Annotated in this window: 53 protein-coding genes (1 of these 53 running past the window's edge); 28 read left to right on the plus strand and 25 right to left on the minus strand. The window is 69.0% G+C overall.

Annotation, left to right across the window (positions count from 1 at the left end; translation table 11 throughout):
• Window positions 1–230: 230 nt before the first annotated feature.
• Complete coding sequence (locus IT306_14220; GenBank protein ID MCC7369580.1) at window positions 231–809, plus strand: precorrin-8X methylmutase; 579 nt, start codon at window positions 231–233, stop codon at window positions 807–809.
• On the opposite strand, the gene IT306_14225 is transcribed toward IT306_14220, so the two are convergent.
• Complete coding sequence (locus IT306_14225) at window positions 767–1,567, minus strand: cobalt-precorrin-6A reductase (protein ID MCC7369581.1); 801 nt, start codon at window positions 1,565–1,567, stop codon at window positions 767–769. The genes IT306_14220 and IT306_14225 overlap by 43 nt on opposite strands.
• On the minus strand, window positions 1,564–2,331 hold the full coding sequence (locus IT306_14230) for a precorrin-6A synthase (deacetylating) (GenBank protein ID MCC7369582.1): 768 nt from the start codon (window positions 2,329–2,331) through the stop codon (window positions 1,564–1,566). Before IT306_14230 ends, IT306_14225 begins: the two co-directional genes overlap by 4 nt.
• A 118-nt stretch (window positions 2,332–2,449) precedes the next feature.
• Between IT306_14230 and cbiE the strand changes: the two genes are divergently transcribed.
• The 4 genes from cbiE to cobJ are packed head-to-tail and all read left to right on the plus strand — an operon-like array spanning window position 2,450 to window position 7,160.
• A complete protein-coding gene (gene cbiE, locus IT306_14235; protein MCC7369583.1) occupies window positions 2,450–3,697 on the plus strand; it encodes a precorrin-6y C5,15-methyltransferase (decarboxylating) subunit CbiE in 1,248 nt (415 codons plus the stop codon).
• Complete coding sequence (cobI, locus tag IT306_14240; protein MCC7369584.1) at window positions 3,694–4,452, plus strand: precorrin-2 C(20)-methyltransferase; 759 nt, start codon at window positions 3,694–3,696, stop codon at window positions 4,450–4,452. Before cbiE ends, cobI begins: the two co-directional genes overlap by 4 nt.
• Window positions 4,453–4,465: 13 nt before the next feature.
• Complete coding sequence (gene cobM / locus IT306_14245; GenBank protein ID MCC7369585.1) at window positions 4,466–5,290, plus strand: precorrin-4 C(11)-methyltransferase; 825 nt, start codon at window positions 4,466–4,468, stop codon at window positions 5,288–5,290.
• Window positions 5,277–7,160 carry a precorrin-3B C(17)-methyltransferase gene (cobJ, locus tag IT306_14250; GenBank protein MCC7369586.1) on the plus strand — a complete coding sequence of 628 codons (1,884 nt, stop codon included), beginning with the start codon at window positions 5,277–5,279 and terminating at the stop codon, window positions 7,158–7,160. Before cobM ends, cobJ begins: the two co-directional genes overlap by 14 nt.
• 276 nt (window positions 7,161–7,436) lie before the next feature.
• Here the strand turns inward: cobJ and IT306_14255 are convergent, their stop codons facing one another.
• Entirely contained in the window at window positions 7,437–7,721 is a 285-nt protein-coding gene (locus IT306_14255) for a redoxin domain-containing protein (protein ID MCC7369587.1), read from the minus strand.
• 39 nt (window positions 7,722–7,760) lie between these two features.
• The gene (locus IT306_14260; GenBank protein MCC7369588.1) at window positions 7,761–7,901 is read right to left on the minus strand and encodes a redoxin domain-containing protein; all 141 of its coding nucleotides are present in this window, start codon (window positions 7,899–7,901) and stop codon (window positions 7,761–7,763) included.
• Window positions 7,902–8,233: 332 nt separating this feature from the next.
• Here IT306_14260 and IT306_14265 point away from each other — a divergent pair, with 332 nt between their 5' ends.
• The 5 genes from IT306_14265 to IT306_14285 are packed head-to-tail and all read left to right on the plus strand — an operon-like array spanning window position 8,234 to window position 13,949.
• Complete coding sequence (locus IT306_14265) at window positions 8,234–9,754, plus strand: histidine--tRNA ligase family protein (protein MCC7369589.1); 1,521 nt, start codon at window positions 8,234–8,236, stop codon at window positions 9,752–9,754.
• On the plus strand, window positions 9,751–10,836 hold the full coding sequence (hisG, locus tag IT306_14270) for an ATP phosphoribosyltransferase (GenBank protein ID MCC7369590.1): 1,086 nt from the start codon (window positions 9,751–9,753) through the stop codon (window positions 10,834–10,836). The genes IT306_14265 and hisG overlap by 4 nt, the downstream gene beginning before the upstream one ends.
• Window positions 10,837–10,893: 57 nt before the next feature.
• Window positions 10,894–12,252: a histidinol dehydrogenase gene (gene hisD, locus IT306_14275; protein MCC7369591.1), complete on the plus strand. Its 1,359-nt coding sequence runs from the start codon at window positions 10,894–10,896 to the stop codon at window positions 12,250–12,252.
• Entirely contained in the window at window positions 12,236–13,366 is a 1,131-nt protein-coding gene (gene hisC / locus IT306_14280; GenBank protein MCC7369592.1) for a histidinol-phosphate transaminase, read from the plus strand. Before hisD ends, hisC begins: the two co-directional genes overlap by 17 nt.
• A gap of 4 nt (window positions 13,367–13,370) precedes the next feature.
• Complete coding sequence (locus IT306_14285; protein ID MCC7369593.1) at window positions 13,371–13,949, plus strand: hypothetical protein; 579 nt, start codon at window positions 13,371–13,373, stop codon at window positions 13,947–13,949.
• Window positions 13,950–13,976: 27 nt separating this feature from the next.
• On the opposite strand, the gene IT306_14290 is transcribed toward IT306_14285, so the two are convergent.
• The 4 genes from IT306_14290 to IT306_14305 form a co-directional block, all read right to left on the minus strand.
• Entirely contained in the window at window positions 13,977–14,678 is a 702-nt protein-coding gene (locus IT306_14290; protein MCC7369594.1) for a ComF family protein, read from the minus strand.
• Window positions 14,679–14,691: 13 nt separating this feature from the next.
• Entirely contained in the window at window positions 14,692–15,060 is a 369-nt protein-coding gene (locus IT306_14295) for a hypothetical protein (GenBank protein MCC7369595.1), read from the minus strand.
• Window positions 15,060–16,307: an amidohydrolase family protein gene (locus tag IT306_14300; GenBank protein MCC7369596.1), complete on the minus strand. Its 1,248-nt coding sequence runs from the start codon at window positions 16,305–16,307 to the stop codon at window positions 15,060–15,062. Before IT306_14300 ends, IT306_14295 begins: the two co-directional genes overlap by 1 nt.
• Window positions 16,308–16,489: 182 nt before the next feature.
• Window positions 16,490–18,553 carry an efflux RND transporter periplasmic adaptor subunit gene (locus IT306_14305; GenBank protein MCC7369597.1) on the minus strand — a complete coding sequence of 688 codons (2,064 nt, stop codon included), beginning with the start codon at window positions 18,551–18,553 and terminating at the stop codon, window positions 16,490–16,492.
• 536 nt (window positions 18,554–19,089) lie between these two features.
• Between IT306_14305 and IT306_14310 the strand changes: the two genes are divergently transcribed.
• From IT306_14310 to secF, 7 genes are all read left to right on the plus strand, one after another.
• Window positions 19,090–19,371, plus strand: coding sequence for a hypothetical protein (locus tag IT306_14310; protein MCC7369598.1), 282 nt, complete (start codon window positions 19,090–19,092; stop codon window positions 19,369–19,371).
• A gap of 97 nt (window positions 19,372–19,468) precedes the next feature.
• Window positions 19,469–20,419: a cobalamin biosynthesis protein CobD gene (gene cobD / locus IT306_14315; protein MCC7369599.1), complete on the plus strand. Its 951-nt coding sequence runs from the start codon at window positions 19,469–19,471 to the stop codon at window positions 20,417–20,419.
• Window positions 20,420–20,431: 12 nt separating this feature from the next.
• Complete coding sequence (locus IT306_14320) at window positions 20,432–21,610, plus strand: TIGR00303 family protein (protein MCC7369600.1); 1,179 nt, start codon at window positions 20,432–20,434, stop codon at window positions 21,608–21,610.
• A 59-nt stretch (window positions 21,611–21,669) separates the two neighbouring features.
• Window positions 21,670–22,188: a peptide deformylase gene (def, locus tag IT306_14325; GenBank protein ID MCC7369601.1), complete on the plus strand. Its 519-nt coding sequence runs from the start codon at window positions 21,670–21,672 to the stop codon at window positions 22,186–22,188.
• Window positions 22,185–23,960: a peptide ABC transporter substrate-binding protein gene (locus IT306_14330; protein ID MCC7369602.1), complete on the plus strand. Its 1,776-nt coding sequence runs from the start codon at window positions 22,185–22,187 to the stop codon at window positions 23,958–23,960. The genes def and IT306_14330 overlap by 4 nt, the downstream gene beginning before the upstream one ends.
• Before the next feature lie 130 nt (window positions 23,961–24,090).
• Window positions 24,091–25,461, plus strand: a complete 1,371-nt coding sequence (gene secD, locus IT306_14335; protein ID MCC7369603.1) for a protein translocase subunit SecD — start codon at window positions 24,091–24,093, stop codon at window positions 25,459–25,461.
• A complete protein-coding gene (gene secF, locus IT306_14340; GenBank protein ID MCC7369604.1) occupies window positions 25,461–26,426 on the plus strand; it encodes a protein translocase subunit SecF in 966 nt (321 codons plus the stop codon). Before secD ends, secF begins: the two co-directional genes overlap by 1 nt.
• A 111-nt stretch (window positions 26,427–26,537) precedes the next feature.
• Here secF and IT306_14345 read toward each other — a convergent pair whose 3' ends face one another.
• The 3 genes from IT306_14345 to IT306_14355 form a co-directional block, all read right to left on the minus strand.
• Window positions 26,538–27,626, minus strand: coding sequence for a mannose-1-phosphate guanylyltransferase (locus IT306_14345; GenBank protein MCC7369605.1), 1,089 nt, complete (start codon window positions 27,624–27,626; stop codon window positions 26,538–26,540).
• A 178-nt stretch (window positions 27,627–27,804) separates the two neighbouring features.
• The gene (locus tag IT306_14350) at window positions 27,805–29,460 is read right to left on the minus strand and encodes a CTP synthase (GenBank protein ID MCC7369606.1); all 1,656 of its coding nucleotides are present in this window, start codon (window positions 29,458–29,460) and stop codon (window positions 27,805–27,807) included.
• A gap of 335 nt (window positions 29,461–29,795) precedes the next feature.
• Window positions 29,796–31,241 carry an SH3 domain-containing protein gene (locus IT306_14355; GenBank protein MCC7369607.1) on the minus strand — a complete coding sequence of 482 codons (1,446 nt, stop codon included), beginning with the start codon at window positions 31,239–31,241 and terminating at the stop codon, window positions 29,796–29,798.
• Window positions 31,242–31,523: 282 nt separating this feature from the next.
• Between IT306_14355 and IT306_14360 the strand changes: the two genes are divergently transcribed.
• From IT306_14360 to IT306_14370, 3 genes are all read left to right on the plus strand, one after another.
• Window positions 31,524–32,720 (plus strand): cysteine desulfurase, encoded by a 1,197-nt coding sequence (locus tag IT306_14360; protein MCC7369608.1) that lies wholly within the window; start codon window positions 31,524–31,526, stop codon window positions 32,718–32,720.
• Window positions 32,721–32,803: 83 nt separating this feature from the next.
• The gene (locus tag IT306_14365) at window positions 32,804–33,700 is read left to right on the plus strand and encodes a fumarylacetoacetate hydrolase family protein (GenBank protein MCC7369609.1); all 897 of its coding nucleotides are present in this window, start codon (window positions 32,804–32,806) and stop codon (window positions 33,698–33,700) included.
• Window positions 33,697–34,620 (plus strand): hypothetical protein, encoded by a 924-nt coding sequence (locus IT306_14370; GenBank protein ID MCC7369610.1) that lies wholly within the window; start codon window positions 33,697–33,699, stop codon window positions 34,618–34,620. Before IT306_14365 ends, IT306_14370 begins: the two co-directional genes overlap by 4 nt.
• A 66-nt stretch (window positions 34,621–34,686) precedes the next feature.
• Here the strand turns inward: IT306_14370 and IT306_14375 are convergent, their stop codons facing one another.
• Window positions 34,687–34,968 (minus strand): hypothetical protein, encoded by a 282-nt coding sequence (locus IT306_14375; GenBank protein ID MCC7369611.1) that lies wholly within the window; start codon window positions 34,966–34,968, stop codon window positions 34,687–34,689.
• 180 nt (window positions 34,969–35,148) lie between these two features.
• On the opposite strand from IT306_14375, the gene IT306_14380 reads away from it, so the two are divergent.
• Entirely contained in the window at window positions 35,149–36,498 is a 1,350-nt protein-coding gene (locus IT306_14380; protein ID MCC7369612.1) for a phospholipid carrier-dependent glycosyltransferase, read from the plus strand.
• A gap of 31 nt (window positions 36,499–36,529) precedes the next feature.
• Here the strand turns inward: IT306_14380 and IT306_14385 are convergent, their stop codons facing one another.
• From IT306_14385 to IT306_14400, 4 genes are all read right to left on the minus strand, one after another.
• A complete protein-coding gene (locus IT306_14385; protein ID MCC7369613.1) occupies window positions 36,530–37,000 on the minus strand; it encodes a DUF2752 domain-containing protein in 471 nt (156 codons plus the stop codon).
• A gap of 17 nt (window positions 37,001–37,017) precedes the next feature.
• Complete coding sequence (locus IT306_14390) at window positions 37,018–37,572, minus strand: hypothetical protein (protein MCC7369614.1); 555 nt, start codon at window positions 37,570–37,572, stop codon at window positions 37,018–37,020.
• 120 nt (window positions 37,573–37,692) lie between these two features.
• Window positions 37,693–38,436, minus strand: coding sequence for a PIG-L family deacetylase (locus tag IT306_14395; protein MCC7369615.1), 744 nt, complete (start codon window positions 38,434–38,436; stop codon window positions 37,693–37,695).
• Between the two features lie 57 nt (window positions 38,437–38,493).
• Window positions 38,494–39,369: a DUF4346 domain-containing protein gene (locus tag IT306_14400; GenBank protein ID MCC7369616.1), complete on the minus strand. Its 876-nt coding sequence runs from the start codon at window positions 39,367–39,369 to the stop codon at window positions 38,494–38,496.
• Between the two features lie 257 nt (window positions 39,370–39,626).
• Here IT306_14400 and IT306_14405 point away from each other — a divergent pair, with 257 nt between their 5' ends.
• Window positions 39,627–40,379: a HAMP domain-containing histidine kinase gene (locus tag IT306_14405; protein ID MCC7369617.1), complete on the plus strand. Its 753-nt coding sequence runs from the start codon at window positions 39,627–39,629 to the stop codon at window positions 40,377–40,379.
• A gap of 43 nt (window positions 40,380–40,422) precedes the next feature.
• Here IT306_14405 and IT306_14410 read toward each other — a convergent pair whose 3' ends face one another.
• The 7 genes from IT306_14410 to rnhA form a co-directional block, all read right to left on the minus strand.
• Complete coding sequence (locus tag IT306_14410) at window positions 40,423–40,626, minus strand: hypothetical protein (GenBank protein MCC7369618.1); 204 nt, start codon at window positions 40,624–40,626, stop codon at window positions 40,423–40,425.
• A complete protein-coding gene (rsfS, locus tag IT306_14415; GenBank protein MCC7369619.1) occupies window positions 40,627–41,022 on the minus strand; it encodes a ribosome silencing factor in 396 nt (131 codons plus the stop codon). It lies immediately after the preceding gene.
• Between the two features lie 65 nt (window positions 41,023–41,087).
• On the minus strand, window positions 41,088–44,111 hold the full coding sequence (locus IT306_14420) for a YfhO family protein (protein MCC7369620.1): 3,024 nt from the start codon (window positions 44,109–44,111) through the stop codon (window positions 41,088–41,090).
• A 60-nt stretch (window positions 44,112–44,171) separates the two neighbouring features.
• On the minus strand, window positions 44,172–44,669 hold the full coding sequence (locus IT306_14425; protein MCC7369621.1) for an acyl-CoA thioesterase: 498 nt from the start codon (window positions 44,667–44,669) through the stop codon (window positions 44,172–44,174).
• A complete protein-coding gene (locus tag IT306_14430; protein MCC7369622.1) occupies window positions 44,666–46,126 on the minus strand; it encodes a PDZ domain-containing protein in 1,461 nt (486 codons plus the stop codon). Before IT306_14430 ends, IT306_14425 begins: the two co-directional genes overlap by 4 nt.
• A gap of 196 nt (window positions 46,127–46,322) precedes the next feature.
• Complete coding sequence (galK, locus tag IT306_14435) at window positions 46,323–47,432, minus strand: galactokinase (protein MCC7369623.1); 1,110 nt, start codon at window positions 47,430–47,432, stop codon at window positions 46,323–46,325.
• Window positions 47,433–47,439: 7 nt separating this feature from the next.
• Window positions 47,440–48,204, minus strand: coding sequence for a ribonuclease HI (gene rnhA / locus IT306_14440; GenBank protein ID MCC7369624.1), 765 nt, complete (start codon window positions 48,202–48,204; stop codon window positions 47,440–47,442).
• Between the two features lie 112 nt (window positions 48,205–48,316).
• Between rnhA and IT306_14445 the strand changes: the two genes are divergently transcribed.
• The 3 genes from IT306_14445 to IT306_14455 all read left to right on the plus strand — a co-directional run bounded on the left by IT306_14445 (window position 48,317) and on the right by IT306_14455 (window position 52,535).
• Window positions 48,317–49,117 (plus strand): alpha/beta fold hydrolase, encoded by an 801-nt coding sequence (locus IT306_14445; protein MCC7369625.1) that lies wholly within the window; start codon window positions 48,317–48,319, stop codon window positions 49,115–49,117.
• A 125-nt stretch (window positions 49,118–49,242) separates the two neighbouring features.
• Entirely contained in the window at window positions 49,243–51,489 is a 2,247-nt protein-coding gene (locus IT306_14450; GenBank protein MCC7369626.1) for an MMPL family transporter, read from the plus strand.
• Window positions 51,489–52,535 carry a carotenoid 1,2-hydratase gene (locus IT306_14455; GenBank protein ID MCC7369627.1) on the plus strand — a complete coding sequence of 349 codons (1,047 nt, stop codon included), beginning with the start codon at window positions 51,489–51,491 and terminating at the stop codon, window positions 52,533–52,535. The genes IT306_14450 and IT306_14455 overlap by 1 nt, the downstream gene beginning before the upstream one ends.
• 34 nt (window positions 52,536–52,569) lie before the next feature.
• Here the strand turns inward: IT306_14455 and IT306_14460 are convergent, their stop codons facing one another.
• Entirely contained in the window at window positions 52,570–53,166 is a 597-nt protein-coding gene (locus IT306_14460) for a YdcF family protein (protein MCC7369628.1), read from the minus strand.
• An 80-nt stretch (window positions 53,167–53,246) separates the two neighbouring features.
• On the minus strand, window positions 53,247–54,134 hold the full coding sequence (locus tag IT306_14465; protein MCC7369629.1) for a sirohydrochlorin chelatase: 888 nt from the start codon (window positions 54,132–54,134) through the stop codon (window positions 53,247–53,249).
• A 160-nt stretch (window positions 54,135–54,294) separates the two neighbouring features.
• Between IT306_14465 and IT306_14470 the strand changes: the two genes are divergently transcribed.
• The 3 genes from IT306_14470 to IT306_14480 all read left to right on the plus strand — a co-directional run.
• Window positions 54,295–55,419 carry an ABC transporter substrate-binding protein gene (locus tag IT306_14470; protein ID MCC7369630.1) on the plus strand — a complete coding sequence of 375 codons (1,125 nt, stop codon included), beginning with the start codon at window positions 54,295–54,297 and terminating at the stop codon, window positions 55,417–55,419.
• A gap of 130 nt (window positions 55,420–55,549) precedes the next feature.
• Complete coding sequence (locus tag IT306_14475) at window positions 55,550–56,884, plus strand: insulinase family protein (protein ID MCC7369631.1); 1,335 nt, start codon at window positions 55,550–55,552, stop codon at window positions 56,882–56,884.
• Window positions 56,881–57,671, plus strand: partial view of an insulinase family protein gene (locus IT306_14480; GenBank protein ID MCC7369632.1) — the 5' portion only. Its footprint extends 442 nt past the window's final position; only the first 791 of its 1,233 coding nucleotides appear in the window; it begins with the start codon at window positions 56,881–56,883; the stop codon falls past the right edge of the window. The genes IT306_14475 and IT306_14480 overlap by 4 nt, the downstream gene beginning before the upstream one ends.

Genomic DNA, 57,671 nt, shown 5'->3' on the forward strand with positions numbered 1-57,671 from the left:
TCACCCCCCGACCCCCTCTCCCTGTGCGCGGGAGAGGGGGAGACACACGAGACAGTGATTTCTCCCCCTCTCCCGCGCACAGGGAGAGGGGGTCGGGGGGTGAGGGCCTTCCCGGGGGTGAGGGCCTCCCCACCCCCGGGGGTGAGAGCCTCCCCGGCCCGCTGCTCCGCGCCTACGGGCTGCCGCCAGACGAGATCGAGCGGCTGAGCCGGCAGCGGATCGACACGCAGGTGGGCGCGCGCCTGCCCGCCCAGCAGCCGGAGCGCGGACTCGTGGCGCGCCTCGTCTACGCGGCCGGCGACCCGGCGCTGGCCGATCTGGTGCGCCTCACCGGCGACCCGATCCAGGCATCGCTTGATGCGCTGCGCGACGGCGCGCCGCTGATCGTGGACGTGGGCATGGTGGCGGCCGGCATCTCGAAGCCGTTGCTGGCAACGCCTGGCTGCGAGCTGATCGTGGCCCTCCACGCCGCCGGCGCGGAATCGCTGGCCCGGTCGCACGGGATCACGCGGTCGGCGGGCGGCATCCTGGCGCTGGCCGACCGACTCGACGGCGCGGTCGTGGTCATCGGCAATGCCCCGACCGCCCTCCTGGCGCTCCTCGACCTCGTCAACGCCGGCAGCGTCACTCCGGCCGCGATCGTCGGGCTGCCGGTCGGCTTCGTGGCCGCTGAGGAGTCGAAAGCCGCGCTGCTCCAGGCGTGCGTCCCCAGCGTCACGATTGCAGGGACGCGCGGCGGCTCCGGACTCGCAGCCGCCGCCGCCAACTACCTGCTGCGCCTCGCCTCCGAAGCGTCACCCTCGACGTGACCGCGCCGCTGAAGCACCCGCCCGACCCAGGCCACGGCCTCATCGACGCTGCTGACGGTCTCGCCCTGCGCCCGAATCGGACGCGCGACCATCACCACGGGGATCCCGCGCTCGCGGGCAGCGATCAGCTTGGCGTCGGTCGGCCCGCCGCTGTTCTTCGTCACCACGAGATCGATGCGATGCGTTGCGAGGAGCGACCGTTCGTCGGCCAGCCTGAACGGTCCGCGCGCCAGCAGCAGCTCATGCGCACGGGGGATCGGGCCGTCGGGCGGCTCGATGCAGCGGATCAGGAACCACAGGTCGGCCACCGACGCGAACGCTCCGACGCCCTGGCGTCCGATGGCCAGCAGCACGCGCCGCCCGTGCTCGGCCGTCAGGCAGGCCGCCTCGGCCAGCGACTCGGCGTGCAGCCAGCGGTCGCCGGGTTGCGCCTGCCAGGGCGGGCGATCCAGGCGGAGCAGCAGCAGGCCCAACGTGGCGCAGGCAGCCACTGCCGACGCACCGATCTGCGCTGCGAACGGGTGCGAGGCATCCACGACGGCGACGATCTGCTCCGCCTGGAGCCAGTCAGTCAGTCCGGCCGCCCCGCCGAAGCCGCCGCTCCACGACTGTCCCACAGAGCGTGCGGGCGCGCTCAGGCGGCCGGCCAGCGAGGTGATGACACCGACTCCGCAGGCAGTGAGCCGCTCGGCCAGCAGGCGGCCCTCACCCGTGCCGCCCAGGATCAGGACGCGCTGAGATGATTGGTCGCCGCTCACTCGCCGGACCGTCGCAGCAGGTAGGTGTCCATGATCCAGCCCTGCGCGGCTCGGGCCTCCGCGCGGACCCGTTCGATGGTCGCCGCCACCTCGCGCAGCGGTCCACGCACCAGGATCTCGTCCGGCGTGCCGACGTAGGCGCCCCAGACGATCTCCAGGTCGGGGTGCGACTCGGCAAGGGTCTGGAACGCGCAGCCGCCGTCCAGCATCACGACCACGTTCTCGGCCTCGGCGGGCAAGCCTGCCCGCAGCCGCCGTCCGGTCGTGAGCTGGATCGCCTCACCCACGCGGTTGAGGGTGACGCCATGCCGGGCCGCCAACGCCTGGACGCTGCTGATGCCGGGAACGATCGTCACGTCGAACTGGAGCGCACCGCGCGCCTGAACGTCCTCGACAATCGCCAGGGTGCTGTCGTAGAGGGACGGATCGCCCCAGACCAGGATGCTGCCGCACTGCCCATCGGCGAGGTGCGCCGCCATCGCCCCTTCGTACCGAACGGCCCGCTCGTGTCGCCAGGCGTCCACGGCCGACCGGTACGCTTCCGCCGTGCGATCCCGGGCTGGCTCCTCGATCTCGACCACCCGGTAGCCGCCGGCCGGACCGTAGCGCAGCAGCAGCTCGTGGCGCAGGCTGACCAGCCCGGCCTTCTCCGCGCCCTTGTCAACCACGAAGAAGACGTCGGTCTGCTGGATCGCCTTGATCGCCTGCACGGTGATGTAGTCCGGGTCGCCCGCGCCGATCCCGATGACCAGGAGTCTCCTCATGCTCGCAACCCCTTCAGCCCCACCAGGCGATCCTTGCGGCATGCGCTTCACCCTCGTCGGGGACGCATCGCGCCTGGGCCGTATTATTCCGCCCAGAAGGGGTGAACGAGAAATGAGCGTGACAGACGCTGCCTCGGCAATGCAGCGCATCCTTGTCGTCGGCATCGGGGACGACGGCCCTGACAGCGTGCCCGGGCCGGTGCGGGCGCGCATCCGGACGGCAGACATCCTGGCGGGCGGGAACCGCCACCTGAGCCTCTTCCCAGACGCTGGCAAGGAACGCCTCCCGGTTACCGCCGATCTCGACGGACTCGTGGCGCAGCTTGGCGCGGCATCAGGGTCGCGCTCGGTCGTCGTGCTGGCCTCGGGCGATCCGTGCTTCTTCGGCATCGGGCCACTGCTGGCGGAGCGTCTCGGCCGCGAGCGCGTCGAGATCGTCCCGAACGTCTCGTCGGTGGCGCTGGCGTTCGCGCGCCTCGGCGTCTCCTGGCAGGATGCCCGCGTGGTCTCGGCGCACGGGCGACCGCTGTCACAGGCGATCAAGGCAGCCACCGGCGCGGAGAAGCTGGCCGTCCTGACCGACGACACGAACACCCCGGCGGCCGTCGCGACGGCGCTCCTGGCGGCTGGCGCGCAGGACGGCCCGGCCTACGTGTTCGAACACCTGGGCGGCCCGGCCGAGGCCGAGACGCCGACGACGCTCAACGGCCTGAAGGGTTCAACCTTCGCCGATCTCAACGTGCTGGTGGTCCCGACGCTGACCTGGGAGAAGCGGCCCGAGCCAGCCGGGGCGGCGGTCCAGTTCGGCCTGTCGGAACTGGTGTACGCACACAGCGGCGGCATGATCACCAAGCCGGAGATTCGCGCGGTGGCCCTGAGCAAGCTGCGGCTGCCGCCCGGCGGCGTGCTCTGGGACGTCGGGGCGGCCTCCGGGTCGCTGGCTATCGAGGCGGTGGGGCTGGCGCCACGGGTTACCGCCTACGCCATCGAGCGCTCGCAGATCGAGTTGAAGCACCTCTGGCGGAACGTCGCCACGCGCCCCAACGGCAACCGCGTGCGCGTTATCACCGGCGACGCGCCCGACGTCTTCGCCGACCTTCCCGATCCAGACTCGGTCTTCGTGGGTGGGAGCGGCGGACGGTTGACCGACATTCTGGCCGAAGCCTCGGCCCGGCTCCGGCCGCATGGCCGCATCGTCTGCAACTTCGCCACCGTCCAGAACCTGGCGGAATCGTTGCGCTGGGGCGAGTTTCGCGGTCTGCAGGCCGAGGTGGTGCAGGTGGCGATCTCGCGCAGCACGGACATCGTCGGGATGACGCGGCTCCAGGGCGAGAACCCCGTCTGGGTGGTCACTTTCAGGTCATGACCGACCGCAACCCGCGGCCGGCCGTCGCCTGCCCGACGCTGATCGGCGTCGGCGTCGGGCCGGGCGATCCGGAGCTGCTGACGTTGAAGGCCGTCCGGGCCATTCGCGAGGCGGACGTCGTCTTCGCACCCGTCCGCCACGCCGGCGACCGCAGCATGGCGCTCCAGATCGTCGCGGACCACCTGGACCCGGCCCGGCAGGAGATCGTCACGGTGCCGTTTCCGCGCACGGACCGTGGCGAATCGTGGAGAACGGCCAGCGCGTCAATGCTCTCCAGGCTCGGCGGTCGTCGTGGCGTGTTCCTGACGGAAGGCGATCCGCTCCTGTTCGGCAGCTTCGGCGACGTGCTGGCAGCGCTCGGCCCGGCCTCGGCGTCCGTCGGCGTGGCAGCGATCCCCGGCATCTCGTCGGTCACCGCTGCTGCCGCGGCCTCATTGCTCCCCCTGACCGACCACGATCAGCGGCTGGCCATCGTGCCGGCCACGGCAGGTGTGTCCGAGATCGAGGCCGCCATTCGCCAGTACGATTGCGTCGTGCTGCTCAAGGTTGGCAGACTCCTCGGCAGCCTCCTCGATCTGCTCGCCGCACATGGTCGGCTGGACTCCACCGTCTACATCCGACGCTGCGGCTGGCCCGACCAGGAGATCGTTCACGACGTGCGACGCTTGCGGGCGTCGCCACCCCGAGACTACTTCGCGCTGCTGATCGTTCACCGGCCGCGCCACGCTGAGGAGTACGATGGGAACGTTTCGTGAGGCGCGCGGCGGCATGGTGGTGTTCGTGGGGGCCGGCCCCGGCGACCCCGACCTGCTCACGATCCGTGCGCGTGACGTCATCGCCGCCGCCGATCTGGTGATCTGGGCCGATTCGCTGGTGCATCCGGGGGTGGCCGCCCTGGCCCGCCCCGATGCCGAGGTGATCGGCAGCGCCACCATGACGCTGGAGACGATCTCCGAGCGGATGATCGCGGCGGCCCGGGCTGGCAAGCTCGTGGCTCGCGTCCAGAGCGGCGACCCGGCCATCTACGGCGCGATGCACGAGCAGATGGTGTTGCTCGATGCCGCCGAGATTCCGTACGCCGTGGTGCCGGGCGTCAGCGCCGTCTTCGCCGGAGCCGCCGCGCTGAACGCTGAGCTGACCGTCCCGGACGTGGCCCAGACGGTCATCCTGACCCGACTCCCCTCGCGCACGACGATCCCCGAGCAGGAGCGGCTGCGGGCGATGGCTGCCCACGGCGGCACGATCTGCCTGTTCCTGAGCATCACCGTCATCGAGCGGGTGGTGACCGAATTGATGGAGGGCGGCTACCTGGCCGACACGCCGGCCGCCGTGCTGCACCGCGTGACCTGGGAAGACGAGACGATCATCCGAGGGACGCTGGCCGACATCGCGGCCTCGGCGCGAGACGCCGGCCTGAAGCGGCAGGCCCTGATCCTGGTCGGGCGGGCCATCGATCCCCAGTTGACTCGGGTGGCCTCGTCGCACCGCTCGAACCTGTACAGTCCCGAATGGAGCCACGTCTTCCGACTGGCTGAGGGGCGTGGGCAGACGGACACGTCTGCCACGGGGGTTGCCGAGCGTGAACGGTCGTAGGCGGCGCTCGGGCGTCGCGGTTGTCGCGGTCACCCGCCAGGGCACGCGGCTGGGCGCGCAGATCGTGGCGACGCTGCGCTCAAGCCTCGACGAAGACAGCGACGTGGAGATTGCGCTCCACATCAAGAGCCAGTGGGCGGGTGATGCGCCTGAGGATGCCGTGCCCTTCGACGGCTCGCTCGGGCCGCTGCTGGCGGACCTGTTCCCACAGGTCGAGACGCTGATCTCGGTGCTGGCCGTTGGCGCGACCGTTCGGCTGGTCGCACCGCTGCTCGGCAAGAAGCGCGACGACCCCGGCGTCATCTGCGTGGACGACGCAGGGCAGTTCGTGATCCCGGTCCTCGGCGGCCACCAGACCGACGCCAACGGGCTGGCCCAGGAGATCGCGGACGCCATCGGCGCGACGGCGGTGGTGACCACGGCCAGCGACGCCATCGGCCTGCCCAATCTGGACCGGCTCGGGTCGGTCCAGCAGTGGCGGATGGACGCCCTGCCCGAGACCGTCAAGCAGGTGAGCGCCGCCGCCCTGGCCGGCCAGCTTCCGACCGTCTACTTCCCGCGCGAGTTCCAGGGGCCGCACGCCGAGCTGCCGGAGGCGTGGCCGCGCGCCGACTCCCTGGCCGCCCTGCGCGGCGTGAGCGGGCCGCGCATCGCCATCACCGACCGCGTCCTGCCCGACGATCTTGTCTCGGATGGCGGGCCGCTGCTGGTCTACCGGCCGCGCACCCTGGTACTGGGGATCGGGTGCAGCACGGATGCCACGCCAGACGATGTCGAGTCGCTCGCACGTCGAACGCTCAGCGCGGCGGGATTGGCCTGGGGCAGCGTGCACACGGTCGCGACCATCGACCGACGGCTCGATCACCCGGCCCTCGTGCGGCTGGTCTGGCAGGCTGACGCAGCCTACTTTCCCGTCTTCACCCCCGAACAGCTTGCCGCCGTGCCAGATGTGCCGACGCCCTCGGCGGAGGTCGAACGGCACGTCGGCACGCCCGGCGTTGCCGAGCCGGCCGCGATCCTTGCCAGCCAGGGCGGCGTGCTGCTGGTGCCGAAGCAGAAGTCGGCCACGGCGACGGTCGCCGTCGCGCGGCGCGGCAGCATCGCGCTGGAGCCAGGAGCGCTCTGGCTGGTCGGGATCGGGCCGGGGCCGCTCGACCTGATCGCACCCCGTGCGAGCCGCGCCATCCGCTCGGCCGACATCGTGATCGGCTATCGTGGCTACCTTGAGCTGCTTTCGGAGATCGTGAGCGAATCCCGCATGCGTCCCTACGACCTGGGCCAGGAGCACGAGCGGGCCGCCGCGGCGATCCGGCTGGCGCAGCAGGGGCGGCAGGTGGCCGTGGTGTCGAGTGGCGACATCGGCGTCTACGGCATGGCCGGTCTGGTCTTCGAGCTGCTGCACGAGCAGCCGCCATCTCCTGCCGGCGAGGATATCAGCGTCGAGGTGATCCCAGGCATCACGGCGGCCTCGTCCGCCAATGCGTTGCTCGGCGCGCCGTTGATGCTCGACTTCGCGGCGATCAGCCTCAGCGACCTGCTGGTGCCGTGGGACGGCATCCGCCGGAGGCTTGAAGCCGCTGCACAGGGCGACCTCGTCGTCGTCCTCTACAACCCGGCCAGCGCACGGCGTCGCCAGCCGTTCGAGGATGCCGTGGCCATCCTCCGCGAGCACCGCGCACCCGAGACGCCGGTCGGCCTGGTCCGCGATGCCTACCGTGACGAGGAGAACGTCACTGTCACGACATTGGCCGAGCTGACGGTGGACGACGTGGACATGCGGACCGTCGTGGTCGTCGGCTGCTCGCGCACGGAACTGCTGGACGGTGTGATGGTCACGCGGCGGGGCTACCTGGAGCGGCCGGGCCGATGATCCGCGACGACGGCGCCTGGCCCTACCTGACCGTGATCCTGGTTGCGGTGGTCATCGGCGTCGGGCTGGCGGTGTACGTCGCCGGCTACCGCTCGGAGATCCTGGCGATCCTGACCCAGTCCCCGACCTGACGCAGCTACGCATCCCTGTCATCCTTCGGTGCGCTCAGGATGACAGGGAGACTTGCATTCTTTGCACAGGGATCGCACATGCCTGAAGACATAGCCAGGCCGCGCTGGCTCTCACGCCGAGGCAGGTCGGGGAGCACTCCAATGTCTACGGCAGCGCCTGTAGTTGCTCGATCACCTCGACGTAGTGCCCCGGATCACGCGCATCGAACGCGGTATTGACGAACCTGACGATGCCGTCGCGATCCACCACGATGGCGACCCGCGTCGGACAGTTGCGCTCGGCGTTGTGTGCGCCGTACGCCTTCGTGACGTCCATGCCCCAATCGGCCAGCAGTGGGAACGGCAACCCGTCGAGCGCCTTCGAGAAGGCCCGGTGCGCCCAGATATGATCTCCGCTGATCGCCAGCAGCTCGGCATCGGCGTCGCGCACGAGGTGGTGTACGTCCCTAAAGGACGTCAGTTCGTTCGTTCAACCAGGGGAGAAGTCGAACGGGTAGAAGAGGATCGCGACCTTGGTCCCGCGCATCGCCGAGAGCTGAACCTCACCCTCGAGGTGCGAGGGAAGCGTGAAGTCCGGCGCCGCCGATCCGACCTCCGGTAGAGCGCGCATACTGTGACTCCGTGGCATGGGCCGCACGAATCTGGCCGACCTGTTGTGGGGCTGATTGTGCGCCAATCGGCCGCCGACCGCCAGCATGCACCGCCAAGTGAACGTTCCAGGCCGCGCACCGGGCGCTACCCGAAGGCCACGCAGATGGGCGTGCTAGAATCCAGCACGGTTCGCCGCCCCGAGTCGGCGCGTCCTCGTGGGGATGCCCGCCACGCGGCGCTCGCCGCTGCGCGCACTGGTGGCGCTCAGTGCCGACACATCGCGGCTAGCTAGACGCGCCCAAGAAGGAAACGGCCGACGTGGACCAGCTCGACGTACAGCGAGTCCGAGGAATGAACGACGCACTGCCGCCTGACGATGCCCGCCTGCGCGGGCTGACGCACCGGCTGCGCCATCATTTCGAGCGCTTCGGCTATCGCGGCATCGACACGCCGATTCTCGAAAACCTCGATCTCTTCCTGCGGAAGTCCGGCGAGGAGATCGCCGCGCGCATGTACAGCTTCACGCACTGGAATCGGAAGCTGTGCCTGCGGCCCGAGCTGACGGCGTCGGTCATGCGCGCCTACGTGAGCCAGTTGCGCGACCGGCCGTTGCCCGTGCGGGTCCACTACGCCGGCCCGACGTTCCGCTACGAGAAGCCGCAGCGAGGCCGGTACCGGCAGTTCACCCAGGTGGGCATCGAGTGCATCGGCGGGGAAGGGCCGTCTGCCGACGCCGAGGTACTCGCTGCCGCCTGCGGCGCGGTGGCGCAGATCGGGCTGCGGAACTCACGGCTGGTGGTCGGCCACCTCGGCGTGGTGCTTCAGTTGCTGGAGCAGCTGGGCATCGACGAGCACGGGCAGAACCTGATCCTCGGCAACATGGAGGCGCTCGCCCGGCGCGGCGCCGACCCCGACGAGGTCGTGCCGCGTGTCCTGGCGCTGATGGGCGTCGGCTCGACGGTGGCCCAGGAGGATCGGACGGTTGACGAGGCTGATGAGGAGCCGGCCAGCCTGTTGCCGTCGCTCCTCTCCGAGTTCGGGTCGGAGGGCGCGGCGCACGTCGCCTCGGACCTGCTTGCGCGGGCCAACCTTGTGCTGGAAGGCGGCAGCCGCACGCCGGAGGAGATCGTCAGCCGGCTGGTGAGCAAGGCCGGGCGGCTCGATCCGACCGACAACGTCTCCCGCGCCGTCGACTTCATCGTGCAGCTTCAACGGCTGGCCGGACCCCCGTCGGAGGCGTTTGAGCGGATCGCGGCGCTGCTGGCCGAACATAACCTCGACCCCGGCCCGCTCCGCGAGATCGAGCGCGCCCTGTCGCTGCTCCCGAGCTACGGCGTGGAGCATCCGGATGTGGTGGTCGATCTGAGCCTCGGTCGCGGCCTGCGCTTCTACACCGGGCTGGTCTTCGAGCTGCACGCGACGGCCGTCGGCGGCGTCAGCAGCCAGATCGGCGGCGGCGGTCGCTACGACGACCTGGTGCGGTCGCTGGGGGGCCACGACGCGATCCCGGCCTGCGGATTCAGCTTCGGGCTGGAGCGGCTGAAGCTGGCGCTCGAGGCCGAGGGCGCGGAGCTGGAAGGGGACCGGCCGCTAGACGTGGTGGTTGCGCCCATCGAGGAGGGCGACGAGCCGCTGGCCGTTCAGGCGGCGACCCGCCTGCGGGCTGACGGCCTGGACGTGGAGGTGGATCTCCGACGGCGCGGCGTCAAGGCAAACCTGCGCCACGCCGACCGCGAGGGCATCCCCTACGTCGTGATCGTCGGGGAGCGCGAACGCCAGGCCGGGCAGCCGCTCCTCCGCGACATGCGATCTCGCAGCGAGCAGGCGGTCGATCTGGATCGGCTGGTGCAGGTGGTGAGGGCAGGACGATGACCGCGACGCTTCCGAATCCATCCCGGCGCGATCAGTTGCGCGCCCGCAAGAACGGGGCGGTGCAGTCCGTCGTCCGCGTTGCCCTGCCCTCCAAAGGCATGGAGGAGCAGACGCTCGAATTCCTGGCGAACTGCGGGATGAAGGTCAGCCGGCCCAACCCGCGCCAGTACCGGGCCACCATTCCGGCCCTGGCCGGCGTCGAAGTGCTCTTCCAGCGGGCCACCGACGTCTTCGCGAAGGTGGCCGAGGGCAGCGTCGATCTCGGCATCACCGGCTACGACATCGTCCGCGAGCACGAGCGCGAGGATGACGGCGTGGTGATGCTGGAGAAGGCGCTCGGCTACGGCAGTTGCGCCCTGGTCCTGGCCGTCCCCGAGGGTTGGATCGACGTCAGCAGCGTGACCGACGTGGCCGAGATCACCGCCGAGTTCCGCCGCCGGGGCCGCGACCTGCGGGTCGCCACGAAGTATCCCAATCTGTCGCGGCAGTTCCTCTTCGACAACGGCATCAACTACTACACGATTGTCGAGTCGAGCGGGGCGCTCGAAGCCGCACCGGCGTTGAACGCCGCCGACGTGATCGTCGATCTGGTCAGCAGCGGCGTGACGCTGCGCGAGAACCGGCTGAAGCGCGTCGCAGGCGGCACGATCGTGGAGTCGCAGGCCTGCCTGATCGGCAACCGCGCCGCGCTGCGCGACAACCCCGACAAGCTCGAGATCGCGCGGCAGGTGCTGGAGCTGATTGAGGCCCAGATGCGCTCCCGCGACTACTACAGCCTGACCGGCAACATCCGGGGCGACTCGCCGGAGGCGGTGGCACGCCGGGTGACCAGCCACACCGAGGTTGCGGGCCTGCGCGGCCCGACCATCTCCAAGGTCTACCCGAAGCTCGGGGGCGAAGAGGGCTGGTACGCGGCCACGGTCGTGGTGCAGTCCAAGCTGCTGGTGCAGGCGGTCGATGCGCTGCGCCGGGCCGGCGCGGGCGACGTCTCCGTCGCACCGCTGCGCTACGTCTTCCAGGCAAAATGTTGGAGCTTCGAGCGGCTCTGTCGCCAGCTCAACGAACGCTCGGGCGACGAGTAGCCTCGCTCCGCTGCAAGTCTCTGCACAGTCACGCCTGACACGCTTGAAAGGATCACCATGATCGGACCGGTGATCGCACGGTATGACGACGTAGACGAGGCCCGCCGCGAGATCCTCGGGCGGCGCTCGCTGGGGGACCAGCCCCTGCCCGCTCCCGTCGTCCAGAAGATTCGCGAGGTCTTTGGGACGGATCTCACGCCGCTCGAAGTCGTCACCCGCATCATCGCGGATGTCCGAGCGGACGGCGACGCGGCGATCCGTCGCTATACGCAGGCCATCGACGGACGGACGGTGGACTCCCTGGTCGTGACGCCGGCGGAGATCGATGCCGCGCTGGCGAACGTCGCACCGGAGATCGTGGCCGGGCTGGAGGTCGCCGCCGACCGGGTCCGCCGCTTCCACGAGAAGGCGCGCCGCAACAGCTGGATCGCCCACGAGGGGGACGGCGCGCTCGGACAGATCATCCGCCCGTTGCACCGCGTCGGCATCTACGCGCCGGGCGGGCGAGCGCCGTATCCGTCTACGGTGCTGATGTCCGCGGTGCCGGCCCGCGTCGCGGGGGTGGCCGAAGTCGTGATGTCCGCGCCGGTCGGTCCGGACGGCGAGATCGCCCCGGTCCTGCTGGCCGCCGCGAAGGTCGCCGGCGTGGACACCGTCTACCGGGCCGGCGGGGCGCAGGCCATCGCGGCGCTGGCCTACGGCACGGAGTCCATCGAGAAGGTGGACAAGATCCTCGGCCCAGGCAACATCTTCGTGGCTCTCGCGAAGCAGCTGGTCTACGGAGCGGTCGCCATCGACGGGCTGGCCGGGCCGACCGAGTGTCTGCTGGTGGCCGACGACTCGGCCAACCCGACGTTCCTGGCCGCCGACCTGATCGCCCAGGCCGAGCACGACCCGCTGGCGCAGCCGCTGCTCTTCTGCACCGACCGCAAGGTCATCGAGCGGACGCTTGGCGAGGCTGAGCGCATGATCGAAGAGGCTCCACGCGCCAACATCATCCGCGAGTCTCTGGCCGGCCGGGGCGGCATCGTCCACGTCCCCGACATCGAGGCCGGCATCAGACTCGCCAACGAGTATGCGCCCGAGCACCTGACGCTCTGCGTGCGGGACGCGTGGTCGCGAGTCGGCCAGATCGAAAACGCCGGTGGCATTTTCATCGGCGACTGGTCTGCCGAGGCCATCGGCGACTACACCGCCGGCCCGAGCCATGTGATGCCGACCGGCGGCACCGCCCGCTTCAGCTCGCCGCTCAACCTGGACGACTTCCTGAAGATCACGTCCGTCTTCTCGTTCGGGCCGAACGATCTGCGTCGGCTCGGTCCGCCAGCCATCGCCATCGCGCACGCCGAGGGGCTGTACGCTCACGCCAACGCCATCGACGTCCGCCTGAGGGAGCTTGATGAGCGCAACGCCTGAGATCCGCCGCTCTGCCGTCCGCCGCGCTATCGCCGAGATCGCCCCGTATGCCGGGCCGGACGATCCGGAGCATCTGGCGAAGCGGCTGGGACGCCCCGTCGAGAGCATCATCAAGCTCGACGCGAACGAGAACCCGTACGGCCCGTCGCCGCTGGTGCAGGAGTTTCTGAGCACGTTCAACGGCTACAGCGTCTATCCGGATGCCGATCAGCGGACGGCCCGTGACGCCGTCGCCGAGTACGCCGGCGTCCCGGCGTCGAGCATCATCCTGGGGAACGGCGCAGATGAGCTGATCGATCTGCTGATGCGGGCGTACCTCGACCCCGGCGACGAGTTGATGGACTTCCCGCCGTCGTTCGCGATGTACGCGTTCAACGCCCAGTTGCAGGATGCGCGCGTCGTGGCGGTCCCGCGCGACGAGCAGTTCAACATCGACGTGGACGCGGCGATCGCGGCGATCACCGACCGCACGAAGATCATCCTGCTGACCTCGCCCAACAACCCGACCGGCACGGTGATGCCGACCTCGGATGTGCGGCGGCTGCTGGACACCGGCTATCTCGTGGTGCTGGACGAGGCCTACTACGAGTTCGCCAACGCCGACGGCCAGGGCTTCGAGACGATGATCGGGGAGGTCGCCAACTACCCGAACCTGGTGGTGCTGCGAACGTTCAGTAAGTGGGCCGGCCTGGCCGGGCTGCGGATCGGCTACGGGGTCTTCCCACAGGAGGTCAGTCAGCACCTCTGGAAGCTGAAGCCGCCGTTCAACGTCAACGTCGCGGCCCTGGTCGCCATGCGCGCCGCCCTGGCCGACCGGGCGCACCTGATGGACACCGTCCAGAAGATCGTGGCCGAGCGCGAGCGGCTGCTCGTCGAGCTGCCGAGAACCCGCATCGTGACGCCCCATCCGACGCGCTCGAACTTCATCCTGGCCGACGTGCACGGCATGGACGGCCGCGAGCTGCGGGATCGGATGGCGGACGAGGGCATCCTATTGCGGCACTACGGCAGCCCACGCCTGAAGAACTGCATCCGGATCTCGGTCGGGCGGCCCGAGCAGAACGACGTGGTGCTCGCCACGCTGAAGAAGCTCGCCGACGAGCGCGGCCTGTAGTCAGTTGAGGCCCACGTTCACGCCGGCGTCGCTCGAGGACTGTGCCCTCGCGCCGACGCCGGTGCACGACATCCTGCGGCGCATGCGCTGGGAGTTCGGCGACGACCGCGTCGCGTTCGGCGGGTTCGAGATCAACGGCGGCGCCGCCACCATCGACTGGCTGCTGCAGCACACGCTCGAAGGCACCCGCTACGACCTCTCGCCGCTCCTGCACTCGTCAGCCCTGGCCGATGCGCTGCCGGCTCTGGCGCGCGGCGTCAACCCGGACCGCATGTTCAACTTCGAGCTGGTCGAGCCGCTGGCCGTCGTGCCGTCGCTCGCGGCGGCTCTCGCCGGTCTGGCTCCGACGAATGGCGGCACATCCCGCGTGCCAGCAGGGACGGCGAGAGATGTCGCCACTGATCTGCTCGACGCTCTGCTCGGCGACAGGCTGTGGCGGGCCACCGTCCTCGCATCGCGGGCGGCGTGGTCTGACTGGTTCGCCTGCGACGTGTGGGACCACTCCTGGGTGCTGGTGGACGTAGCCGGCCGCGTCGTCTGGCTGCTGTGCCTGAGCAGCCCGCCACCGCCCCGCTTCGCCTGACCGCTGCCTACGGGCTCCGACCCGCGGCTACAACTCGCGGGCCACGACCATCCCGTACACTTGCCGTGCGCCCGCCATGCGGAGCGCTTCGGTGCAGGCTGCGAGCGTCGCACCGGTCGTCATGACGTCGTCGACGATCCCGACGCGCCGTCGCAGTACAAGCTCGGTTGAGCGGCAGGCAAACGCCCCGGCGACGTTCGCCTCCCGCTCAACCGCCGACCGTCCAACCTGTCTGGGCGTCTCGCGCACCCTTTCGAGCGCTCCGGCCGCCACCGGCACGCCGAGCTTTTGACCCAGCACGTCGGCGATCAGCTCGGACTGGTTGAATCCGCGCGTACGTCGCCTGTCTGAGGCCAGCGGGACCGGGACCAGCACGTCCACGGCGAGCGGTCGGTCTTCGAGCACCGTCAGCATGAGATCGGCCAGCAGCGCCGCGCGTGACCTGACCCGTCGATACTTCAGGTCGTGAACAGCCGTCCGGACAGCCCCCTCGAAGGCCGATGCCGCACACACACCGTCGAAGTGCGGCCGCTGGCGAGCGCAGTCACGGCAGATCCGCCCGAGGCGGGTCGGCACGGCGCACCAGGGGCAGACCTCTGGCCCAAGCCAGGAAATCCGCGCGCGGCAGTCGCCGCAGAGATCGACGCCCCGCAAGCCGCAGCCCGCACAGCGGGGAGGAAAGAGGGCCGCGAGCAGCCGATGGAGCAGCCCGGGCGTCAGGTCTGACACCCGGACGCCCGATCTACCGAGGCAGCGCCGGGGACGGCGACGGCGAGGCGAATGGGCTTGGCGACGGCGACGGCAGCACCGTTGGGCCGGGCGTCAGCACCGGCGCGACCGTCTCCTGGCTGCCGCCGCCCGAGAACAGCGTCCCGATCCACGACAGGCCGTTGACGATCCCGATGCCCAGGTTGGCGATCATCTGCGGAACGACGGACCACCACACGTAGCACGCCAGGATGACGGCCAATCCCACGACGGCTATCCCCAGCCGATACTCAGTCTCCTGGAGCGGGCGCGCCTGGAAGAGCAACCGCGCCCACCACGAGCGGGGCTGACCTCGGTCGTCCAGCCCCGGACCTTCTGCCTGCGACGGATCCTGCGTGCTCATCAGCAGCGAATCAGCCGGCCGTTCTCGACTTCGGCCACGCCATCCTTGAAGACCCACCGCAGTTTGCGGATGTCCGATACCTGCCTGGTCGGATCACCCTCCGTGACCAGGAAGTCGGCGCGCAGCCCGGCCTGCAACGACCCGAAATCGCGCTCGCGGTCGAACGCCTGCGCGCCGGTGTAGGTCGCCGCCACAATCGCCTGTATCGGCGTCAGGCCCAGCTCGTCGACCGCCGCCTCAAGCTCGCCCGGCATCGAATCGAGCGGCACATTTGCGACGCCCGCATCCGTGCTGCCGATCACCTTGACGCCGCGCGCGATCATGTCGCGCTGCACCTCGCGAATCCGTGGCCGCATCCCGAGCGTGCGCCGCCGCACTTCGGAGAGATGAACGTCCGCGTCCGTCGCGTTGGCGACGCGGGCCGGGCTGAGCGTCGGGCTGAGGTAGACGCCCTTCTCCGCCATCATGTCGGCAACCGATGGGTCGTAGTCCACCACCGTATCGTCCCACTCCGAGACCCAGGTGGCATGCTCGATGGTGGTGACGCCAGCCTCCACGGCGTTGCGGATGCCGGCCGTGCCGTGCCCGTGGGCAGCAACCCGCCGGTTGAGCCGCTTCGCCTCGCTGACGAGCGCCGACAGCTCCTCGACCGTGAACTGGGCGGCGGTCACGTTCGTGTTTGGCGTCATGCGCCCGCCCGTCGACATGACCTTGAAGAAGTCCACGCCGTCCTTGGCGAGCTGCCGTGCCAGCTTCCGCATGCCGTCAGCAGAGTCGACCTCGCCCTGGAAGAAGTAGCAGTGGCCGCCCGTGATGGTGATGGCCGGGCCGGCTGCCAGGATGCGCGGGCCGGGGATGATCCCATCCGCGATGGCGTCCCGCAGCTTGAGCGTCATGTGCGCCCGGCCGCCGCAGTCGCGGACGGTCGTCACACCGACACGCAGCGCCAACTGGGCGTTGTGAACGGCCCGCAGGAGGATGCGCGGGTTGTCGTCGCCGAGGATGTCTGGCAGCGTCGTCGGAAGGGCACTGAACACGAGATGCACGTGGCCGTCGAGCAGACCGGGGACGATGGTGTTGTCGGAGAAGTCGAGGTGCTGGTACTCACCACTCGGCGTCTTGACCTGGCTGGCTGGACCGACCTCACGGATGCGACCGTCCTCGACGATCATCCGCGCTGCATCGACCGGCTCGGCGCCAGTCCCGTCCATGAGGCGGCCTGCCTCGATCACCATCATCCTCGGCATCAGCTTCCTCCGCGCCCCTGTGTTCCGGCACTGCACGCTGGCGAGTCAACTGCCGGCAGTGCGCGGACATTCTAGGCGAGCGTCGCCCAGAGTACCAGCAGCATGCGAGCATCGGCCGACATGAAGCGGCCCGGCCCCTGGTAGGCCGAGCCGCTGTCCATCAACCTCGATCAACGCCCCGGTCAGGGTTGGCGTGTGGCGGTCACCGGCGTCCCATCCGAGAGGACGTCCAACGCCGAGATCGCGACCTCTTCGCCAACCTGCAGGCCCGACAGCACTTCCACCTGCTGGCCGTTGTTGATACCGAGCGTCACCTCACGCGCCTGGACCCGGCTGTCCTGGCCGATCACGAAGACGATGTTCCGGCCCGAGCGGTTGACCACGGCCTGCACCGGCACCAGCGAGGCCTGCCGCGACGGCGTTTGCAGCCCCACCTGGGCGAACATACCGTCCCGCAGGCGGCCCTGAGGATCGTTCGGGTAGACCCGCACGGCGAACGTGCGGCTCCGCGAGTCGGCCGTTGGCGAGATGCTCGCGACGGTGCCCGGGAACTGCTCGCCGGGGTAGGCGGCCACCGTGATCTGCGACGGCTGATTCCGCGCGACCTGACCGATGCGCGCCTCTTCCACCTGGAGGATGATCTCCGTCTCCTTGGAGACCAGGGTCACGATGGGCGAGTTCGTGCCGACCGTCGCGCCCGCGCTCACCAGCCGCTGTGCCACCACGCCGTTGAACGGCGCACGGATCACCGACTCGGCCTGATTCACCCGCGCGGCCTCCAGCGAGGCCGCCGCCTGCTCCACCTGGGCCGCCGCGATCTGGATGTCCTCGGAGGTCGGGCGCTGGCGCGACGCCAGGGCCGCCTGCGCCTGATCGAGCGCGGCCTGGGCGGCCCGCACGTCGAACGGGTTCGGGTTCACGAGGCGGGCGAGGTTCGCGGCAGCCTGATTGACGACTTCCTGGGCGTTACGCACGTCCCACTCGGCCGGGTTCCGCGCCGAGTCCGACCGCGCCTGCGCCGCGTCCAGGCCCGCCTGCTGCTGCTCCAGCGAGGCCTGCAGCCGCTCGACCTCGGCCTGGGCCTGACCGTAGCGCAGCTCCAGCGTGGCGAGGTCGGTGGTGCCGCCGAAGCGCGTGCGCTGCAGCGCCGCCTCAGCCTGACGAACGGCCTCTTCACCCTGGGCGATCTCGAAGGGCGTCGAACCATTCTTGATCTTTTCGAGCTGATTCTGCGCTTCTTGCAACGCGATCTGGGCCGAGTTGCGCTGCGCCGTCAACTGATCCCTCTGCGTCGAGACGCAGTTCGTGCGCGACTGGTTCGTGCTCTCGGTGACCACCCCGGTCTGCTCGTTCCGCGAACGCGAGCGCGAGGTCGTCGTAGTCCGACCGCAGGCCTCCAGCGCCGCATCGGCGGACGCCACGTTCTGGCGGGCGCGGTCGAGGGCCAGCTCGGCCGCCCGTACATCCTCTGGTCGCGCGCCAGCCCGCAGGTTGTCTAGTCGGCTCTTCGCCGCGTTGACGGCCGCCTGGGCCGCCGCGATGTCCTCAGATCGGGTGTTCGGACCGCCCAGGCCAGCGCGGGCCTGCTCCAGCCGATACCGTGATTCCGTCAGCGTCGCCTGGGCCGAGCCGAGCTGCGCCCGCGTCTGATCGACCTGGGCGCGCGCCTGGTCGACAGAGGCATCAAGGGCCTGGGCGTCGTCTGGCTTCGGGCCGGCGAGCAGGGCGTCCACGCGGCTCTGGGCCTGCCCGACCTGGGCACGGGCCGCCGCGATCTCCTCGGCGCGAGCGCCAGAACGCGCCTGATCGAGCCGAGCCTCGGCTGCGCGGACCGAAGCGGCAGCCGCCTCGATGTCCTCAGCCTTCGAGCCTGCCTGCACCTGGGACAGCCGGGCCTGCGCCACGGTGACCGCGGCCTCCGCCTGCTGTACCTGGGCGTCCAACGCGGCCCGGTCCAACTGAGCGATCACCTCACCCTGCCGCACCTCGTCCCCGATGTCCACCAGCAACTGCTCGACGCGCCCGGTGATCTTCGGCACCACGTTGACGGTGGAGCGGGCCTGAACGTTGCCGCTGTAGACCAGCGTCGCGGCGATGCTGCCCTGGGTCACCAGCGAACTGGTGATCGGGATGGCGGCCGGTGCGAAGTCCTTGCCCGTTGGCTTCGGCGGGGTGGTGGCAGCCGGCGTACAGCTGACGACGGCGATCACCATGATGAGCGCGATGGCGCCAAGGCGACGGCGCATTTGCCAGCCACCCAGAGGATCATCCCACCCTCGGATGAATGGATCGACCGCTGCTCGGCGGCCTGCGGATCTCAACCGATGGACGAGAGGCATGAAGTGGTTCCGACAATCACTTTGATGGCTCCGAAGCATTTCGGTGCGCCCCGATACTACGCGCGTCCGTCGGTACTGTCAAGCAGGGCATGGTCCCGGAGGCTGGTCGGGACGGTCCCTGCGACGTTCTTGCAAGACCCAGGTGGGAGATCACGGGGCCAGCGCCACATTTGGGACAGATGTCAGGCCGGCTGCGGGACCGGCGTCACGACCCTGTTTCAGGTTCGTAATCGTTCAATGAATCAGGAAGGCATCTCGTTGACACCCCTCAGGCAGCAGTGTATTCTGAGGGTGCGGGTGTCACTGAGGACGCCCTCCGGGATGAGCGTATTGGCTACGACATCTGCGGCGCCGAACAGCATAGACAGCGCAGGACGCCAGTGTGCCATGCACACTGGCGTCTCGCTTTCTGTGCAGTTGGGCCAAGAAGTGGAGGACTCGGCATGCAGTCCAGTCTGATCGGCAAGATTCAGAAGGCCAACCTCTATGCGCGTGAGCCCGATCGCGTAACATTCAACGACTTCTCCGCCTCGTTCCGGGGAGAGAACGACTCTCACACCATCTCGTTCACGTCCAACCATTGGACCTGCGATTGCCACTTCTTCGAATCGAACGCCATTTGCAGCCACATCATGGCGATCCAGAAGCTGCTCGGCTCGATGCTGCCAGCCGAGGGCCGTTACTGGCCCGGCAGCGAGTTGGCGACGGCCGGCGCCGTCAACTAGTCCCGGCACGGGCTCACGCGCTCGAACGGATCGGTGCACCCCTGAACAGCCCTCGGCCAGGTTTGGCCGAGGGCTGTTGCGTGCGCAGGACGCGGCCATGAGCAACGCGCGTGCGCTGCCGATGATCGCCGCCCTCGCGCTCGACGCCGTCCTGGGCGAGCCGCCGGATGCACTGCACCCCGTGGTGTGGATCGGCACGGCTGCAGGCCACCTGGAGCGGCGTGCTCCGCGACATGGGACGCCAGCGCTGCTGGCCGGGGCGGCCATCGTCGGGCTGACCGTCGGCGGGTCCGCGCTGACTGGGCTCCTGGCGCAGCGCATGCTCCAGCGGCTGCCCTGGCCGCTTCGCCTGCTGGTCGAGGCCTGGCTGCTCAAGACGACGCTCAGCGTGCGGGCGCTGCTCGATGCCGGGCATGCCGTCGAGGAGGCGCTCGCCGACGACGACCTGGACGTGGCCCGTCAGGACGTGCGCGCGCTGGTCAGCCGCGACCCAACAGGCCTCACGGCGACGCAGTTGACGAGCGCTGCCATCGAGTCGCTCGCCGAGAACACCGCCGACAGTATCGTCGCACCACTCGTTTACTACCGCCTGGGTGGCCTACCCGCCGCCTTCGCCTATCGTGCCGCCAACACCCTTGACGCCATGATCGGCTACCGGGGCGAGTACGAGCATCTCGGCAAAGCCGCCGCCCGCCTCGACGACCTCCTGAATCTCGTCCCCGCGCGTCTCAGCTCCGTCACATTGCTGGTTTCCGGGGCGATCTTCGGTGGCGCGGTCCCGACCGGCGTCGCGATCACGGTGCGCGACCATCGGGAGACCGCCAGCCCCAACGCCGGCTGGCCGATGAGCACGATGGCCGGCCTGCTGTTCGCACGGTTGGAGAAGCCCGGCCACTACGTACTCGGGGACGACCTCCCAGCGCCGGACATCTCGGCTATCGACCACGCGGCCCAGATTGTCGCCGGGGCGGCCGGGCTGACGGTCCCGTTGGCAGCGATCGTGGGCCGGCTGGTTGACAGCATCCGCCGCCTCGTTCGGTGCTGGTAGACCAGAGCCACGATGAAATCTTCACCGCCCGCGACCGAGGTAGCCCGACGGCACAAGCAGTTCGACGGCCGCCCGATCCTCCTGGTCCACGCCGAGCAGGAGGGCCGCGCGTTCCTGGCGAGCCTCTATGGCCGCAAGCCGCTGTTCGTGCTGACCGTCGCCCACACCGAGACAGCGGACATCGACGGCCTCTCCGGCGCCGGCGTGACGGCGGAACTGCGTCGCCTGACCGCCGCCGCCGACGCCGAGGCGCTCGTCCACGGCCGGCCGCTGTGTATGGATGGCGTCCCATCGAACCCCGGCGGAGCGCCCGGCCCGGTCCTGATCGCGCTGGCCGGCCTGCGCCTGACCGAGATGCCGTTGGTCATCGTGGACGCCGGCCTGCGGGTCAAGCCCGACGCTCCGACCACCGTCGTGGCGAGCCAGTGGGGGACGTCCATCGTCACGGGCGACGCCGTTCCACACGCCGGCGACCTCTTCGAGCGTGGACGGGCAATGGCCGCCGAGTACGTCGAGCGTGGCGACTGCCTGATCCTGGCCGAGAGCGTCCCGGGCGGCACCACCACGGCGCTCTCGTTGTTGTGCGGCCTTGGCTACGACGCCTGGGGCAAGGTGTCCAGCAGCATGCCCGGCAACGCCCACCCGCTGAAGACAACCGTCGTGCGGCAGGCGCTGGCCGCTGCCCGCGCGCGCGGCGTCACGCCGGAGAGCACGGGCATGGAGATCGCCGCCGCCGTCGGCGATCCGATGCAGCCGTTTGTCGCCGGCCTGGCGTTGACCGCCGCGCAGTCCGTTCCCGTGGTGCTGGCCGGCGGCAGCCAGATGGCCGCCGTGCTGGCCCTGATGGCGCGGCTGGCGAGTGAGTGCGACATCCCGCTCCGGACCGACCGCGTCGGGATCGCCACGACCTCGTGGGTCGCCAACGATCCAACCGCCGATCTGGCCGGTCTCGTCGCCCAGATCGGCCCTGTGCCGGTCATCGCCAGTGGCCTGGATTTCAGCGGGTCGCGCCACCCGCCACTGCGCCGCTACGAGCAGTTCCTGGTCAAGGAGGGCGTCGGCGCGGGCGCGGCGGCGGTCATGGCCGCGCTGCTGGCCGATGCCGATCGCGCCGCCCTGCTGGCCGCCATCGAACGCGTTTACGAGGAGATCTACGGCATCACGGCTCTTGCAGGCGATTCAGAGTCGTGACGCGGCCCCGGTCCGACTGACTGATACAATCGTTCTGTGAATTCGGAGGAGCAGCAAGGATGACGGTCCGCCCTATCGTGGCGCTGGGGAACGCAGTCCTGCGGAACAAGGCGCGCAAAGTCTCACGCTTCGATCAGGCGCTTCGCACGCTGGTGCAGGACATGATCGAGACGATGCGTGACGCCCCCGGCGTCGGGCTGGCCGCGCCGCAGATCGGCGTGCCGCTCCAGGTAACCGTGATCGAGGCCGAGAAGGACGAAGTCCACGTGCTGGTGAACCCGGAGATCGTCAAGACCGAGGGCGAGCACCTGCTGGATGAGGGCTGCCTCTCCGTCCCCGGCTACTGGGGCAAGGTCAAGCGGTTCGAGAAGGTGACCGTGAAGGCCCGCGACGCCTCCGGCAAGGAGTTCCGAATCGTGGATGCTGAGGGCCTGCTCTGCCAGGCGCTGCAACACGAGATCGACCATCTCAACGGCATGGTCTACGTCGACCGGCTGGACAGTCTGGACGATCTCCAGCGGACCCCTCGCCGCGAGTTGACGCCCCGCACGGTCGACGAGGCCGTTGAGGCGGAGTGAGCCGGTTGTCGGCGCCAGGGCGTGACCGGCTCGTAGAAGGCTCGATCTCACGCCGACGCCTGCTCGGCGGTTCGCTGGCCCTGGCCGCCGCGTTCCTCGCCGCCTGCCGTGGCGGCAGCGAGAGCAGCGACGATGTCCCGGCTGGGGCCACACCCGCCCCGGCCGTCGCGCCGACCGCGCCCCCGCCGACCCCGAATGTCGCGGCGACGGCCACCGTGCGGGCGCAGCTTCAGTCGATCCGCATGCCCATCGCCGAGCCGCCCACGCTCGACCCGGCGCTCGCCACCGACCACAGCTCGGTGCAGGTCGCCATCCAGCTCTTCGAAGGTCTGACCGAGACCGACGAGGCCGGCCAGCCAGCTCCGCTCGGAGCCGAGCGCTGGGAGGTGGGCGACGAGGGGCGCACCTACACCTTCTCGCTGCGGACCGACCGGCTCTGGTCGGACGGCTCTCCGGTCACCGCCGCCGACTATGTCTGGGCGTGGCGGCGGGTCATCGACCCGCGCACCGCTGCCGACTACGCCCCGCTGCTCTATCCGATCAAGAACGCCGCGCGGATCCACGGCGAGCGGCTGGACTCGGCCTTGCTCGGCGTCACGGCCCGCGACGCCCGCACGCTGGTCGTCAACCTGGAGGAGCCGCTTGCGCACTTCCCGCGCCTGACGTCGCTCATCACCTTCGCGCCGCTCAAGAAGGAGGCCCTCGAACGGCACGGCGACCGCTGGATTCGGCCCGAGAACATCGTCACGAACGGCCCGTTCCGGCTGGTCGAGTGGCAGCACGACCGCCAGATCACGCTGGAGCGGAACCCCACCTATCCGACGGCCGACCGCCTGATGCCCCGCGCCACCCTCCCGATCTTCCCGGACGATGGCGCGGCAGCCGTGCTCTCCGCCTACGAGAACAGCGCCCTCGACGTGTTCGGGACCGGCGCATCGTTCGAGCTGCCGCCTGGGGATGTTGAGCGCATCACCGCCGACGCCGCCACACGGCCGATGCTGCGCACCACGGCCCAATCTGGAACGCTGTTCCTGGCCGTCAATACGCGCAAGCCGCACCTTCAAGATGCCCGCGTCCGCCGGGCGCTCGGCCAGGTCATCGAGCGCGAGAAGGTGCTCAAGTCGGTGCTCAAGCGGGTCGGCACACCGGCCTTGACGTTGACGCCAGACGGGATCTTCGGGCGCGATGAGGGCCGCTGGCCGATTGAGGACGTGGCGGCAGCCCGGGCAGGCATGGCCGACGCGGGCTTCCCGAACGGCGCGGACTTCCCTCCCATCGCCTTCGCCTTCAACGTCAGCTCGCAGTGGACAGAGCTTGGCGAATACTTGCGCCAGCGGTACAAGGACACGCTCGGCATCGAGCTGAAACTGGAGCCAATGGAGTGGACGGCGTACATGCGCTGGCGGCGCAGCGACGAGTGGGCACAGAACGGCGACCTCCAGCGCGGCGGCTGGTTCTCGGACTACGAAGATCCGTACAACTGGTACAACCAGATCTGGGACAGCCGCGAAGACCCGTCCAGCTTCAACTCGGCCTGGGCGCACGACCTCTACGATGCCTACGTCCGCGAAGCTGCGCTCACCCTTGACCGCGCGGAGCGGCTGCGCCTGTATCAGCAGGCCGACGAGATCCTGGCGACCGAGTATCCGGCCATCCCCATCTTCTACTACGGCTCTCGGACGCTGGTACGGCCCTATGTAGTCGGCTTCGAGCCAGAGCGGCTGCTGTCGTTAGTGCGGCTCAAGCGCGTCCGCCTCGACGAGGCCCGTTGACCCCGCCCGTGTGCCCACCCGCTCGTCTGGCCGATGCCGCCCACGCCAAACGGCCCGTGCGATCGGGTAGGCTGGCATAATTCCGTTCACTCGTCTCCATGATTCCGCACCTGAAGTCTCGGAGCACTGCATGAAGAATCGATGGCGTCTCTCGATCACGGCCATCGTGACGGTGATCTCGCTGCTGATCGTCTGGCCGTGGCCGGGCGGTCTCAATCTCAGGGTGGGCAACTTCCGCCTGGAGCGGCAGGGCTTCACGCTCGGCCTTGACCTACAAGGTGGAACCCACCTGGTGCTGCAGGCCGACATGAGCAAGGCGCCAGGCCAGGACACGGCCCAGGTACTGAAGGGCGTGATTCAGGTGCTGGAACGGCGGGTGAATGCCTACGGCGTGGCCGAGCCGGTGATCCAGTCACAGGGTTCGGACCGCGTGATCGTCGAGCTGCCGGGCGTCAAGGACATCGAGGAAGCCAAGAAACTGATCGGCCAGACGGCCCAGCTCGACTTCCGCGAGTACGATCCTTCGACGGGCGGCTGGAAGGTGGCGACGGCGACCGGACTGGACGGCTCAGAGAAGGAGCTGACGGGGAAGTACTTCCGGCCGAACGCCCAGGTGGTCTTCGAGCAGCGCAGCAACCAGCCCCAGGTCGCCTTCGAGTTTGACGACGAGGGCGCCGAGCTGTTCCGCCAGATCACCCGCCGGCTGATCGGCCGGCCGTTGGGTATCTTCCTGGACGGACAGCTCATCTCCTCGCCGACGGTCCAGGCCGAGATCAGCCGGAACGGCGTGATCACCGGCGTCCGCCTCCAGGAGGCGCGCACCCTGGCGATTCAGATGAACGCTGGCGCGGTCCCGGTGCCGATCCGGATCGTCGAGGAGCGGACGGTCGATGCCACGCTCGGCTCGGACTCCGTGCGGAAGAGCGTCGTGGCCGGGCAGATCGCCCTGCTGGTCGTTGCCCTCTTCATGATCATGTACTATCGCTTGCCAGGCCTGATGGCGACGCTCGCGCTCGGCGTGTACACCGCGATCACCCTGGCGGTCTTCATGCTGATCCCGGTGACGCTGACCCTGGCCGGCATCGCCGGCTTCATCCTCTCCATCGGCATGGCGGTGGACGCCAACATCCTGATCTTCGAGCGCATGCGCGAGGAGCTGCGGTGGGGCCGCAGCGTCGGCGCAGGGGTGCGGGCCGGCTTCGACCGCGCCTGGACGAGCATTCGTGACTCGAACTCGTCCACGCTGATCACCTGTCTGCTGCTCTACTGGTTCGGCCAGAACTTCGGCGCGAGCCTGATCACCGGCTTCGCGCTGACCCTCGCTATCGGCGTGGTCGTCAGCCTCTTCAGCGCCATCTTCGTGACCCGTGGCCTGCTGACCGCCGTGATGAGCACCGGGCTGATCCACAATCCGGCGCTGTTCGGCATGGAGGTGCCGGACGATCCTGCCTCGGCGTCGGTGACGCGCACGCGGCTTTCGGCAGAGGGAGGGGCTCGCTGATGACGTTCGACTTCGTCAAGTACCGGCTCTGGTTCTACATCGTCTCGTTCGTGCTGATCCTCCCCGGCGCGATCTCGCTCGTGCTGCCGGGCGGCCTACGGCCCGGCATCGACTTCACCAGCGGCACGATCATGACACTGCGGTTCGGACAGACCGTCGATCAGCCGCAACTGCGCGAGGCGCTGGCCGGGCTCGGCCATCCCGAGGCCATCGTGCAGCGCGCGGACGACGGCACGTTCGTGGTGCGGACGCTGCCCTTCGAGGGCCAGCTGTCAGAGACGGCCGGCTCCACCGAGCAGACCGAGCGACAGGTGATCGTCAACGGCCTGACGCAGCGCTTCGGCCAGGTCGAAATGTTGAGCCTCGACGTGGTCTCGCCCATCGTCGCCGACGAGATCGTGCGCTACGCGTTTCTGGCCGTCGCGGCAGCCTGCGGCGGTATTCTGCTCTACCTCTGGTGGGCGTTCCGCCGCGTCCCGAACTCGGTGCGGTACGGCGCCTGCGCCGTCATCGCGCTGCTGCACGACGCCCTGCTGCTGATCGGCATCTTCTCGCTGCTCGGGCGGTTCTTCGCCGTCGAGCTGGACGCGATGTTCATCACCGGCGTGCTGACGGTTATCGGCTTCTCAGTTCACGACACCATCGTCGTGTTCGACCGGGTCCGCGAGAACATCGTGCGACACGCTGGCGAGCCGTTCGAGGACGTGATGAACCACAGCCTGACCCAGACGCTCGGGCGCTCGGTGAACACGTCGATCACGGTGCTGCTGACGCTGCTGGCCCTGCAGTTGTTCGGCGGAACCACGATTCACAGCTTCGTGCTGGCCCTGCTGATCGGCATCACGTCCGGCACGTACAGCTCGATCTTCAACGCCAGCCTGCTGCTCTACTCGTGGAACACTGGCGAGCTGAACCGCTGGCTCGGGCTGAATCGCGGGCACACAGCAGCGCCGGCCCCCGCCTGAGTAGACCTCAGCCCCAACCCACTGCGCAGCCGATATTCGCGCCGCGCAGCGGGTTGGGGGTGAGGCTCACCGGGGAGCCGGGGCGGTGAGGTCTGAGGGGCAAGGCATCCGCTACAGCAGGTCCGCCTTGCTCGGGTCGAGTTGCAGGCGCTCCACCAGCTTCTTGACGTCGGCCGCGCGGTCACGCGGGCAGACCAGGATCACGTCGTTCGTCTCGACCACCACCATGTCGGTCAGGCCAATCGTCGCGATCTTCCTCGACGTCCCGTACACCAGAGTGTCGCGCGTGCCCAGCCCCAGGTGCTCGCCCTGGACCACGTTGCCATCAGCATCGTGCGGCAGCACGTCGAAGATCTCGCTCCAGCTGCCGATGTCGCTCCAGGGGAAGCGCGCCGGGATCACCGAGACGATGTCGGACTGCTCCAGCACGCCGACGTCGATGGTCTCGATCGGCACGGTCGGGTAGACCCGCGCCAGCACCTCAGCGCCGTCCGGCTGGCTGAGCCGCGCCGCGATGTGACGAACGAGGTCGTCGATTCGTGGCTGCAGTCGTTGAAGCTCGGCGAGGATCGCGTCAACGCGCCAGACGAAGACGCCCGGGTTCCAGTAGTGGCGGCCTGACTTCACGAACTGCATCGCGCGCTCGAGGTCCGGCTTCTCGACGAAGCGCGCCACCTTTCGCACGGCGTAGCCGTCGATCTCGTCCTGCTGCCCGGCCGCTTCGATGTACCCGAGCTGCGTGGACGGCCCGGTTGGCTCGATGCCCATCAGCACCAGCTGCCGCGTCTTCTCGGCCGCCGCGAACGCTGCCGAGAGGGTGCGGCGAAACTCCTCGGCGTCGCCGATGTGCGCGTCGGAGTGCACCGAGGCCATCACCGCGTTCGGATCGCGCTCGGCAATCGCCGCCGCCGCCAGCCCCAGGCTGCCAGCGGTCCCGCGCCGGGCCGGCTCCACGATGATGTTCTCCGGCGGTACCTCCGGAAGCTGCTCGCGGATGCCGTCTGCGTGCGACTGCTCGGTCATCACGATGACGCGCTCGGCAGGCACCAGCGGTACATTGCGGTCGAACGTCGACTGCAGCAGCGACCGTTCGCCCGCCAGAGCCAGCAGCTGCTTGGGCTTGTGAGACCGGCTCAGCGGCCACAATCGGCTGCCGCTGCCACCGGCGAGAATGACGAGGTAGGTGTGAGGCCCGCTCACGAATCTGCCCCCTGGAGCTAGACGACGAACGTGGCGGCTCCAGCAGGTGGAGGCGCAACGCCGCGCACACAATTAAGTGCATGACGGCGCGTCACCAGTTGGCAACGCGCCGCCCAAGTCTAGCACAGCGATCTGTCGCGGCCCGACAACTGCGAGGTCAGCCGCTCTCAGGCCCGGATCAGGAGGCGGACTCAACCTCCGCAACGTGGGCCACGCCGTTGCGGCCCACGCCGCTGCGCGTGCGAACCGCTCCGATAAAGTCGCGGAAGAGGGGATGCGGTCGGTTTGGTCGCGACTTCAGCTCCGGGTGGAACTGCGTCCCGAGCATCCACGGATGGTCGGCCAGCTCGCCGATCTCGACCAGGCGACCGTCTGGCGAGAGGCCGCTCGCAATCAGCCCGACCTCTTCCAGGGCCGCACGGTACTCGTTGTTGACCTCGTAGCGGTGCCGGTGCCGCTCGAAGACGATGCCCTGCTGGTAGGCCGCCAGCGCCCGCGAGCCGTCGGTCAACTGGCAGGGGTACTGCCCGAGGCGCATCGTGCCACCCTTGTCCGCGACGTCCTTCTGCTCGGGCAGGATGTCGATGACGGGATGCCGGGTGAAGAGGTTGAATTCGGCGCTGTTGGCATCGTCGAAGCCGGCCGAGTTTCGCGCCAGCTCGATGACCATCACCTGCAAGCCGAGGCACAGCCCGAGGTACGGCACCTGATGCTCGCGCGCGTACTTCGCGGCCTGGATCATCCCCTCGACGCCGCGATACCCGAACCCGCCGGGCACGACGATGCCGTCAAGGTGGCCGAGACGCGCCGCCGGATCCGCATCCTCGCCTTCGAGCTGCTGCGAGTCGATCCATTGGAGGCTGACCCGGACGTTGTGATGCCAGGCCGCGTGGTGCAACGACTCGCGGACGCTGATGTAGGCGTCCTCAAGCTCGATGTACTTGCCGACGACGCCGATCTTGATCTCGGGCGCTTTCGACTTGGCCCGGGCCACCAGCTCGCGCCACTCCACGAGATCCGGCTCTGTGGCCTCCAGGCCCAGCCGCTCAACCACGAAGTCTCCCAGGCCGGCCTGTTCGAGCACCAGCGGTACTTCGTAGATGGAGTCTGCCGTCTCCAGCGGAATAACGGCCCGCCGGTCCACGTCGCAGAACAGGGCGATCTTGTCCTTCAGGTCGTCGGCCACCGGGTAGTCGGACCGTGCGACGATCACATCGGGCTGAATCCCGATGCTCCGCAGCTCCTTGACGCTGTGCTGGGTCGGCTTGGTCTTCAGCTCCTTGGTCGGCCCGACGAACGGCAGCAGCGTGACGTGGATGAAGAGCGTCTGCTCGCGGCCCAGCTCGCGGTGCATCTGGCGGATCGCTTCGAGGAACGGCAGGCACTCGATGTCGCCCACCGTCCCGCCGACCTCGACGATCACTACCTCGGCGCCGGTCTGCCGGGGCACTCGCTTGATGCGCTCCTTGATCTCGTTGGTGATGTGTGGCACGACCTGGATGGTGCCGCCAAGGAAGTCGCCGCGCCGCTCTCGCCCGATGACGCCGGCGTAGATCACACCGGTCGTGACGTTGCTGGACTTCGTCAGGCTGAGATCGACGAACCGTTCGTAGTGGCCGAGGTCGAGGTCCGTCTCGGCGCCATCGTCGGTCACGAAGACCTCGCCGTGCTGGTACGGGCTCATGGTGCCCGGGTCCATGTTGATGTACGGGTCGAGCTTGAGGACGGAGACGGCGATGCCCCGGCTCTTGAGCAGTCGACCGAGCGACGCAACCGTGATGCCCTTACCGACCGACGAAACGACGCCGCCGCTGACGAAGATGTACCGAGTCACGTCTGCTCCTTCCATGCTCTGAGAACTACAACGGGGTGAGCGACAGCCAGTTTCGGGGCCGGCGGCCCGTGCGGCTCACAGAGCCAGCATCCCGCATCACAATCTCGAGATCACCGGGCACAAAAAGGGGACCGGCGCCCCGAGTGGGGCGCCGGTCCGAGGATGCTGGTGTCGGGTGGGGTGGCGAACTCGCGCGGTCCAGATGGCCGCGCTTCAGTTCGTGGTCTTGGAGGCAACGTCTCGCACACCACACCATCCGACTATACGGGCCGGCGGCGAACGGTGACAAGAGCCTGCGGCGACAGCACCTGGGGACATCGCTTTCGCGCTGGTTGTTACGGCACCCAGAGCCGACATTGATCCTGATAGCCCTCAGTGTCCACGACATATTTGTACAACCACGGGTCACCTTCTGTTGCGTAGTAGTACGCTTGGTCGTTGCCGAGACGCTCACGAAGGGTCCGACCTGGCGCGGGGCCGTTGTACAGAGTGACCCAGACGATGATCTGGACACGGAACGCCGCGACCTCACTCTCGACGCATGCGCGGCTTGGGTTTTCGCCCTGCATGAACTGCATGACATGCGTCAACTCGTGGGCGAGGATCGATGCGACTGTCCGCGAATCTTCATTCAGTACCTGCGAGTTGACGGTGATGGAGTTCGTTCGCCCCTGGAAGTATCCTCCGACTTGCGGCTCCAACGATTTCATGTTCATGCTGACGCCGCTGCTCTCCACGGTGTATCGGAAGACGTCTCCCAGCGTCGTGCCGTTCGCCAACGTCTTTCGGATGCCATAGAGCAGGCGCAACGCCTGCGCCAGGCGATTGTCGATGGCCGCAGCAGGCTTCGGCGTCGCGGTCGGTGGGACCGGGGTCCGGGTTGGCACGAGAGCGGCCGGCGCAGGTGTGGCCGGTGGTGGCGGCGGGGAAGGCGCGGCAGCCACCACCGGCCCCTGGTCGGACATGACGTACTCTGACACCACCCAGCCGACGACGCCGTCGCCCGTCTTGACGTTGTGCCATTTGCGGCCGTCACTCCCTTGTTCAGGCGCTCCGAGCACGATGATGGTGTCGCCGTCGTTGACGACCATCAGCAGTTCGCTGGTCGAGTGCGGCAACGTCCGAAGGTTCGCGCCACTTCCGCCAGTGTTGCCGATCCGCGCTGACCTGCCGTGGGCTGAGGCCGACTCCGTTGGCGCGGCGGGAGTTGGACCGACGGCCAGCACCTGATCGTACCGGGCTGAGGACACGCCAGCGAGCGTCAGCACACTCGGCAGCGACACGACGCCTTTGCGGCCGAGCGCTCGCGTGAAGATCACCATGTCACGCTTGATGAAGCCAACCTCAAACGTGACGATGCCCTCCTCCACCTTCTGAAGGCTTGCCGTTCCGCCGTCATTTGGCGCGCCCGGCACCATCTCGAACCCCTCCTGCTCGATGGCCCGCCGGCGAATCTCGTCCAGGAAGCCGTCGTACGCGACCGGACCATCAAAGCGGCCGATAAACTGCCCCACCATCACCGGTCCGGTCGATACCGATTCAGGGGTAATCGGGCGTTCCAGAAGGACCGAATACAGGACGCCCGGCCCCGGGTCCATCGCTCTCGACTCCTCCTTGCTGATCGTGAAGTCGGGAGGGAGGTCCGACGGACGTAGCGAGATCTCGTGCGGCTCGACTCTTGGACGCTGGGCGCGTACAGGCAGCGTACCCGTTAGTCCAGTGACAGCCAACATGACGCCAACAAGCATTGCGGTGAGGACGGGCCGAAACAGACGAATCACGAGAAACCTCCCACACATTGAGGTACCGGTGATGCCACACCGTCGCGCCCCGTTGCGCCGACTGGCTGCTGCGCCAGCATAGCATATCATCGCGCGGCAGTCGCACACATGGATAGTCGGATCGATGGGCGTATCACGACACCTTTTGCACGGATCGCCTGCTTCTTGGCCCGGCAGTACGAGCATGCGATAGCGTTCGCGGCATCCTAGTTCCCGTCCAGTCGGGCAAAGTACGACGCGTTTTGCCCGCCGTGCCGGCAAGGTGCTAAGGTTCGAGCGTCGATGGCCCGCTTGACGTACCTGGATCATGCTGCCACCACGCCTCTTGACGAGCGTGTCCTCGAGGCGATGTTGCCGTATCTCCGGGACCGCTGGGGCAACCCGTCGAGCCTCTACGGCCACGGGCGCGTCGCACGCCGCGCACTGGACGAGTCGCGCGATACCGTCGCGAACGTCCTCGGCTGCCGCCCGAGCGAGATGCTGTTCACGAGCGGCGGCACCGAGAGCGACAACCTCGCCATCAAAGGCGTCGCCTACGCGCGCCGCGCGGAGGGCAACCACCTCGTCACGACCGCCGTCGAGCACCACGCCGTGCTGCACACGTTCGAGTGGCTGGAGCGCCGCGCCGGCTTCGAGGTGACCTACGTGCCGGTCGACGAGTACGGCACGGTCGATCTGGCGGCGTTGGAGCAGGCCATTCGCCCGAGCACGACGCTCGTCTCGGTGATGCTGGCGAATAACGAGATTGGCACCATTCAGCCGGTCGCCGAGGCGGCGGCCATCGCGCACCGCCGGGGCGCGACGTTCCACTGCGACGCCGTGCAGGCGGCTGGCGGACTCGCCATCGACCTGCAGGCGCTCGGCGTTGACCTGCTCTCGCTGAGCGGCCACAAGATCTACGGTCCGAAGGGCGTCGGAGCGCTGTACGTCCGACGGGGCACGCCGCTCGTGGCCGACGCACACGGCGGGGGCCAGGAGCGTGGCCTGCGGGCTGGCACCGAGAACGTCGCCGGGATCGTCGGCATGGCCGAGGCGCTGCGGCTGGCTCAGGACGAGCGAGCGGCCCGCGTCGCGCACGACGCCCGCCTGCGCGACCGTCTCATCGCCGGCCTGCTGGCGCGGATCGACGGCGCGCGCCTGACCGGCCACCCGACTGACCGCTTGCCGAACAGCGCCAGCTTCGTGTTCGCGGACACGGACGGCGAGTCGATCCTGATGGACCTCGACCAGTACGACGTCTGCGCGTCGAGCGGCTCGGCCTGCACGTCTGGCACGCTTGAGGTCTCGCACGTGCTGACGGCGCTCGGGCTGCCGCCACCGCTGGCCCGTGGCAGCGTCCGCCTGACGACTGGCCGCGCCACCGACGATGCCGGCGTCGATCGCGTGCTCGACGTGCTGCCCGAGGTCGTCAGGCGGGTCCGTTCGATCATGCCGATGCTGCTTGGCGGTGGCCGCGAACAGGCAACCATCGACGCCTGAGCGCGACAGACGGTACAGTCACGCAGTTGCACGCTCGGCCACCCTCTGCGTGGCCGCACACCCAGAGTAGAGGGTTGCACACCATGCGCCTCGTGACGTTCAGAGCCGAAGACGGGGCCGCTCGTCTCGGTGCAGTGGTCGGCGAACAGGTCGTCGATCTGGCGACTGCCTCCGGCGGTGCGCTGCCGTCGAGCATGCTCGCGTTCATCCAGAGCGGCCGGGCCGCCCTCGAAACGGCCCGCTCGGTCCTGGCCGCCAGCCCGAGCGGCGTTCCGCTCACATCGGTCATGCTGCTCGCGCCGATCCCGCGTTCGAGCCGAAACCTGCTCTGCCTCGGCCTCAACTACCGCGCACACGCGGCCGAGGGCGCGGCCCTCTTCGGCGCGCCGGTCGCGGAGCCGGCCTTCCCGATGTTCTTCACCAAGGCCCCGACGAGCGTCATCGGCCCTGGCGAGACCATCGAGATCGACACGTCGCTGACCAGCGAGCCGGACTGGGAAGTTGAGCTGGCGGTGGTGATCGGCCCCGGCGGTCGAGACATCGCGAAGGCGGATGCCTGGAGGCACGTCTTCGGCTACACCGTCGCCAACGACATCTCGGCGCGCGACCTGCAGTTCCGGCATGGCGGCCAGTTCTTCAAGGGCAAGAGCCTCGACACGTTCTGCCCGCTCGGGCCGTGGATCGTGACGGCCGACGAGTTCGGCGACAACCCGACCCTCAACATCTCGCTCAGGCTGAACGGCGTCGTCAAGCAGGCCTCGAACACCAGCAAGCTGATCTTCGACATCCCGACGACCATCGCCTCGCTCTCCGAAGGCATGACGCTGGAGTCCGGCGACGTCATCCTGACCGGCACGCCGGAGGGTGTCGGCTTCGCCCGGAAGCCGCCCGAGTACCTGAAGAACGGCGACGTGGTCGAATGTGAGATCGAGGGTATCGGCATCCTGCGGAATCCGGTCCGCGAGAGGAGGCGCGCATGAGCTCGCTTGCCCCGCCGTCCGCTCGCGGCGGTCCGTCGACAGCCACGGTCTCGGTCGGCATCGCGGCGCTGGTGCTGGCCGGCCTGCTGCTGCTCCCGCGCCTGAGCCACGAATCGGCGGCGCCGGCGGCCACGTCTCGTGCAGCAGCCGGCGGCACGACCGTCTCGCGGACCATCCCGGCCTTCCCCACCAAGCCGGCGGGCATCGTCTGGGACACGGGCCGCGTCAAGCCGAAGGTGTTGCTCCAGCAGCCGCTGGAGCAGTTGCCGCCCGACGCGCCGTACACCTTCCGCGTGACCGAGCTGGAGATGGAGCCGGGCGCGACGATCTTCGAGCATCGGCAGATCGGCGTCGGCGCGCATATCGTGATGCGCGGCGACATCACGATCTCGAACCTCGAAGCGAAGACCGATGCCACCTACCGCCCGGGGCAGGCCTACTTTGAAGGGATGGAGCCGCTGCACTCAGCGCTCAACCCCGGCAAGGAAGCAAATCGCGTCCTGATGTTCGATCTCCTGCCGGCCAGCCGGGGCTTCGACGGACAGCAGCGCTTCACCTCCGAGGGCAAGCACAACGAGGGTGAAGTCCGCTCCGGACCGTACGTGCAGATCCCGCTGACCGACCTGCCGCGGGGTCCGCTGATGCTGCGGGTCACGGACATGGAGTTCGGACCGAAAGCAAAGACCGAGCCGCATGCGCGACTCGGCCCGACGATCTTCTTCGTGCAGGAGGGGACGGCGACGGTTCGGAAGGACTGGGAGAACAGCTCGCAGACCTTTGGGACGAATGGCTACTTCTATGAAAGCGGTCGGGAGCCGTTCATCCTGGAGAACAAGCCGGCTCGGCCAGCGCGCTTCCTGGCCGTCGAGATCCTGCCGGCGAGCGTCGGCAACGGGCCATCGACGGTCCCGTTCGACTGATCGCCTGGGGTGTTGGACGCCACGGCTGTGCGAATGCAGGCGCGTCCGAAGGGGCGCGCGCCGACGTCAGGCGGCCTGCCGTGGCGAGCCGCTACGCCGGGCGCGAGTGGCCAGTCGAGCCGACCGGTCCAGGCGGCTGACCTGCCGCGGCGCTGGGCGGGCTGCCAGCTTCTCGCGGAGCGTGCGCTCCCGCGTGACGCGTCCGACGTTCAGATTGCCCGGCAGCGGCATCGTGCCGGTCTCCATCCAGCGGTGGCACCACATCACGATGCCGATCACGCCTGCCAGAACCATCAGCACCACGGCCGGATCGGAGAGCCAGAGCGCCCCGCCATTGTCCACAAACATCGCTCGTCCCCTTTGCTTTCTGAACGTCGGTCCGCGGAGCGTTGGGATCGCACTCGCGTGAAACTGCCCGTTTCGGTAGGTCACGGCCCGCTGCGTGCGCGCGCTGACAGAATCCCAACGCAGATCGTGTGCCAGACCGCCCGCCGAACCGCGTCCGCGCCGAACGTTTGATCTGAACGTATGTTCGGATATCGACGCGCCGCCGTCAATGGCCCGGCCATCACGCCAGTGTCTCAGTCGAACGCCTGTTCTGGTCATTCGGCCGGGCGGCTGCCCTGGTCGCCCTGGCGGCTGGTCCGCGAGGTCGGGCTGCTCCTGCTGGTGCTGGCCGCCGCGGCCGTTGTGCTGCGCGGCCCGGCCGTTCGCCAGGGGTTCACCATCGACGAGAGCCGCTGGATCGCCACCAGCCGCTACTACTGGATCACCTTCGTGGACCGCGACCTGTTCGGCCCGGCCTGGCAGCCGAACTACATCGTGCTGACTCACCCTCCCGTGGCCCGCTACCTGATCGGCCTCGGGCTGGCGCTCCAGGACTGGACTCCAGAGCAGTTGAACGGACGGTACGACAGCCTCCAGAGTCGGGCCTTCAACGAGCGGGCTGGCAACGTGCCGCAGGCGGACCTACTGGCAGCGGCGCGCCGAGTCACATTCTTGTTCGGGGTGGCGGCGGTCGGCCTGCTGTACGGGATCGCCCGACTCCTGGGCGGGCCGCTGTCAGGGCTGGCAACGGTCGCTCTGGCGCTGGTCAATCCGCTGTTGACCACCATCTGGACCCGCGCACTGGCCGAGTCGATCGTGGCGACCTTCACGCTGCTGACGCTGCTGCTGGCCCTGACGGTCCTTCCACGGGTGGCCGGACTCAGGCGGCTGGCCTGGACGCCCCTGACGGTCGGAGCGTCGCTCGCGCTGGCGACGGCCGCCAAGCTGAACGGCGCGATGGGCGCGGTCGGCCTGGTGCTGTTCGCCCTGGTGCAGCAGGGACTGGCGATTCGCGCGACGGGCCGCACAGCAGGGCTGCGCTCCTGGGTAGACCTGGCCCTGGCGGCCGTGATCCTGTTCGTGATCGCCAACCCGCTGCTCTACCTGAAGCCCGTTGAGCGGGCCTGGGCGCTGGTGGAGCACCGCCAGGACGAGATGCAGTTTCAGCGACAGGTCTTCAGCGATCAGGCCGTGCCGCCCGACCTCATCGCTCGCGTCGAGCGGGTCGGTCGGCGGGCGTTCGGTAGCTGGGGTACGCCTGGAGTGGTGACACCAATCGCTGCCGACGCCCTGCTCGTGCCAGTTGGCGTCGCCCTGCTGGCGTGGCGCGCGTTCCGCTCACTACGCCGCGGGACAGCCGGGCGCGAGCTGCTGCTGCTCTGCTGGTCGCTCGCGACCTACGTCATCGTCACCGTCAACCTGGGCTTCGACTCGTCGCACTACTATGCGCCCATCGTCAGCCTGAACATGATCCTGGGTGGCATCGCCATCGGCGCGGCGGTAGCGCTGGCCAGACGACGCATCGGGGACAGACGGGCAGCCGTGTCCTGACGGCGCGCGATGCGAGCCGAGCCGGACCCGCTCAGTAGACCCAGCTGCCCACCAGGTACAGCGGCAGGCGCACGGCCCACAGCGCCAGCATCAGCCCGATCAGCACCCACGGGGCCGGCGTCTTCGAGAGCCACTCCAGCAGCCAGGATGGCTTCGTCGCGGCCAGTCCGCCGGGGTGCGCCCGCCACCACGCATAGGCGTCAACGGCAACCAGCAGCAGCGCCGCCAGCACCAGGAAGACCGCCAGCGGATGATAGTACAGCGAGCCGGTCAGGTCGCCGTGCATCAGCAAGACCACGGCGCGGGTCAGGCCGCAGCCGGGACACGGCAGTCCGCTCATCAGCTTGAAGATGCACAGTTGCGGACCGTGCAGCACCCAGTCGGGTGGCAACAGTGCGCCAGCCGTCAGCCCGGCCATGCCGATCAGGGCTGGCCGAAACGCCTGCTCGGCGAGCGGGCGCAGAGCGTCTCCCAGCGGCACGCGCGGCACGGCCTCCGCCACCGATACTCCCTCCCGCTCTACCGAGGCGGACTGAGTCGATCCAGGGTCAGCGCCGTCGTTACGCCGTAGAGGATGTGCAGGCCGATGGCCACCACCCGCAGACCCATCGCGGCGCGCGCCGGTCGCTCGTACAGACGCAGGGCGGGCACGATCCGGCCAGGACCGATCAGCCAGACGACGATCCCGGTGATGATGCCGTAAGGGACGGCGGGCGGGCGCAGCCGCAACTGGATCTGGGCGGAGAGTGCGCCCCAGCCGGCCCCGTAGAGCCAGTAGATCCACAGGCCGATCCGCTGCCGGCTCTCCTGCGACAGCTCGCGGTTGAACACTCGGCTGGCCAGCCGCTCGGCCACCTGCTCCTGCGGCGGCAACTGCCGGCCCGTGTCGATGGCCCGCAGGTCGTCAAGCTCGGCCTCATCCAACGAGTCGTCGTCGCGCTGCGCTGGCGACCCGCCCAGCAACCGGCTGGCGGCCTGGAGCCCTGTGGTCATCACCAGCGTGCCGACGAGGCCGGCGGCTACCCCCTTGAGCGTCTGCTGAAACGGGCTCTCGGTCACGGGCCTACGCGGCATCTGGTGCTCCCTCACGGCTGTGGCAGAGATCGGATCGCTGGCTGCGCCCGCACCGCCGTTCGCGGGCGACCCTACTTGCCACGAATCTTACCGGCCGGCGCACACCGGCCGTCAGTCACGCTACCGCCACGTATCGACTTCCCGTCCGCCCGGCCGCACGATCTCGCTGACGGCGAGGAACGGACCGGTCGGCCAGCGCTTGAACGCCTCGTCGCGCCGGAGGGCGTCCGCGATATCGGTCACCTTGTTGTTGCGGACGAACATCGCGTGCTGACTGACGTGGGCGTTGGCCGCCGCCAGCTTTCGGTCGAACCAGGGCGAGATGTCCAGCGTGATGTCGGCCCGATCATCCTCGTTGACGATCCGGTCCACGCCGCCCTTGCCGTCGTTTGCGCACCAGGTGAGCAGCTCCGAGGGCGTCCACGGCGCGAGCGTCCCCAGAGCTGCCAGCACGGCCCGGTGAGTGTAGATGTGCTGCGGATGGCCGTATTCGCCGTTCGAGCCGTGGGTGAGGACGACGTCCGGCCTGAGCTTGCCGATCCGCTCGGCCAGCGCCGCGCAGAACTCGACTGGCCCGGCGTCGATGGCGAGCGCCTCGCCGCCGATCTCCATCCACGGATCGACGAAGTCCAGGAACCAGACGTCGCGCGCCCCGAGCGCCGCCGCCGAGCCGCGCATCTCGACTTCCCGATACTCCCCGAGGCGCGATTTCGGCCCGACGGGCGGCTCGCCGACCTCACCGCCCTCGCCCCGCGTCGTGCAGAGCAGATAGAGGTCGTGCCCCTCGCTCACCAGCTTCGCCAGGTATCCTGCCCCGAACAGCTCATCGTCGGGATGCGCCGAGATCGCCAGTACCGTCGCCACAGATGGCCCTCCGAACGTGCGGCCCTCCGCACGCCTCTCTCAGTGTGCTGCTATCGCTCAGCCGTGCGCGTCCATCGGCGGATGGTTCATCAAAGGGCGGTCCTGCTCGTAGTCGACGTTCAGGCGCAGCGCCGACTCGGCCCGCCCAAGCTCGCGCCCCAGGTAGACGGCGTGGGCGAGCAGCGTCACCAGACCGCGCCGGGCGAGCGTCTGCCCGATCTCTGCGGCGCCGGCTCCTTCGACGACATGCTGAAGCTCATGGCGCTGGTTGTAGTGCTCGACGCGCAGCAGTCCGTTGGGGCGGTCCACGAAGACCAGGAAGTACCCAATCGGATCGTACTCCCAGGCCGACCGCTGGTCGAGCGTCGCCTTGATACGCTCGGCACGGTCCGCGCTCCGCACAGCCTCGCCGTCCTCGGCTCTGGCAGCAGCCGTGCCGACCGACGCGGCCAGCTCGCCCGACCGCGCGATGATCGTGGCCGGATCCAGCTCGCCGATCATATCGACGACCTGGACTCGGCGCTGAAAGGTGCGAAGCTGATCGGGGCGGAGATTCGGCATGAACGGCTCGGGGGCTGTCGAGCCGATGACCCGGTGGTCGGCGTCGAGTCCATTGGCGTGGAGCGCCAGGATCGTCTGTCCGACAGCATGCGGCGTCTCGCGCCCACAGACGACGAGCACGCGCAGCGTCGTCATGCCGGCCACGTTCTGCACCATCCGCTCGATGCCGACGTTCTCCGTGAAGACGCGCCCGGCGATGGCGATCTCCGGGCGGGCCACCAGATCGGCCAGGAGCGACCGGCTGCCGAGCGTGCAGACGGCGACCGGGCTCTCCAGGTTCCCGAACACCACATCTCCTACCAGCGGAGGCGCGGCGTTGGCCGCCGAGGTTGCCGCGGTCTCGCCCGGCTGGCCCGATCTGCTCTCTGACATGCTGTTCCCTTGCTGTGTGGCCGCGGCGCACGCTCCCTTGTCGAAGCCCTTCGAGCGTCGCACCGGCGAGACGTGGCACGAGTCGTGCAACAGAGATGGGGACCATCGTCGACGCCCGGCGGCACGGCGCACGCTGCGCCGAGCTACCACGTGATGGATGCGCCATCCCCACTCTCGGAGTGTAGCGAATGTCTGGCGGAGACGTTGCGGGTATCTCCAGCCCTACCAACGGAGACCATGCGGCCCGATTCGATCGTGTGGCCGACCCGCGCAGCCTGTTCGGCGCCGGGCTGTCCGCTCCGCCGACCGTCGAGCGCCCCGCGCCGGCCCCCAGGACCGCCGAGCGCTTTGGGCTGCCGTCGAGCGTCATTCACGAGCTGCGCACGCCGCTGACGTCGATCCACGGCTACGCGCAGGTGCTGAAGCGCACGCTCCGAAACGAGCCGAAGGCGTCGAACGCTGTAGCTGTCCTCAACCGGGAGAGCGCGCGGTTGTCGGACATGCTGGGCCTGCTCTCCGAACTGTCAGACCTGGAGGACGACGAGCCGGCGCCCGAGCACGAACGCATCCAGCTTGCCGACCTCGTTGACGGCGTCGTACATGACATCACGCGGCGCGAGGGCGAGGACCGTGGGTTTATCGTTTTCGGCGATGCCCAGGTGCTGGCGAGTCGGACGCTGGTGGCGCAGGCGCTGGCGCACGTCCTGGTGAACGCCGTGCGCTACTCCGGGCCCGGGCAGAACGTCACGGTCGAGGTGCGGTCTGCTGGCGGTGCAGGCGAGATCCTCGTGCACGACGATGGCATCGGCATCCCGCCAGCGGACCAGGCGCGGGTCTTTGCGCCGTTCGAGCGGGGATCCAACGCGCGCGACCATGGGGTGCGTGGGCTGGGACTCGGGTTGTATCTCGCCCGTCGCGCGCTGGAGCAGACCGGCGGCGACATCGAGATCGTGCCCGTGCCCGGCCGCGCGAGCGGCACCACCGTCCGGATCACCGTGCCAGCAGCCTGAGCCACGCCCCGCCGCCGGCCCGGCTCGGGGGACACCTGCCGGGCTACTGCAGCAGCAGCTCGAAATTCACCTGGTTGCTGCGGCCAGCCAGACGCCCGAACGCGCTCTTGACGGAGTCCACTGCTTCGTGTCCCAGCCGCAAGGCCACGAACGACCCCACGGCGAACCCGACCACCACGCCGACCCCGATTCCGACGCCTAACACGGCGCCCACACGGCACTGGGTGGGCCGTTCCTCGTCGCTCATCTACTGCATCCGTACCAGGGGAACTGCGGCCGACCATAGCTCTTCGAGCCGGTAGAACCGACGCTGGTCGGCGCTGAAGATGTGCACCACGACGTCACCGTAGTCGATCAACACCCAGCCCGACGCGGCCTGCCCCTCGACCCGCAACGGGCGGACGCCGTCGTCATTGCGAAGTGCGTCGCCAAGCTCGCGGACAATGGCCGAAAGCTGTCGCTCGCTCGCCGTACTCATCACGACGAAATAGTCGGCGACGGTCGCCACTGAACGGATGTCGAGCAAGACGATGTCGCTGGCCTGCTTGTCGGACGCCACCTCGACGATCCGCCGCGCGAGTGCTTGTGCTTCCAGCTGAAAACTCCCGTCCGCCGTACTGGGTCTGCCTTCGCAGTATACCATGCCCTTCCGGACAGTCCGTTCTGCGCCTGTGCCGCCGGGCACACCTGCCAGTGTCTGTCGTCGATCTAGCCAGCGGTCGGTGTGACCGCCGGCCGTCTCGCTCGACGGATCGCCCCCAGCAGGAGCGGCATCCCCAGGCCGATGACCGCTGCGCTCGCCGCCAGTCCGAGGCCGACCAGTGACAGCGAGATGCCTCGCTCCAGCGACGGCGGCACGAAGACAAAACGAACAGCGTGCTGTCCCGGCGGCAGGCCGACGGCACGGAACAGGAAATCCGCGCGTAGGATGGGCTGCTCCTCGCCGTCCAGGTAGGCCCGCCAGCCGGGATAGAACGGATCGGTGAGCACCAGGAAGCCACCGGCCGGCGCATCGGCCTGGATGTCGATGACCGAGCCGCTCTCGGCCAGGATGACCGCCTCGACCGGCGGTGTCCCCACGAATGGGCCGATGCCGACAGATGGCTGACTCTCGACGACCACCTGACGGCGCGGATCGAGCGGCCCGTTTCGCAGGCGAGCCATGGCGGCGGCGCCGTCCGGCGCCAGCACGGCTTCTGGAACGACGAAGGCGCGCGGATAGGCGCGTTCGTTCTCGAAGATGTTGACGGCCGGATCGGAGTAGACCAGCTTCAGGCGGTCCTCGCGCCCGACCTGCGCCGTGGCGTCCTCCTCGCGATCGTGCAAGGCCACACCGTAGAGGACGGTCTGGCCGAGGGGATTCGTATGGCGGTACTCCAACTCCGAAATGGTCACCCGACGAGGCAGCGAGATCTCGGCGTAGCCCAGAATCGATTGCGCGCCAACATCGCCGATGGCCGCCGCCTTCTGAATCGGTCGGTGCTGGACGACCCGCCCCGGCGCGCGCGGCCGCCACTCGGCGATCTCGCGGCCAGCCCGTATCGGCAGCACGTAGCGGACGCCCTCGGTGTCGGTGAGCAGCCACTCACCGACCTGTTCGCCGTCTGGGATCGTCTCGCCGCCGTTGAGTGCCGAGATCAACCGCAGCGACGTGGTCGTCTCCGGCTCCGGGCGCAGCGTGATCTGCCCGTTCGGCGTCCCGACCCCGCCGATCATGAGCGGACGGCTTGGGTGGAAGCTGACCATCTGGTACGACGGCAGCGACTCCGGCCGCGCCGGCTCGACGATCCACCGCACCGACCAGAGGTCCAACAGCACGTCGTCGACCGTCTGGACGGACTGCGCGTACCAGCGGTGGCGTGCGAGCTGGAGCGGGCTGTACCCGCCAGCCTCGGCGATATCGTGCGGCAGCAGCTCGTTCGGCTGCGGCTCCTGCACGTCTGGCCGCGTGAGCATGCGCCAGGGGCCGTCCCGCTCGATCAGGGCGCGGCCGGCCGGCCCGGGCTCTCCAAGATACGAGATGTCCACCAGTGGGTGAAAGTCGCTGGCAAACAGGGCCAGGTCAATCGCCACCAGCAGCACCAGCGCCGCCTGCCAGAGCGGCGCGAGTCGCCGCAGCTCCCGCCACGCCACCAGCAGCAACGCAAACAGGCCGAGCAACACCAACGGGACTGCCGTCTTCGGGTTGGCAAGGCTGAGGGCGTTTTCAAGTCCGCGTACGACGTCGAGCGGCAACAGCATCTGCAGCGGATCCTGGGTCTGGGCCAGATAGGTCTTGCCGAGCAGTTGCATGGCCCATGGACGGTCAGCCTGAATCCAGGCCCGCCAGACGACGAGGTGGCCGAGGACGAGGCCGAGCAACGCCAGCACACCCACGTGCAGCCCGATCAGCTGCGTGCGCCACCGAGCCACGCCACGCTCGTCACGCCGGGCCGCCAGCCAGTCCGCGCCGAACGCCGCCAGCATCGCCAGCGAGAGCACGGCGATCAACGTGAAACGGGCCGGCGCGCGCTGTACGTTCATGCCTGGCAGCAGCCACAATTGCTCGTAGAGGCCGTACGGGGCGTAGCCGCCGAGCGCGATAACCACGCTCACGCCGGTAGCCAGCGCGAAAAACGTCACGGCCCACCGCCGCACGCCGAGGACCGCCACCACGGCCAGCAGCAGCGGGACGATCCCGACGTAGAGCACGGACTCCCAGATCTGCCACAGCGACCACTGTCCACCATCCGGCGTCCGGAAGAAGAACGGGAAGATCAGCGTGATCAGGTTGACGGGCGGCAGCGAGTACTCGATGGCGTCGTTGTAGGTCCAGCCGCCCGCTCGCCACGATTCCTGACTCAGCTCGTACAGCGGCAGGATCTGGGCGGCGGCGATCAGCGCGCCGACGGCCGCCACGAAGACGACGGTCCCGAGCGCGTCCACGAGCAGCAACAGGGCAATTGGAGCGCCACGGCGCAGGCCGCCGGCGTGCATCTCCCAAATCGCCATCCAGGTCTGCCGCACCAGGACATAGGCGACCAGCAACGCCCCCGTGAGCATCAGCGGCTGGACGTGTGTCGCCAGCGCCTCCAGGCCCAGCACCAGCGCTGCCAGTCCAAGCAGGCCGTGCCCGACCCATCCCTGCCGAGCCAGCGCCACCTCGATCAGCGCCAGCAATAACGGCAGCCAGACGGCGGCGGCCAGCAGATTGGCGTGATGCTGCTGCGCGACGACAAAGCTGCCCAGGCCGAACGTCAGTCCGGCGATCACCGCGCCACACCGCCCGACGCGGTGCGCTCGCGCCAGGGCGTACGCGCCGAGCATCGCCACGCCGACGTGGAAGACCCGCAGCAGCAGGAAGCCCTCGACCGGCGAGAACAGCGCGGCCGCGACGATGGACGGCGGATAGAGCGCGCCGATCTGCCCTTCGGCGAACAGCGGAAAGCCGCCAAACACGTACGGTGTCCAGAGTGGCAGCTCGCCAGCCCGCAGCGCTTCGTGCAGCACGGCGTAGACCGGGTAGAAGAACGTGAACGTGTCGGACTCGGCGTAGATGCCGACGCCCGCGAGCAGCGGCCAGTAGACCGCGACCAGTGCCGCCAACAGTGTCGCCAGGGCCAGCAGCTCGGACGCCACCGCCCGCGGCGCGACACTCGCGAACGGCTGCGCCAGCGCAGAGGAGCCACGCCCCACGAGGTCGTTGCTGACAACGACCCGCAGCCGACCGCGATGTGCCTCAGTGGTTGCCATAACGTCCGCATCCCGGCCAGACCGAGCCGTGCGCGCCTGCCGGCCGGGCCTGTCCCTGGATCATGACGATGGATGGCTCCGCTGCGCCAGCCGGAACTGCCGGCGGTGCTCGGCCCGTGCGAAGCGCTCGCGCTCGGCGTCGGTGTGCAGCTCGAGCGGCGTGACCTCGTGGGGCCGCCCGTCTGGCCCGAGCGCCACATACACAAAGTAGGACAGCGACGCCCGTTTGCGCTCGCCGGTCACGATCTTCTCGGCGAAGATCGCGACCTCGATCTCCATGCTGGTGCGGCCCACCCAGGTGACCTGAGCTTCGAGCAACACCAGATCCCCGACCTTCACCGGCACCTCGAAGGTCATCGAGTCGGCGATAGCAGTCACGACCCGACGCTTCGCGTGGCGCGCCGCCGCGATGCCGCCGGCGGTATCAGCCAGCTTCATCAGCGTGCCGCCATGGACGTCGCCGCTCGGGTTGGCGTCGGCTGGCAACATCACCTGGGCCAGCACGATGCGATCCTCGGACTGGCTCACCGCTGTCGCGCGTACGTCTGCGTCAGTCATGCAGCCTCCCGATACGGTGCGAGCGGCAACGGCTCAAGCAGGCCGGCGCGCCGCGACCCGATCCCGAGCAGCCTGATGCTGGCCTCAAGCTGCGCGTCCAGCCCGGACAGCAGATCATCGTCCGAGAGATCGACGCTCGAATCCGGCGTCACGCCAACGTCGTTGAGGACCGCGCCCTTGCCCGAGGTGATCGAGAGCACGGTGATCTGAAGCGCGCCGCCGTTCCCCAGTGGGAACATCCGAGCGCCGGCCACACTGCCGGATGTCGTCATTCCGACGACCCGTGCAACGCCACTCTCCTGCAGCGCCGAGCTCAGGATCTCGCCCATCGAGGCCGTCCCGGCATCCACCAGCGCCACCATCGGGACGCCGCGCTCCCAGTAGGCTCCAGCCTGCGTCCTGACCGGGCGCGGGCGTCCTGAACGGTCAACCTGATTGAAGACCACGGTATCCTTCATCAGGCGGCTCGCGACCCGCATGCCAACGTCGATCCGGCCGCCGCTGTTGCCGCGCAGATCCAGCACCATCCCGTCGATCTTTTGCCGACCGATCTCGGCCAGCGCCTGCCCGACGCGCTCGTCGACGCTCGGCTCCGGGAAGCCTCTGATCTGGAGGTAGCCGACTTTGACGCCGTTCTCGCGGGTCAGAACCGACCAGCGTACGAACGGCAACTGGATCTCGCCGCGCTCGACGTTGAAGTGCAAGGGCGTCGCCTCGCCGCGCCGCTCGACCGCCAGTTCAACGGGCGTGCCGCTCGGCCCGCGAATCTTGCTGGTCGCGATATCGGAGCTGACGCCCACGACGGACTCGCCGTCGACCGAGATGATGCGGTCACCCGTCCGAATGCCTGCCCGCGCGGCCGGGCTGCCGTCGAACACCTCGAGCACCACCGTAGACGGCCGTCGCAGGCGCGCCCCGATCCCTTCGTACCTGACCTCACCGCGCCGCCACGCCTCGTACTCGGCGTTCTGGCGCGGATCGAGGTAGCGGGTGTGGTGCTCGGCCATCGCCCCTGCCAGCGCGCGCATCGCGATCTCGTCGAGAGCGCTGCGCTCCATGATCGGTCCCATCAGCAGCGCCACGCGATCCAGCCACAGCTCGAAGGCCAACCAGGCGTCCTCACGCGTGGCGTCCGACGCGATGGACGGGGCCGACCACTCGCCAGGCTTGCGGTCGGCCGCGCGCCTGCCGACCTCCGTGGCCGCCAGGGTCACCAGGGCGGCGGGCTCCGGGGGCGAGACGAAGTTGTCCAGCAGGAGGTCGTACGCCTGCCGCACCGTGCCTGCCGACGCCCGTGGCTCCGCTGCCAACGACTCCGTTGGCGCAGCGGCACGCACGCCCGCGACAAACGCGCCGGACGGGTGCTCGTTGGTCGCCATGGCCGTCCCCGCGACGGCGATGGGGACCAGGAGAATCAAGAGGGTTGCGCAGGCGAGCAGCCAGGCGCGCAGTCGCATGCCGATTCGCACCTCCGGCGCGGGAGGATAGCGCACCGAAATGCCCGCTGACCATCCCTTCGGGAAGAGAAAGCGCTCCGAGTTGACCAGAATCGGCGGTCTTCTGTCGGGTTCCCAAAAACTCGACGCCACTGCAGCCGGACTCGAACGCCGCGCACAACGTAAGGCGTGCGTAGTCGAGCCCGATCCGGCCGGGTTAGCCGCCCGCCGGCACGAGCAGCCGGCCGTTCAGACCGGTCCGTGCGCGATAGGCCGCCACCACCGCGAACCCGATAGCGGCGGCTGCCCCACGGCGCGTCAGCGCGACAATGGATCCGCCGAAGCCGCCGCCGGTCAGGCGCGCCCCGACCACCTCCGGGTGCGCTACGGCCAGCGCAACCAGCAGATCGATCTCCGGCACCGAGACCTCGTAGTCGTCCCGCATCGAGGCGTGCGAGCCGGCCATCAGCGGGCCAAGCTCGTCGAGCCGTCCGGCCTTCAGCGCGGCCACCATGTCGAGCACCCGTTGATTCTCGGTCACCACGTGGCGCGCCCGACGGTTCAGCGGAGCGGGCAGCGCGTCGATGCGCGGCAGGTCGTCAAGCGTCAGGGCGCGCAGGCTGCTGACCCCGAGCAGCGCGCAGGCCCACTCGCACTCCGAGCGACGCGTGTTGTAGTCGCCGGCTGCGTTGCTGTGCGACACGCCCGAGTTGATGACGACCAGCTCCAGCGTGTCCGGGAAGAGCACGCGCTCATAGGCGAGCGACTGGGTGTCCACGAACAGGGCGTGGTGCTCGTCGCCGAGGCTGGCGCACAGCTGATCCATGATCCCGACGCGCGCCCCGACGAAGTCGTTTTCGGCCCGCTGAGCGAGCCGCGCCAGCGATACGTCGTCCAGCTCCAGGCCGAGTACCCCGCGCGCCGCCCGCATCAGCGCCACCAGCAGCGCGGCGCTCGACGCCAGCCCGCTCCCGAGCGGCACATCCGACTCCAGGGCGATGTCCAGGCCTCGGTCGAGGCGGTAGCGGGCGGCAGTCAAGACGCTGGTGACGGCCTGCACGTAGTCGACCCACGACCCGGCCGGCTGCTCGTCGCCGTACCGATAGGTCGAGATCGCGCCATCGTCGCGCTCGCGGCTGCTGACCCGCACGCGGTCGTCTGCGCGCGGCGCGGCCGCGACCCGCGTCGCCAGAGGCAGCGCCATCGGCAATACGAAGCCGTCGTTGTAGTCAGTGTGCTCGCCGATCAGGTTCACACGCCCCTGCGCCGACACGCTCGCGGTGGCCGGCCGGCCGTACAGGGACTCGAAGCGTTCTTGCAGCGTCATCGCGTCGTCACACTCCGAACAGATCTGCCTCGGTGATGCCCCAGCGGCGGAGGACGTCGCGCTCCTCCTCGCGGTTGCGGACTTTCTTGAAGAGCGCCCGGCCCACCCCTCGAACGCGCGCCTCGCACTCGCCCCAGGTAGCGTGGCGCTTCAGGATGCCGTCCACCACGCTGAGATAGACCGTGCCGGCCGGTCCGGAGCCTGGGGATGCAGACGCCGGACCGGTCGGCCCTGGCGCCGCGCGCTCGGGTCGGGCGCGTGGCGTGCTGGCCCCGGGCGCCGGGGAGCGCGTTGGCCGCGCGGCCGGTCGCCGGCCGTTCGGCAACGGCCCAATCAACCGCGAAAACCAGCCAGCGATCTCATCACAACGCTCGTTGCCGGGGTCGCCTGAGTGGCCCCTGGTCCAGTCCCAGGTGATGTGCGGTCCGTTCGCCCGGTCCAGCTCCTCCCACAGGTCGCGGTTCAGCACGGGCTGCCCCGTCGAGGTGATCCAGCCCTTGCGCTTCCAGCCAGCCAGCCACTCGGTGACGCCGCGTCGGACGTACTGGCTGTCGGTGATGATGGTCACCTGGGGATAGCCGGCGGTGGCGCGGGCCGCTTCGATGGCCGCCCGCAGCTCCATCCGATTGTTCGTCGTGTGGGCCTCGCCGCCGCCAAGCTCGACCACGCGGCCGTCTGGGAACTCGATGTGGACACCCCAGCCACCGGGGCCGGGATTCCCGAGGCAGCCGCCATCGGTGTGTGCGACGGGCCCGACTGAATCGTTCTGCATGGCCTGCATGGCGCGGAGTATACCGGCGCGACCGGCCGACCCGAGTGGTACGATCCCTGAGAGCGCCTCGTCATCAACGCCCCAACGCCGAGCACGCCCAGGAGGCCGCGCGATGCCCCGTCCGCCCATCGATCTGCGCTACTCGGAGCACGGCGTTGGCGGCGCTGGCCCCATCGTGCTGCTGCATGGGTTCCCGCTCAACCGGGCCATGTGGGACGAACAGGTCGCCAGCCTCGCCGACCGCTACCACCTGATCGTGCCGGACCTGCGCGGCCACGGCGAGACGGACGCACCGGACGGCCCGTATGAGATGGCGGATCACGCGGGCGACGTGCTGGCGCTGCTCGACCGGCTCGGCCACCAGCGCGCGGCGGTCGTCGGCCTGTCGATGGGCGGCTACATCCTGCTGCAACTGATGACGCGCGCGCCGGAGCGGCTCTCGGCGGTCGTCCTGGCCGACACGATGGGCGAGGCCGACGCTCCTGAGCGCAAGCAGGCCCGTGCCGACCAGGCGGAGGTCATCCGGTCGCTGGGGCTTGGCGCGTTCGCCGACCTGGTGCTCCCCCGGATGTTCGGCCCGACGGTACCCGCCGACCGACCGCACCTGGTCGAGCGGTTTCGCCAGACGATCCTGAGCCAGCAGCCCGAGGCGGTGGTGGCGGCGCTTCAGGGGCTGGCCGCGCGGCCCGACATGATGGCGGCGCTCCCCGGCGTGAAGCTGCCGACGCTGGTCGTCGTCGGCTCAGATGACATGGCGACGACCAGCGGCCACGCCCACAACCTCGCCGCGGCCATCCCCGGCGCGACGCTGGTGGTGCTGCCCGGGGCAGGGCATATGTCAAACTGGGAGGATCCGGACGGGTTCAATCGGGCCGTCCGCTTGTTCCTCGACCGAACACTCAGCCCAGGCTGACCGCGGACCGGGCCTCCGCACAAGGTCACAGGTCTGGCGTCCATATCTTGTACACTCTCTGTACATACTTGCTCGTTCGCACGTCCCCCCTCCACTGCGCGCATTCTTCTCGCTCCGAGAGTGCTATGACCGCAGCTTCTCCGCGTCCGCCTCACCATACTGACCCCTTCTTTCGCCTCGGCCACTGGATCCACCGTCGCCGCTGGCTCGTGCTGGCCGCCTGGGCGGTCCTCGTCCTGGCGACCCTGCCGCTCGCGCCGACGGCTGCCAGCCGGCTGGCCCCAGGAGGATTCTCGACCGCGCGGCTGGAGGCCCAACGCGCCACATCCGAGATCCAGGCCGCCCTGGGCGAGAACCCCTCGACCCTGCTGGTGATCTTCACGCACCCGACGCTCGCGACCACGGACCCGGCCTACCTGGATGCCGTGGACACGGCGCTGGCCGAGCTACGGACCCTGCCGCTCGTCGCCCGGGTCACCACCCACCGCGACAACCCCCGGCAGGCCGCCCCGGATGGCCACACGGCCTACGCCGTCATCGCGCTGCGCTCGCTGCCGGACCAGTTCAGAGGGGTGATCCCGCAGATCAACGGCGCGCTCCGCCCGACGGAACTCACGACCACACTGACGGGCGCGCCGGTCTTCTTCAGCGACATCCAGAGCGTCACCGAGCGCGATCTGCGCCGGGCCGAGTTCATCTCGTTCCCGTTCGCCGGCCTCGCGCTGATCCTGGTGTTCGGCTCGCTGGTAGCCGCCGCCATCCCGGCCGTCATCGGCGGCACGGCGGTGATCGCCACGCTCGGGGCAGTCGTGGTCATCACGCGGTTCACCGACATCTCGATCTTCGCGATGAGCCTGGTGAGCATGCTCGGGCTGGGCCTGGGCATCGACTACTCGCTGTTCGTCGTCAGCCGCTTCCGCGACGAGCTGGCCCGACACGACGTGCCTGACGCGCTGGGAATCGCGATGGCGACGGCCGGCAAGGCGGTGCTGTTCTCGGGCCTGACGGTCTTCATCGGGCTGCTCGGCCTGACGATGTTCACTTTCAATGCGCTGCGGTCGCTCGGCATTGCCGGCTCGGTCGTCGTGGCGCTCTCGGTGGTGGCGGCGCTCACGCTGCTCCCGGCGATCCTGGCCGTCGTGGGCCGCAAGGTTGACGCCCTCTCGGTCATCCGACCGGCGCAGGAGAAGACCGGCTTCTGGCACGCCGTCGCCGCGCGGGTGATGCGTCGCTCGGGCCTCATCTTCCTGGTGGTGATGGCGCTCCTGACGGCGCTCGGCGCACCGTTCCTGCACGTCAAGTTCGGCGCACCCGACGCCTCGATCCTGCCGGCCGACGTGCAGTCGCGCCAGGGCTTCGACCAGTTGCGGCGCGCGTTCGGCGAGGGCGAGATCTCCCCGATCCTGATCTCGGTCCAGGCGCCCGAGTCGATCTACGCCCCCGACCGCCTCGTCGCGCTCGACGAGTTCGTCTCCCGCATCAAGGCCGATCCGCGCGTCGAGCGCGTGGACAGTATCATGGCGCTCGACCCGCGCCTGACCCGCGACCAGCACCTGCTGATCTTCCGCGACCCAGCCCGCATCTACGAGCCGTATGCGCGGGCGCTGGCCGCCGACACCACGCGTGAGCGATTCACCCTCGTTCGCGTGGTCAGCAAGGGCAGCCAGACCTCTGACCTGTCCAAGTCGCTGGTCAAGGCGATCCGCAACACGCCCGTCGGCGGCGACCTCAGCTTCAAGGTCGCGGGTGGCACGGCCGGCGTGATCGACTACTCGGAGGGTCTCTACTCGGAGTTGCCGCGCGCCCTGCTCTTCATCGTCGCCGCGACCTACTTCGTCCTGCTGCTGCTGTTCCGCTCGGTGATCCTGCCGATCAAGGCGCTGATCATGAACACGCTCAGCATCCTGGCAAGCTACGGCGCGCTGGTCGTCGTGTTCCAGGACGGTGCGCTGGCAGGACTGCTCGGCTTTCAGCCGCTCGGCTTCATCGAAGCATCGTTGCCCATCGTGATGTTCTGCGTCCTCTTCGGCCTGTCGATGGACTACGAAGTCTTCCTGCTCTCCCGCGTGAAGGAAGCGTACGACGGCGGCCTGGACAACAGCCAGAGCGTCGCCGTGGGCCTGGAGCAGAGCGGTCGCCTGATCACGAGCGCAGCCGCCATCGTCGTGCTGGTCAGCAGCAGCTTCATCGCCGCCGACATCATCCTGATCAAGGCGCTCGGGCTCGGGACGGCCATCGCCGTCTTCCTGGATGCGACCGTCGTCCGAGGGCTGCTGGTGCCCGCCACCATGCAGCTGCTCGGGGACTGGAACTGGTGGGCGCCGCGCGCGGTGCTGCGGCTGCTGCCGGCCCGCCTCGGAGGGGCCGCCTGATGCATCCCCGACATCGCACACTCACCTCACTCCTGCTGGCGCTGGTACTCCTGGCAGGGTGTGCCGCCCCTCGCGAGCCAGGACTGCCGCCGGCCCCGCCGCCCACGCCTGCCGTCTATCCACCCGTCACCTTCCCCAAGGATGAGGCTCCGCACAACGACCTCACGGAGTGGTGGTACTACACCGGCCACTTGCAGGCCGCTGACGGCCGACAGTGGGGCTTCGAGCACGTCGTGTTTCAGGTGCTGCGCGCGAACCTGCCGCCGTTCTACATCTCCCACTTCGCGGTGACCGATCGTGCGCGCAAGCGGTTTGTCTTCGGCGAGCGCAGCAGCCAGGGCGTGCAGGCGCAGCCGCCGGAGGGCTTCGCGCTCGAGGTCGGCGGCTGGTCGATGCGTGGCCTGCTTGGCCAGGATCAGTTGGCCGCCAGCACCGACGAGTACGCCGTCGATCTTCGACTCAGTGCCACCAAGCCGCCGGTGCTCCACGACGGCGGGCTGGTGACCTTCGGCCCGGCCGGCGACTCGTACTACTATTCACGAACCCGCATGGAGATCAGCGGCGCCATCGTCGATCACGGCGAGCGGATCCCTGTCACCGGCCTCTCCTGGTTCGACAAGCAATGGGGCAACTTCGTGGTAGTCGGCGGCGGCTGGGACTGGTTCAGTCTCCACCTCGACGACGGCACTGAGTTGATGCTGAACCTGATCAAGGACGATCGAGGAGTCACGCAGATCGCCTATGGGACGTACGTCGCGGAGGACGGCCAGTTCCAGCATCTGCCTGGCTCGCAGTTCGAGGTCAGCGTGCTCGGCCAGTGGACCAGCCCGCACACCGGCTTCACCTACCCGAGCGGCTGGCGCGCGACGCTCCCCGGCCAGTCGCTCGACCTGACGATCAGGCCGGTCATCCCCGACCAGGAGCTGAACACGCAGCGCTCGACCGGCAAAATCTACTGGGAGGGCGCACAGGAGGTGACGGGCACGCGGGGCGGCCAGCCACTGTCTGGCCGTGGGTACGTCGAGCTGGTCGGGTACGAGCGGTAGCGGCGCGGCGTGACGCGGTGAGTGGGAGAGGCCGTCAGTTGTAGCGGCCCGTCACCGCAACGTACCCGAGCTTTTCAAGCTCGCGAACCGTGAGCGCGCGCGTCTCAGGCTTGAGCCACCAGTTCGTCTTGCGCCACTCGCCGTCCGGCGCGGCCCGGCCGATCAGGCGGATGCCGGTGTCGGCATACACGCCCCGGAACGTCAGGACGGCCCGCTGCAGGTGGTACGGCGAGGTCACCAGGACGGCACTGGTCAGCCGCTGCTCCTGCATGATCGACTTCGTGTGCACGGCGTTGCCGTAGGTGTCGTCGCCGTGCGGATCGACCAGGATCGCGCTGGCCGGGACACCATCCGCGATGGCCATGCCGCGCATGACATCGCCGTTGGAGTGGCTGCCGTCCCAGGTCGCCCCGGAGAAGATCAGCTTCGGCGCCCAGCCGGCCCGGTAGAGGCGCACGCCCTCGCGGTAGCGGGCCAGCGCCTCGTCGCCGCTGATGACGATGATCGCGTCACTCGCGGCCAGCGGCTCACTCGGGCCTTCCAGCAGGAATCCCGGTGCGACGAACGCCGTTCCCGCGACCATCGCCATGAGGAGCAGCAGGACGGCGAGCCGGCGCAGCCAGCGCAGCATCGGTCGCACCCCTCCCAGAGGGTCAGTCCCCGCTGTGAGTATAGGCAGCGAGCGGCGCGCTCGTCAGCGAAAGCCTCGGATCAGGCCCGCGTCTCCACCTGGAGCAGTTGCCGACGACCGTTCGCCACCGAGTTGCAGGACGCTCGACCGCACACCGAGAGCAGCCCCTCGCGCGGCAGACCCAGCGCCAACCCCTCGCGCACACGCCGCTCGATCAAGTCGAGCATCCGAGGATGCAGTCCGAAATGGGCGCTCCGAGCAGCCTGCAACCCAGGATGCGCCTCCCGGATCGCCGCAAGCTGCTCGTCAATGCGCCTGAGCAGCACTCCCGTGTTCAGGAAGTAGGGGACAATCGCCAGGCGGGTGGCCCCGAGCTTGACGCAGCGCTCCACGACCTCGGCGAGGCTCGGGCGGGTCAGGCTGACCCAGGCCGCTTCGACCATCGGATACTGGTCCTTGCCGCGTTCCCAGACCAGCCGCGCCGCCTTACAGAGGTCGCCGTTGGCATCTGGATCGCTGGTGCCAGCGCCCACCAGGATCACGGCGGTCAGCGAGTCGTCCGCGCCGTCAAGGGTGGCGAGCGCTTCCTGCGCGCGGGTGTCCACGGTCTCCAGGATCTCGTCGGCAGCGCCGAGCGGCGGCACGAACTCGATCTCGGCCCACTGGCCGGCTGCGCGCGCGGCTTGCAGCTCGGTCGGCAAATCCTCGCGCACGTGTCCGGCTGGGAACAGGAAGTAGGGCAGCGCCACGACCTGTCGCGTGCCGAGACGCGCGCACTGCTCCCACGCTTCGTCAATCGACGGCAAGCCGTCCTCGGCGCGCGGGAACTCGAGCGCACCGAACACGACCTGGATCGGCGCGAGACGCTCGGCAATCGCTTCGTGGATGCGTCGATACTCGGCGCGGGCCTCGCGGTCCCGACTGCCATGGGCCATCATCAGAACCGATTGATCGCTCGTATTGCTCATCTAGCTTGACATCCTGGTGTGGCACGCCGACGTGCTGGGAGATGTGGCTCGTCGCACGGCCCGGTCTGAGGGTCGACCGACGCGATGGTACGGTCGATGGTCGTATTATGAGGGCTATGCCGCGTGGTTCAACCGATCCGCTCGTGACGATTTCTGTCTGATGCTGCTGTTCACTCAGGCCCGGCGGCTGCTGGGCGGTCCGCCGAGGGCGTCGCTGCTCGCCGTACTCGCCTTGTTGGCTGCCCTGCTGGCTGGCGGGGCCTGCGGATTCGGCACGCCGGCGGCTGCACCGATCCCGCTCCCGACGCCCGCCCCGCTCCCCCGCCCGACCGCCGAGCCGCCGGCCTCGGTCGCGGCGTGGTACCTGGCGGCCCAGGCCGGCAACGAGGAGAAGGTCCGGATCCGCGCCGACCTGACCCAACCCGAGATCGACCGCATCCGACGGGTCGTCGAGCGCCGCTACCCGAAGCTGGCCGTTGACTGGTCGCGCGGCAGCGACGCGTCGCTGTTCCAGACCACGGCTGACGAGATTCGGGCCGGCACGGCGAACTGGGACATCTACATCGGCGACAGCGGCCCGACGCTCGCCCTGGCTCGGGCCGCCCTGCGCTGGACCCCACCAGAGGGCCGCAACGTGCGCCCCGAGCTGATCGACGGCGAGGGCGGCTGGTACGCGATGGCCGCGACGTACCACGTCATGCAGTACAGCAGCGAACAGGTGCCACCGGCGGCCGTGCCGCGCGCTTACGAGATGCTGCAGGATCCGGGGTATCTCGGGCGGCTTGCCATCGAGGATCAGTCGCTGGTCTGGCTGAAGGGGCTGATCGAGACGCGCGGCCAGGAGCGGACCGCTGCGCTGATCCAGGCGCTGGCACAGCAGGGCGTCACGTTTCGGGGCGACGCCCGCTCGCTGGTCGCCTTCGTGACGGCGGGCGAGCATGCCGTGGCCATCGACACTCGCCTTGACGCAGTCGAGCGAGACAAACGCAGCGGTGGCAAGACCGGCTGGGCGGCCGTTGAGCCGGTGCTCGTTCAACCGCTGGCGATGGTCGTCTCCGCCAGCACCGACCGACCAAACGCCACGAAGGTCGTGGCCAACCTGCTGCTCTCGCTCGACGTGCAGGAGATCCTGGCCGAGCATGGCCGCGTGCCCAGCCGCGCCGACGCCGACTCGGAGCCACAGTCGCCGGTCCGGGGATTGCGGACGCAGGTCGTGCTGCCGCCAGACAGCGCCCGCGAGCGCGAGCTGCGCGCGCTCTGGTCGGAGCTGTGGGGCCGACGCTGACGCGGGTCAACGCGGTCCAGGGCGGCCCCGGCTAACCGTTGCTGAGGCGGCTTTCCACCACCTATGCTACCCACCAGATCGAGTGAGCACAGACTGACTCGCCGTATCAATTCTGGCAAAGGCGGTGCGCGTGCGAACGACACAGTTCGGGGCGCACTCCGGTTTCGGCGCTTGGGGCGACGAATCGGAGCTGGCGAGCGCGGCAGCGGAGCGCGGTGACCGGGGACGCGGCCTGCACGAGGAGCACATTGAGAAGGCCATCCTGTCAAACGGCGTGACGGTCCTCTCGCGGTACCTGACCGATCCCGACATCGTTGCGATCAGCATCGGCGCGCGGGCGGGCGCTCGCAACGAGGACGACGCCACGGCCGGCGCCACCAAGTTCCTGGAGAAGCTGTACGTCCAGGGAACCACCCGCCGCCCTGGACCCGAGCAGGTGCAGCGCCCGCTGACCGTGCGCGGCTCGGGCGTCTCGGCGATGGCCGGCTCGGAGATGGTCGTCTTCCAGTCCCAGGTGCGGACTGCCGACCTCGGGACGATGCTCGACGTGGTTTCCGACGTGATCCTCAACTCGACGTTCTCCGAGGACCGCGTCGAGAACGAGCGCCGGGTGATCCTGGAGGAGCTGCGCGCCCGCCGTGCCAGCCCGAACGTCTACGCGTCGGACCTGTTCTATCCGGCCGTCTTCGGCTCGCACCCGCTCTCACGCTCGACGGCCGGCGATGCCGAGAACACGCCCAACCTGACGCGCGCCACGCTGGTCAACTACCGCGACCGCTACGTCACCGGCGTGAACACGGTGATCGCCGTCGCCGGCAACCTGCCGAGCGATCGGGTCTTCGCCCAGGCTGAGAAGTATTTCGGCAGCCTGCCGGCCGGCGAGGCGGCGCCGGCATCGGACGTGCCGCCGCCACCTCGGAATCCGGGCCGCATCGATGGGCAGGCCGGCAGCTCCCAGGCTCGGGTCATCATCGGCGGCCCGCTGCCGGGCCTGCGCCACGAAGACCGCTTTCCGCTCGCGGTGGCGAACTCCGTGCTGGGCGGGTCGGGGATGCGCCTCTTCCGTGAGATCCGCGACCTGCGCGGCCTCTCCTACGATCCGGCTCCCTCGATCCAACAGTTCCCCGATGCCGGCATCTGGCTGGCCGCCGCCGGCACCGACCCCGTGAACATCGATACCGTCGTCGAGATCCTCAATCGGGAGATCGGCCGGCTCGCCGAGGAGGCGCTCTCCGACGACGACCTCAACAACGCCAAGAACTACCTCGACGGCAGCCTCGTCGTCGGGCTGGAGACGTTCTCGGCCCAGGCGTTCCAGATGATCCGCGACGAGAGCTACGGCGTCCGCGTCCTCTCGCAGGCGCACCGCGAGGGCATCGCGCGGGTCACGGCTGACGACGTACTGCGGGTGGCCCAAGCGTATCTACGGCCGGAGACGGCGACCCTGGTGGTGGTTCAACCATGAGCGACGACGCGAAGCGCGACGATCTCCCGAACGGCATGGCTGTCTTCACTCGGGAGCGCCCGTACGCCGATGTCACTGCCATCAGCATCAGCGTCAAAGGCGGCTCGCGGAACGAGCACGAGGACACCGTCGGCGCGGCCCACTTCATGGAGCACATGTTCTTCCAGGGCACACCCTCGCGCCCGAACATCGAGTCCGTGTTCGGACCGATCAGCGCCCGAGGCGGCTGGCTGAACGCCTACACTGCCTTCGAGAACATCAACTTTCAGGCCGTCGTCAAGAACGAGGACTTCCAGCTTGCGCTGGACACGCTGGCCGACATGCTGGTCAACGCCCTCTTCGCCGAGGAGCGCATCGACAAGGAGCGCCAGGTCGTCCTGGAGGAGTTGATTCGCGGGAAGAACGAGCCGCGCCGCTACGCCGGCGAGCTGTTCTTCAAGCACGTCTTCGCGGATCACCCCTGCCGCAACCTGCCCATCGGCAGCCGTGAGACGCTGGCAAACTCCGACCGCAACGTGCTGATGTCGTTCAGGAACGCCAACTTCCTGGCCTCAAACATGTACACGGCAGTTGTGGGCGATCAGCGCCATGAGGACATCGCCGAGCGCGTCGCCGCAGCTTTCCGCGACATGCCGACCGGCCCACGCCCGACCTTTGAGACGGCCCCCATCCCGACGGCTCGTCCGCGGCGCATCGAGGAGACGACGCCCGGCACCCAGGCGCACCTCGCGATGGGCCTCCCGGCCGCCGGCGCCAACCACGCCGACACCTACGCGCTGGACATCAT

This window comes from Chloroflexota bacterium (assembly GCA_020850535.1).
In the GTDB taxonomy this organism is placed as follows: domain Bacteria; phylum Chloroflexota; class UBA6077; order UBA6077; family JACCZL01; genus JADZEM01.

Excerpts from the sequence above, each read along its gene's own strand:
- IT306_14230 (MCC7369582.1), bottom strand. The coding sequence starts at position 2,331 with ATGAGGAGACTCCTGGTCATCGGGATCGGCGCGGGCGACCCGGACTAC.
- cobI (MCC7369584.1), top strand. The coding sequence starts at position 3,694 with ATGACCGACCGCAACCCGCGGCCGGCCGTCGCCTGCCCGACGCTGATC.
- cobM (MCC7369585.1), top strand. The coding sequence starts at position 4,466 with ATGGTGGTGTTCGTGGGGGCCGGCCCCGGCGACCCCGACCTGCTCACG.
- IT306_14260 (MCC7369588.1), bottom strand. The coding sequence starts at position 7,901 with ATGCGCGCTCTACCGGAGGTCGGATCGGCGGCGCCGGACTTCACGCTT.
- IT306_14265 (MCC7369589.1), top strand. The coding sequence starts at position 8,234 with ATGAACGACGCACTGCCGCCTGACGATGCCCGCCTGCGCGGGCTGACG.
- hisG (MCC7369590.1), top strand. The coding sequence starts at position 9,751 with ATGACCGCGACGCTTCCGAATCCATCCCGGCGCGATCAGTTGCGCGCC.
- hisD (MCC7369591.1), top strand. The coding sequence starts at position 10,894 with ATGATCGGACCGGTGATCGCACGGTATGACGACGTAGACGAGGCCCGC.
- hisC (MCC7369592.1), top strand. The coding sequence starts at position 12,236 with ATGAGCGCAACGCCTGAGATCCGCCGCTCTGCCGTCCGCCGCGCTATC.
- IT306_14295 (MCC7369595.1), bottom strand. The coding sequence starts at position 15,060 with ATGAGCACGCAGGATCCGTCGCAGGCAGAAGGTCCGGGGCTGGACGAC.
- IT306_14300 (MCC7369596.1), bottom strand. The coding sequence starts at position 16,307 with ATGCCGAGGATGATGGTGATCGAGGCAGGCCGCCTCATGGACGGGACT.
- IT306_14305 (MCC7369597.1), bottom strand. The coding sequence starts at position 18,553 with ATGCGCCGTCGCCTTGGCGCCATCGCGCTCATCATGGTGATCGCCGTC.
- IT306_14310 (MCC7369598.1), top strand. The coding sequence starts at position 19,090 with ATGCAGTCCAGTCTGATCGGCAAGATTCAGAAGGCCAACCTCTATGCG.
- cobD (MCC7369599.1), top strand. The coding sequence starts at position 19,469 with ATGAGCAACGCGCGTGCGCTGCCGATGATCGCCGCCCTCGCGCTCGAC.
- IT306_14320 (MCC7369600.1), top strand. The coding sequence starts at position 20,432 with ATGAAATCTTCACCGCCCGCGACCGAGGTAGCCCGACGGCACAAGCAG.
- def (MCC7369601.1), top strand. The coding sequence starts at position 21,670 with ATGACGGTCCGCCCTATCGTGGCGCTGGGGAACGCAGTCCTGCGGAAC.
- secD (MCC7369603.1), top strand. The coding sequence starts at position 24,091 with ATGAAGAATCGATGGCGTCTCTCGATCACGGCCATCGTGACGGTGATC.
- secF (MCC7369604.1), top strand. The coding sequence starts at position 25,461 with ATGACGTTCGACTTCGTCAAGTACCGGCTCTGGTTCTACATCGTCTCG.
- IT306_14360 (MCC7369608.1), top strand. The coding sequence starts at position 31,524 with ATGGCCCGCTTGACGTACCTGGATCATGCTGCCACCACGCCTCTTGAC.
- IT306_14365 (MCC7369609.1), top strand. The coding sequence starts at position 32,804 with ATGCGCCTCGTGACGTTCAGAGCCGAAGACGGGGCCGCTCGTCTCGGT.
- IT306_14370 (MCC7369610.1), top strand. The coding sequence starts at position 33,697 with ATGAGCTCGCTTGCCCCGCCGTCCGCTCGCGGCGGTCCGTCGACAGCC.
- IT306_14375 (MCC7369611.1), bottom strand. The coding sequence starts at position 34,968 with ATGTTTGTGGACAATGGCGGGGCGCTCTGGCTCTCCGATCCGGCCGTG.
- IT306_14380 (MCC7369612.1), top strand. The coding sequence starts at position 35,149 with ATGTTCGGATATCGACGCGCCGCCGTCAATGGCCCGGCCATCACGCCA.
- IT306_14390 (MCC7369614.1), bottom strand. The coding sequence starts at position 37,572 with ATGCCGCGTAGGCCCGTGACCGAGAGCCCGTTTCAGCAGACGCTCAAG.
- IT306_14400 (MCC7369616.1), bottom strand. The coding sequence starts at position 39,369 with ATGTCAGAGAGCAGATCGGGCCAGCCGGGCGAGACCGCGGCAACCTCG.
- IT306_14410 (MCC7369618.1), bottom strand. The coding sequence starts at position 40,626 with ATGAGCGACGAGGAACGGCCCACCCAGTGCCGTGTGGGCGCCGTGTTA.
- rsfS (MCC7369619.1), bottom strand. The coding sequence starts at position 41,022 with ATGGTATACTGCGAAGGCAGACCCAGTACGGCGGACGGGAGTTTTCAG.
- IT306_14420 (MCC7369620.1), bottom strand. The coding sequence starts at position 44,111 with ATGGCAACCACTGAGGCACATCGCGGTCGGCTGCGGGTCGTTGTCAGC.
- IT306_14425 (MCC7369621.1), bottom strand. The coding sequence starts at position 44,669 with ATGACTGACGCAGACGTACGCGCGACAGCGGTGAGCCAGTCCGAGGAT.
- IT306_14430 (MCC7369622.1), bottom strand. The coding sequence starts at position 46,126 with ATGCGACTGCGCGCCTGGCTGCTCGCCTGCGCAACCCTCTTGATTCTC.
- galK (MCC7369623.1), bottom strand. The coding sequence starts at position 47,432 with ATGACGCTGCAAGAACGCTTCGAGTCCCTGTACGGCCGGCCGGCCACC.
- rnhA (MCC7369624.1), bottom strand. The coding sequence starts at position 48,204 with ATGCAGAACGATTCAGTCGGGCCCGTCGCACACACCGATGGCGGCTGC.
- IT306_14445 (MCC7369625.1), top strand. The coding sequence starts at position 48,317 with ATGCCCCGTCCGCCCATCGATCTGCGCTACTCGGAGCACGGCGTTGGC.
- IT306_14450 (MCC7369626.1), top strand. The coding sequence starts at position 49,243 with ATGACCGCAGCTTCTCCGCGTCCGCCTCACCATACTGACCCCTTCTTT.
- IT306_14455 (MCC7369627.1), top strand. The coding sequence starts at position 51,489 with ATGCATCCCCGACATCGCACACTCACCTCACTCCTGCTGGCGCTGGTA.
- IT306_14460 (MCC7369628.1), bottom strand. The coding sequence starts at position 53,166 with ATGCTGCGCTGGCTGCGCCGGCTCGCCGTCCTGCTGCTCCTCATGGCG.
- IT306_14465 (MCC7369629.1), bottom strand. The coding sequence starts at position 54,134 with ATGAGCAATACGAGCGATCAATCGGTTCTGATGATGGCCCATGGCAGT.
- IT306_14470 (MCC7369630.1), top strand. The coding sequence starts at position 54,295 with ATGCTGCTGTTCACTCAGGCCCGGCGGCTGCTGGGCGGTCCGCCGAGG.